The following is a 53,050-nucleotide window of genomic DNA, read 5'->3' as shown; positions in this document are numbered from 1 at the left end:
GACGCGAAGTCGCCCAGCCCGCGCGCGACGCTCTCGGACTTCGTCGCGGTGCCCGGGGTCTATCCCGCCGGGCGGCTCGACCGCGACAGCGAGGGGCTGCTCCTCCTCACCGACGACGGGCGCCTGCAGGCCCGCATCGCCGATCCGCGCTTCCGGCTGGAGAAGACCTACCTCGTCCAGGTGGAGGGCGAACCGGACGAGGCGGCGCTGGAGGCGCTGCGCCGCGGCGTCCTGCTCAACGACGGCATGACCCGCCCGGCCCGGGCGCGCCGCATCGCCGACCCGCAGCTCTGGCCGCGCGATCCCCCGGTCCGCTTCCGCAAGACGGTGCCCGACTGCTGGATCGAGCTGGCGATCCGCGAAGGCCGCAATCGCCAGGTCCGCCGCATGACCGCGGCCGTGGGGTACCCCACCTTGCGCCTCGTGCGCTGGCGCATCGGCGACTGGACGCTGGACGGTCTCGCGCCCGGCGCATGGCGGGAGGTTCCCGCCTGACCTTTCCGCCCGGCGGCGCCGTCCCCAGATAGGCGGCATGTGAGGCGATAAGGAGGAGCCCGATGGAACCGGATCGCATGATCGTCGTCTGCCCGTCCTGCACCACCTCCAACCGCGTGCCGGCGGGGCGGCTCGGTGCAGGCGGGCATTGCGGCAAGTGCAGCCAGCCGCTCTTCGCGGGCGCGCCCGTCACGCTCACCGCCGCCAACTTCGACGCGCACGCGAGCCGGAGCGACCTGCCGCTGCTGGTGGACTTCTGGGCCGCGTGGTGCGGGCCCTGCCGCCAGATGGCGCCCGCCTTCGCCACCGCGGCGGCCCAGCTCGAGCCGGAGATGCGGCTCGGCAAACTCGATACCGAGGCCGAGGCGGCGATCGCCGGCCGTTACGCCATCCGTTCGATCCCGACCCTGGCGCTAATCCGCAAGGGCCGCGAGATCGCCCGCCAGTCCGGCGCGATGCCGCCCGCCGCCATCGTCGCATGGGCGCGCCAGGCGGCGCGCGGCTGAGGCGGCACGCCCCACTTCGGAGCCCTCCATGATGGACGCCCGTTAACTCGCCATGCTATCACGGTTTCCCGTAATCAAAGTGGATGGACTTCGCGTTCGACCCCGCCAAGAACGAAGCCAACCGGTCCAAGCATGGGCTGGAACTGGCCTTCGGCATGCGGGTGTTCGACGATGACGACCATATCGTCCTCGCCTCGCACCGAGAAGCGATGGTGAGGCGAGGCTCAAGGCGCTCGGTGTCGTCGACGGCAAGCTCTACACCGTGGTGCACGTCTGGCGCGGGGAGTCGATCAGACTGACTTCGGTGAGGCGGAGTAACGCGCGTGAACAAAGAGACTACGATCGCCATACCGGCGGACCCGAACGATCCTGAGGACTTCGACGTCAGCGTGGCCGGGCTGGAGCGGGGGCTGATGGGCCGGCGCATCCGTCAACTTCGGAACCGCCTCGGAATGACGCAGCCCGAGTTCGCAGCCGCCTTCGGCATTCCCGCAAACAGCATACGCCAATACGAACTCGGCCGCCGCATGCCTCCGCCGGCCTTGCGCGCCTACCTCAGGGTGATCGAGGCGGAGCCCGAGATGGTGCGGCGGGTGATGGCGATGCAGCCGGCCTGAGCACGTCGCGCTCGCGACCGGCCGCCACGCCCGCGATGGGTCATCGCGTGCCGAGGTCGCCCTTGCCGATGGTGCCGCTCGCCATCTCGAGCATGCGGTCGAGGCTCTTCTTGGCGGCAAGGCGCAAGGACTCCTCGATCTCGACCCGCGGGGTCAGGTCGCGCAGCGCCAGGTAGAGCTTCTCGAGATTGTTGAGCGCCATGTAGGGGCAGATGTTGCAGTTGCAGTTGCCGTCGGCGCCGGGCGCGCCGATGAAGGTCTTGTTCGGGATCGCCAACTGCATCTGGTGGATGATGTGCGGCTCGGTCGCCACGATCAGTGTGTCGCCGGGCATCGTCTTGGCATACTGGAGGATGCCGCTGGTCGAGCCGACGTAGTCTGCATGGTCGACGATGTGAGGCGGACACTCGGGGTGCGCGGCGATCGGCGCGTTCGGATGCTGGGCGCGCAGCTTGAGCAGCTCGGTTTCGCTGAACGCCTCGTGGACGATGCAGACGCCCGGCCACAGCAGCATCTCGCGGTTGAACTTCCGGCTGAGATAGCCGCCGAGGTGCCGGTCGGGCCCGAAGATGATCTTCTGGTCGAGCGGGATCTGCTGCAGGATCGTCTCGGCGCTGGAGCTGGTGACGATCACGTCGGAGAGCGCCTTCACCTCTGTCGAGCAGTTGATGTAGGTCAGCGCGATATGGTCGGGGTGCGCTTCGCGGAACGCCTTGAACTTCTCGGGCGGGCAGGAATCCTCCAGGCTGCACCCAGCGTCGAGGTCGGGCAGCACCACGATCTTGTCGGGCGAGAGGATCTTGGCGGTGTCGGCCATGAACTTCACGCCGCAGAAGGCGATGACGTCCGCGTCGGTCTCGGCGGCCTTGCGGCTGAGCTCCAGGCTGTCGCCCACGAAGTCCGCCAGGTCCTGCAGCTCGGGCTTCTGGTAGTAGTGCGCCAGGATGACCGCGTTGCGCTCCTTGCGCAGCCGCTCGATCTCGGCGCGCACGTCGATGCCGGTGAGGTCGGCGGGCATAACGGTCATGGGCTTCCCTTTGGTCCTGTGGGTCCGGTCATGGTGCCGGACGGGGGCTATCTAGGGATGCGAAGCCCCGGACCCAAGGGAAAAAACGCGCGGCGTCAGGCGGTGGCGACCCGCTCCGCGAAGGCGATCCACCACGGCGAGAGCGCCAGCATTTCGATGACCACGCGGCCGAGCACGATGGCGGAGAGGACCGCGCCGGTCGCCGGATGCATGTGCCCGAGCGTGCGGCGGTCGTGGCGCAGCACCAGCGCCGCCACGCCGAGCTGGACCACCGTCACCAGCCATCCGCCCCAGGGAACGATGAAGGGCATCGGCAGCACCCGGCCGAGCGCCGGCTCCATCAGCAGGATGGTCGAGCCGATCATCAGCCGCTTGTGCCACTGGGCGCGGGCGCGCCGGGCGATCGCCGTCGCGACGAGGGCCGCGAAGACGGCCACCCCCACGTGGACGACCGCCAGGAAGTAGGCCGGCGTGAAGAAGGGTGGGAACATGCCGGCGCGCAGTCCGGCTACGCAGGTGACGCTCGCCAGAACCACGATCAGCGGCAGCATCACCACGCTTGCCCAGCCCAGCTTGCGGTGCACGGCCAGTCCCGTGCCGCGGCCGACCAGCACCGACTGGGTGCACAGCAGGCCCAGCCATGCCAGCATCGTCATGCCGTGCAGGTGGAACACCAGCGGGACCTGCATGTAGGGTACGAAGCCGCGCAGCGCGAACTGCGCGAAGCCGAAGACGATGAACAGGCTGATGCCGATCGTCATCTTCGCCCAGAACGAGAGGCGCGCCACCTGCGCGCCGGCTGCGGTCGCCATCGCTGATCCTCCACCCGGTAATGGCGGCGGACAGTAATTCTGATAAATCGCTTTTGCCAATACTTGTCGACGAACGTCTATTTCGCGTCGACGAGCATCCACTCATCTTCACGGCGCCTTGTAATACCGCGCTTTTCCAGGTCGATCAGATGCGACAATACGGAGCGACCGGCCGCAGGCCACAGTCTTTCGTCCACCCCCTTGTACATCTGCGGCACCATGTCGACCACCCGGCTGACGCCCGATTCGATCTGCCGAAGGATCTGCCGCTCGCGCTGGCGGCGGTGGCCGATCATGCCGCGCACGAGCTGGCGCGGCTTGGTCACCTCGGGGCCGTGGGCCGGGTAGTAGACGCTGTCCTGCTCGCGCTCGTAGAGCAGGGCGAGGCTTGCCATGTAGGCGGTCATGTCGCCGTCAGGGGGTGAGACGACGCTGGTGGACCAGCCCATGACGTGGTCGCCGGTGAACAGCGCGCCGGTCTCCTCCAGCGCGAAGCACAGGTGATTGGAGGTGTGCCCCGGCGTCGCCAGCGCCCGCAGCGTCCAGCCTTCGCCGTGCAGCGCCTCGCCATCCGCCAGCACCCGGTCGGGCGCGTAGGCGGGGTCGAAGGAGGCGTCCGCACGCGGGCCGTCGTCGCTGAGAGCGAGCGGGGCGCAGCCGACGACGGGGGCGCCGGTGATCGCCTTCAGAGGCGCGGCGGCGGGCGAGTGGTCCCGGTGGGTATGCGTGCAGCAGATCGCCACCACCCGGTCCCCTCCGATCGCAGCGACGAGCGCGGCGAGGTGTTCGGGTTCGTCCGGGCCGGGATCGATCACTGCCACCTCGCCCTCGTCCCCGACCAGATAGGTCTGGGTTCCGGTGTAGGTGAAAGGCGAAGGATTGCGCGCAAGCACGCGCCGGACCAGCGGGCCGATCCGCTCGGCCACGGCATAGGGCCTGTCGATCTCGATGGAAGCGTCCATGGCAGCGCATATGGGAACGCGGCGCGGCCGTGTCGAGCGGGATCGCGCGGCGCGCGAGGCGGGCCGTCAGCCGGCGAGGCGCCCGGCGATCCGCTCGCGCAGGCCCTGGATCGGATCCTGGCCGGCCGACGCGGTCAGCCGCCATGCCGCATCCAGGCGCAGCAGGCGATCGTAGAACCGCTGCGTCGCGTCCACCAGCAAGCGCGTCTCGGCCGCGAGCAGGGCGACGTGGTGCGGGTCCGGCCGGCGTATCTCGGGCGAGAGGCGTCCTTGCCGGCGCAGCTGCAGGTCCGCGATCTCGCCCCGGAAATAGGCGCGGTGGTTCAGCAGCCAGGTGATCGCGTGCATCAGCCGCGTCGTGGTGCGCAGCCCTTCGCTCGAAAGCGCCACGCGTGCCGGATCCTCCACGCCGGGCGCGGCGGCACGCTGCGGCCGGGCGGGTAGCGTGAACGCCGCCCGCACCTCGTCGGAGAGCACGAGCGCCTCGCAATAGAGGGCTTCGACGATGCGCGGGCTGATGGTCGGGATGGACGTCATGGCGCCTCCCTATTTCGCAGCGACGACTCGGCGGCAACCACCTGTTGGACGAAAATGCGGCGCCAGGAGGCAGGTGTCCGCAATCGGCACAGCCTGTCCGGACCGGCGTCAGGCGATGATGTCGGGGATGAGGTAGTCCTCGATCTGGGCGATCTGGTCCTTGAGGCGCAGCTTGCGCTTCTTGAGCCGCGCGATCTGGAGCTGGTCGCCCGCGCTGGCGGTCATCAGCGCTTCGATGGCGACGTCGAGGTCGCGGTGCTCTACCTTCAGGATCTCCAGGCGCTTGCGCATTTCCTCTTCGGTCACGCCGGAATTCCTCAGTATTCTAGCCACTTGGCAGGACGCACGCGGCGGTTGGCAGACGGTGCGGCCGATTCCCGCCCCAACGCAGGATTCATGCGGTTCACCGATATGAAGCAATACGGGTCTTCGCAAGATGGGAGGGATGTGGTTCCTTGGGTTTTGCGCCGGATCACCGATGCCGAGTCGCCAATTCGGGTCATTCGACATCTGCTTCGCGGGCTGTGGCCCGTGGGCAAATCTGTTCGCCGCGGGTCCGGCCCCCAGAAGGAGGAACGTCCATGGATAGTTCGCACGTCAGCGCTCTGCAGCTCAAGCATGCCGGCATCGAACGGCAGATCCACGAAGAATTGAGCCGTCCGATACCTGATGCCGCGGTGGTCCAGTCCCTCAAGAAGCGCAAGCTCAAGCTCAAGGAGGAACTCGCGCGGTTCTGACCGCCGGTTCCGTCCCGCGGGCGCCGGGATCGGCGGATGATGCCGCCGATCTCCGGACATTCCCCGATATCGTCCGCATTCGCTGAAGCGACGGCATCCGCTGCGTTCCCAAAGCCATGACTTTGCGTTACGCCAGAGGCATGAGCAGCGGAGCCGTCGAAGCAGCACGAACCATCCTCACCCGCCTTCACGAGGTGATGGCCTCGCGCAGCAATGCGCAAGCCAAGCTCAACAACGTGGTGGAGGTGATCGGCGAGTGCCTCGATAGCGAGGTCTGCTCGATCTACCTGCTGCGCGAAGGCATGCTCGAACTCTTCGCCACCCGCGGGCTGGCGCAGGAAGCCGTCCACGTCACCCGCATGGCGGTGGGCGAAGGCCTCGTCGGCATGATCGCCGACCAGATCGAGACGCTCAACCTGGCCGAAGCGGCCGCGCACCCCGACTTCTCCTATCGCCCGGAAACGGGGGAGGACAAGTTCCACTCCTTTGCCGGCGTGCCGATCGTGCGGCGCGAGCGCGCGGTGGGCGCCCTCTGCGTCCAGCACGTCGAGCCGCGCCGCTACGAGGAGATCGAGATCGAGGCGCTGCAGACGGTGGCGATGGTGCTGTCCGAGCTCATCACCAACGCCGACCTCATCGACGAGGAGGACGCCCGCGCGCTCGGTCCCGGGCAGAGCGGGCCCGAGCAGCTGCGCGGCCTGACGCTGGTCAAGGGCCTCGCCGCGGGGCTGGCGGTGTTCCACCAGCCGCGCGTCACCATCGAGCACGTCGTCGCGGAGGACACCGAGGCGGAGCGCCAGCGCGTCATCATGGCGTTCGAGCGCATGCGCGAGCAGATCGACCGCATGTCGAGCCAGGCCGAGTTCGGCCTCGGCGGCGAGCACGAGGAGGTGCTCGAGACCTACCGCATGTTCGCCTACGACGAAGGCTGGACGCGCCGCATCAACGAGGCGATCGACTCCGGCCTCACCGCCGAGGCCGCGATCGAGCGCGTGCAGCAGCGCACCCGCATGCGCATGCGCCAGATCGACGACCCGCTGCTGGCCGACCGCATGCACGACCTGGAGGACCTGGCCAACCGCCTCCTGCGCATCGTCTCGGGCCAGCTCGGCACCGCCGCTTCGATGGGCCTGCGCAACGACGCCATCCTCATCGCCCGCAACCTCGGGCCCGCCGAGCTGCTGGAATACGACCGGCGCCGGCTCAAGGGCGTGATCCTCGAGGAAGGCTCGCTCACCAGCCACGTGGTGATCGTGGCGCGGGCCATGGGAATCCCGGTGCTCGGCCGCGTGCGCGGCCTGCGCGCGGTCGTGCGCGAGGGCGACCAGCTCCTTCTCGACTGCGAGCAGGGGACCGCCATCGTGCGCCCGTCCCCGGGCTTGATGGAGGCCTTCGACGCGCGCTTCGCGCGGAACCGGGAGCGCCAGGCGGTGTACGCCGGACTGCGCGACGTCCAGCCGACCACGCGCGACGGCACCCGCATCCAGGTGATGATCAACGCCGGGCTGCGCGACGACGTCGCCAACCTCAACCTCACCGGCGCGGACGGCATCGGCCTGTTCCGGACCGAGTTCCAGTTCCTCGTCTCCGCCACGCTGCCCCAGCGCGAGCGCCAGACCCGGCTCTACCGCGACGTCATCGACGCGGCGGGAGAGCGCCCGGTGATCTTCCGCACGGTGGACATCGGCGGCGACAAGACGCTGCCCTACCTGCGCCACGACGACGGCGAGGGGGAGGAGAACCCGGCGATGGGCTGGCGCGCGCTGCGCGTGGCGCTGGAGCGCGACGGCCTGCTCAAGGTGCAGGCCCGCTCGCTGCTGGAAGCGGCGGCCGGCCGCAAGCTCAACGTGATGTTCCCGATGGTGGCCGAACCCTGGGAGTTCGATGCCGCCAAGGCGGTGTTCGACAACCAGCTCGCCTACTTGCGCCGCCGCAAGAAGGTGCTGCCCGAGGCGATCCGCTATGGGGTCATGCTGGAAGTGCCCGCGCTGGCCGAGCAGCTCGACCTGCTGGCGCCGCGCATCTCGTTCCTGTCGATCGGCACCAATGACCTGACGCAGTTCCTGTTCGCGGCCGACCGCGCCCACCCCAAGCTGGCGGAACGCTACGACTGGCTGAGCCCGGCGATCCTGCGGTTCGTGCGGCGGGTGGTACGCGACCTGGCCGGCTCCGGCGTGGACATCAGCGTCTGCGGCGAGATGGGCGGGCGCCGGCTGGAAGCGCTGGCGCTGCTCGGCCTGGGCATACGCCGCATGTCGATCACGCCGGCCGCGGTGGGCCCGATCAAGGAGCTCGTCGGCAAGGTCGACCTGGGGGAGATCACGGCAGCCATGGAGCGCTGGCTCTCCGCCCCGCCGCCGGACTTGCGTGCCGCGCTGTCGGCGTGGGCGGCGGAGCGCGACATCCTGGTCGATTGATCGAAGTTAGCTTTGCAGGTTCCCGTCCTGTTCTGCGCGGCCGGCTCATCGGGCGTAAGAGCTTGCACAAATTTCGTTTGGCCGGCTGCGGACTGATTGACTTTGGGCTGCGACACGGTTTGGTTAGGACAGGTAAGGTCGCATCTCCCACCCGTATGGAGCGGAATGGAAAACGTCGAAACCCAGGGTCCCGCGCCATCGCCGCAGAGCGCCGGCAGGCAGCTGCGCGCCGCACGCGAAGCCGCCGGGCTGAGCCGCGCCGACGTCGCCGCGCGCACCAAGATCGCCGAACGCCATCTCATCGCGATCGAGGAGGACCGACTGGGGGACCTCGCCGGACGAACCTATGCCGTCGGCTTCGCGCGGACCTATGCCCGCGCCGTGGGGCTGGACGAGCAGGCGATCGCCGCCCGGGTGCGTCGCCAGCTGGACAGCGAGGTCGCGGAGCGGCCCGCCATGGCTCCCAGCTTCGAGCCTGGCGATCCGGCCCGGGTGCCCCCGCGCCGCATCGCCTGGGTCGCCGCCATCGGGGTGATCGTCGCGATCGCGGTCCTGCTCGCCTTCTGGAGCAGCTTCCTGTCGCCGCAGGGCGAGCTGCCCGACCTCATCGCCCAGAACGCCGGCCCGGATAGCGGCCAGACTGCCGGCCCCGCAGCCCCCGCGGCGCCGGCCGCCGCGCCGCAGCCCACCCCTTCGGCCGCGCCCGCGGGACCGGTCATGCTGACCGCCACCGGCGACCAGGTCTGGGTCAAGGTGACCGACGCCACCGGGGCGCAGGTGCTGCAGAAGGAACTGGCGCAGGGGGAGAGCTGGACGGCGCCCGCCGGCTCCTCGGGGCTCCAGCTGCGCACCGGCCGTCCCGATGCCCTGCAGATCTCGGTGGGCGGCAAGGCGCTGCCCCCGCTGTCCGACAAGCCGCAGCTCATGTCCGGCGTCTCGCTCGCCGCGGCCGACCTCCTGGCCCGCTCCGCCGCGACCGCGGGTGCGCCCGCCCCGGCGCCCGCCACGCCGGCGGGGCAGGGCCAGGGCGGTAGCGCGCCGGCGCCGGGCGCCTGAGCTCAGGCGTAACCCGCCACCTCCTTGCCGCAGGCGCCCGGGCCCGGCGCCCGGCTGTCCACGGTTTTCCGAAGAGCGCCGCCTCGACAGGCGGGGGCGATTTCAGGCAACAGGTCTGTCGACAGCACCATTGGTTAATTCCCGGTTCGTCCAGCCTCGCCCATGGCGGGCGCAGCGATTTTCCGGCACGGAGTTGATGAGGCGATGAACTTTACCCCTCGCGCAATGCGGATCACGCGCTGGCTGGCGACGGCCGCCTCGATGGCGGTGCTTGTCGGTGGCGCAGGTCCCGTCCTGGCGCAGGACAGCAACACCAACGCGCGGCTGAGCAAGGTCGAGTCCGAGGTGCGCGCGCTGCAGCGCAAGGTGTTCCCGGGCGGCGACGGCCGCGCGTTCGAGCCGCAGATCACCGCGCCCGCCACGCCGACGCCGCTTCCCGGGCAGCCGGCCAGCACCCCGGTCACGGACCTGCTGAACCGCATGGGCGCGGTCGAGACCCAGATGGCGCAGCTCACCGCGCAAGTGGAGCAGAATACCAACCGCATCGCCCAGCTGGAGGCGAAGCTGGCCGCCGCCATGCCCCAGCCGCCGGTCGAGGCCGCGCCGGCCGGAGCGGCCGCGCCGCAGGCCAACCTCGACGCGATGACCGGCGGCGCCGCCACCAGCCCGTCGCGCCCGGCCGCGACGCCGTCGCGTCCCGTAACTCCTCCGGCGACCAGCCCGGCGGCACCGCCCGCACGCCCTGCCGCGGCCTCATCGGCGCGGGTGGAGGCGGTCAGGGCCATCGCCAAGCCGCAGACCAGCGATGCCGGCGACGACGAGTACAGCTACGGCTACCGCCTGTGGGAGGCCAAGTTCTACCCGGAGGCGCAGCAGCAGCTGAAGCTGTTCCTGACCAAGTACCCGCGCCATGCCCGCGCCAGCTGGGGCCGCAACCTGCTGGGCCGCGCCTATCTGGACGATGGCAACCCGAGCGAGGCGGCCAAGTGGTTCCTGCAGAACTTCCAGACCGACAAGCGCGGCGACCGCGCCGCGGACAGCCTGCTCTACCTCGCCGTCTCGATGAAGCAGCTCAAGGACACCAAGCGCGCCTGCATCGCGCTGGCGGAGTTCAGCGAGACCTACCCGGCGGAATCGGCCGGCCGCCTGGCCAGCCTCTACAACTCCACGCGCAGTGGACTCTCCTGCAGCTGATCGCGCGATCGGCGCGGAAGAGCTGGAGCGGTTCCGCGCCGGCCTCGCCGCCCTCTGGCCAGACGGGCTTGGCGAGGAACGGGCGCGCATCGGCATCGCCGTTTCCGGCGGACCCGACAGCCTGGCGCTGCTGATCCTCGCCGCGGCGGCGCTGCCCGGGCGCGTCGAGGCGGCGACGGTGGACCACGGATTGCGGCCCGAGAGTGCGGCCGAAGCCGCGGCGGTGGCGACCGCCTGCGCGGGGCTGGGCGTGCCGCATGCCATCCTCGCGGTCACCGTCGCTGCCGGCAACGTGCAGGCCGAGGCCCGCGCTGCGCGCTATGCCGCGCTGGCCGGCTGGGCACGGGCGCAGCGGCTTGCCGCGATCGCCACCGCGCACCATGCCGACGACCAGGCCGAGACGCTGCTGATGCGCCTGAACCGGGCGAGCGGGGTCGCCGGGCTGGCCGGCGCGCGGCCACGCGGCCTGGTGCCCGACACCGAGCTGCCGCTGCTCCGCCCGGTCCTCGACTGGCGCCGGGAGGAACTGGCCGCGGTGGTGCGCGGGACCGGGCTGGCCCCGGTCGAGGACCCCAGCAATGCCGACGACCGCTTCGACAGGGTGCGCATCCGCAAGGCGCTGGCGGTGGCCGACTGGCTGGACGTCCCGGCCATGGCGCGAAGTGCCGCCTACCTTGCGGAAGCCGACGCGGCGCTCGACTGGATGGCGGCGCTGGAATGGCGGTCCTGCGTGAAGGCGCAGCCCATGGGCCTGCGCTATCGTCCGCAGGCGCCGCAGGTGGTGGTGCTGCGCGTGGTGGCGCGGATCGTGCGCGAGCTCGACGGGGCGGACCCGCGCGGCAGCGCGGTCGCGCGGCTCGTGGAAGCGCTGGAGCAGGGCCGTCCCGCTTCGATCGGTGCGCTGGTGGTGCGGCCCAATGCCGGGGGGTGGAGCTTCGCGCGGGCGCCGGTACGCCGGCCCCCGCCGCCGCGCCCTCAGCCGCCGCTCCCTGAGCCGCCCACTGAGCCGAGCACTTAGCTGCCGACGAGGCTGTCGCCCAGGCCGACGTGCTTGCCGCGCGTGATGTAGACCTTGTCGCCGATCCTGGTCGTCTCGAACAGCCTGGCGGCGAAGCGATCCGGCATCCCCACGCAGCCATGGCTGGCGTAGCCGAGCGCGACGTCCGCACCGTGCAGGGTGATGCCGTCGTCGGTCAGCCGCTGCATGTAGGGCATCGGCGCGCCGGTGTAGATGTTGGAGACGTGGTCGCGGTCCTTCTGGGTGATCGGGAAGACGCCGAGCGGCGTCGGCTTGTCGTCGGTTCCCAGCAGGACCGCGGCCGCGCCGATCTCGTAGCCGCCGCGAAACACGGAGATCACCCGCGCCTCCAGGTCGACCGTGACGACGATCGGACCGGGCGGCACGCCCTTCTCGTCCCAGTGCCATTCGCCGTACCTGATCGGGCCGTCGATGGGCAGGATCCGCTTGATGACGAAGGGTGCGTCGGCGGGGGAAGGCTGCGAGGCGGGTGCGGCGGGTCGGGGCTGGGAATCAGGTGTGGCTGGGGTGGCGGCCGGTGGGGTGGCGGTCGGGAGCGACGCGGCGAGCTGCGCTTCGGCGAGCGAGGCCGGAGCCGGCGTCCCGGACGCGGCCGAGAACACGAGCAGCGCGGCCACGGCGGCGAGGGCGAGGAAGCCCGAGGCGAGAAGGATGCGCGCGTCCAAGAGTGGCGTCTTTCTGGTTCGTGCCGGCGAACGCTCCTGATAGGCGGCTTGCCAGCTTGCGTAAACGGGCAAGCCGCGCGGGACCCGTCCTACCTAGGTCCCGCGCCGGGCGATCCCGTCGCGCAGGATCGAGTTCGCCAGTTCGGCCACCTCCTCGGCCGGGGCGTCGTCCCAGACGGCGTAGCGCAGGCCGAGGAAGACGTTCATCCCCATGATCGCCCAGGCATGCGCCTCGCCCAGGTCCTCGCGCAGCTCGCCCTTGCGGATGCCTTCCGCCAGGCGCTCGTGGATGCGCGCGGCGGTGTTGCGGTAGTGCTGGCGAAAGCTCTCGGCATCGACGAACTCGGCCTCGTCGATGATGCGGTAGATCTCCTTGTGCTCGCTGGCGAAGCGCAGGAAGCCGACCAGCGAGGCGCGCTCCGATTCCAGCGCGGGCAGGTCCTGGCGGCGGGCGTTGCGGGCGGCCTCGCGCACCTTGCCGCTGAGGTCGTCGACCAGGGCGCGGAAGATCTCGTCCTTGGAATCGAAGTAGGTGTAGAAGCTGCCCAGCGCCGTCCCCGCGCGGCGGGTGATGCCGGTGATCGACGCCTCGTGAAAGCCCCGCTCGCCGAACTCGATCGCCGCGGCGTCGAGGAGCTTGCGCAAGGTGCGCCGCCCGCGCTCGGTCCGCGGGGTCTTGCCCGAAGCCGGCTTCTCGGCCGCAAGGTCTTCTGCCGGGATGGGAGGAGGGGGCGCCTCTGTTGTCACGACGACACAGCTAGACGGGGAGATGGCGCTTGGCAAACATTCAAAGTTGAAACCCGGTTCAACTATCAATATGGAAGGCGGCAACAACAAGCGTCCATGGGAGTGTGTGCGATGCGTAAGGCGCGGTTCCTCGCGGTTTCCTCTAGTGTTCTGGCCCTTTCGGGCGGCCTTGGCGCCGCTGCGCCCGCGCTCGCGCAGGATGCGGCCCCTGCCGCCGAGGCGCCCGCCGATTCGAGCGGGGGCGACATCATTGTCACCGCCCGCCGGCGCGAGGAGCGGCTCGTCGACGTGCCGATCGCCGTGACCAGCTTCAGCGGCGACCAGCTGGAGAAGTCGGGCGCCATCGACGTCACCGAGATCTCGCAGACCACCCCCAACGTCACGCTCGAACCCTCGCGCGGGACCAACTCGACGCTCTCCGCGTTCATCCGCGGCGTCGGGCAGCAGGACCCGGTGTCCGGCTTCGAGCAGGGCGTCGGCATCTACCTCGACGACGTCTACCTCAACCGCCCGCAGGCCGCCGTGCTCGACATCTACGACGTCGAGCGCATCGAGGTCCTGCGCGGCCCGCAGGGCACGCTCTACGGCCGCAACACCATCGGCGGTGCGGTGAAGTACGTGACGCGCCAGCTGCCGGACGCGTTCTCGCTGAAGCTGCGCGGCTCCTACGGCACTTACGACCAGGCCGATCTGGTGGTCACCGCCTCGGCGCCTGTGACCGACCTGATTCGCGTCGGCGGCTCGGTCGCGCGCCTCTCGCGCGGCGGCTTCGGCACCAACCTGACCACCGGCGAGGACAACTACAACAAGGATATCTGGGCGGGCCGTGCCAGCCTCGACATCGGCGGCTATGGCCAGCCGGTGCTGATCCGCATCTCGGGCGACTACACCAAGGACAAGTCGAACGCGCGCGGCGGCCATCGCCTGATCCCCGGCTACGTCTCTGGCGCCCCGGTGCTGGACGACGTGTACGACACCCGCGGCGGCCTTCTCGACCCGAAGCAGGAGGTGGAGGCCTATGGCTTCGCGATCAACGCCACCGCCGAACTGACCGACCGGCTGACCTTCCGCTCGATCAGTTCATGGCGCAAGGACGACAGCGCCTCCCCGATCGACTTCGATGCGCTGCCGGCGGTCGATGTCGACGTGCCCGCCTACTACCGCAACGAGCAGACCAGCCAGGAATTCCAGCTGCTCTACGACGACGGCGGCATGGTGCAGGGCATGATCGGCGCCTACTACCTGAGCGCCAAGGCCGACACCCAGTTCGACACGCGCCTGTTCACCGCGAACCCGGTGGTGCTGCCCGGACTGACCGCCTTCACCCAGGCGAACGTCGACACCGAGACCTTCGCCATCTTCGGTGACTTCACCTTCGACTTCAGCGAGCAGTTCAGCGCCTCTGTCGGCGGCCGCTACACCTGGGACGAGCGCAGGGCGCAGATCCTGCGGCAGAACTACCTGCTGGGCGGCTCGCCCGTGTTCGGCGGCGCCGGCGTGGCTGCGGGCGCACCCAGCACCGACTTCTCGGGCAAGGCGAAGTTCGAGAAGTTCACCCCGCGCGTGTCGGTCAGCTTCAAGCCGACGCCCGAGCACAACCTCTACGCAAGCTACAGCCAGGGCTTCAAGGGCGGCGGCTTCGATCCCCGCGGCGTCGGCGCCAGCGCCCCTGCCGCCACTCCGGGCGCACCGACCGACGCCGAGGTCGCCGACTACCTGAGCTTCGAGCCGGAGACGGTCGACAGCTACGAGATCGGCTACAAGGGCAACCTCTTCGGCGGTGCGCTCTACATCGCCGCGGCCGGGTTCTACATGGACTACAAGGACGTGCAGATCCCGGGGTCGGCGGGCTGCACGGTGGCCGGGGTGCCGACCTTCTGCGGGGTCATCACCAATGCCGGCAAGGCGCGCTTCAAGGGCGTGGAACTGGAGGCCAGCGCACGCCTCGGCCAGGACCTCGCCGCCGCCGGGGACCGTCTCAGCCTGTCCGGCTCGCTCGGCTACATCGATGCCGAGTACAAGGAGTACTTCGCCAACATCGCCACGCCCACCGGCCCGCAGCCGGTGGACGTGGCCGAGTTCCGCAAGGTGCAGAACACGCCCAAGTGGACCGGCTCGGCGACGCTCGCCTACACCGCGCCGGTGGGGGAGGGCGACGTCGCGTTCAGCACCACCTATTCCTACCGCGGCAAGACCTTCCAGTTCGAAGTGCCCAATCCCTACCTCGACCAGAAGGGCTACGGCCTGGTCGATGCCAGCCTCGTCTACACCGCGCCGAACGGCCGCTGGAGCCTCGGCGTCCACGGCAAGAACCTGTTCGACAAGCGCTACAAGACCTCCGGCTACACGTTCCTCACGACGAACGCGACCACCGGCGAGCTGGTGACGTTGCCCAATGGCCGGTTCCTGCCGACGCTGGGCACCGAAGGAACGCTGACCGCCTATTACGGCAACCCGCGCCAGGTCTTCGCGACCGCGACGCTGGAGTTCTGAGGAGGCAACGGGCATGGACTATCGCGTCCACCGCTTCCGCAGCGCCTGCGGGACGCTCGACCTGGCCGGGCGCGACTATCCGGCCGCCGCGGCCGGGGCGCCCGCGCTGCTGCTGATGCACGGGCTGACCCGCAACAGCGCCGACTTCGAGCCGCTGGCGGCGCGTCTCGCCGGACGCTGGCGGCTGATCGTGCCCGACCAGCGCGGGCGGGGGCTCTCCGCCTGGGACCCGGACCCGGCGAACTACCGCCCGGACGTCTACGCGCAGGACATGCTGGCGCTGCTCGACGAGCTGGGCATCGCGCAGGCCGGCCTCATCGGTACCTCGATGGGCGGGCTCATGGCGATGGTGATGAACGCCATGCGCCCCGGGCTGGCGCAGGCGGTCGTGCTCAACGACGTCGGGCCGGTTCTCGATCCCACCGGGCTGGCGCGCATCCAGGGCTACGTCGGGCCGGCCGGGGCGATGGCGGGCTGGAGCGAGGCGGCAGCCCGCACGCGGGCAATCAACGCTCCCGCCTTTCCGGACTATGGCGGCACCGATTGGGATGCCTTCGCCCGGCGCACCTGTCGCGAGAACCCAGACGGTACGGTCTCCTTCGCCTATGATCCCGCGATCGCGGAGAGCATCGCCGGTGCCGATCCGCAGACGGTGCCGCCGGATCTGTGGCCCTTGTGGGCGCTGCTCGACGCGGTGCCGGTGCTGGTGGTGCGTGGTGCCTTGTCCGACCTGCTCGCCCCTGCCACCGTGGTGGACATGGCGCAGCGGCACGCTGGCCCTTTCGCGAGCGTCGAGGTACCGCGGGTCGGGCACGCGCCGATGCTGGACGAGCCGCCGGCACTCGCCGCCATCGAGAGGTTCCTGGACGCGCACATGACCGCGCCGGGCGCTTGATCCCGCCGCGCGGCGCCCTCCGGGTGGCGGTAGGCCGCCAGACCCGGTAGCACCGCTCACGAAGAAGACAGGAAGGCCAGGCGCGATGCCGCGAACACCGCATTCATCCCCCGCTGCAAACACCCCTGGCGACGCTTCTGCCGGCACCTCGCCGCGCCTGGTGCTGGCGATGCTGCTGCTGGTCTACATCTTCAACTTCGTCGACCGGCAGATCCTCTCCATCTTGGCGGCGCCGATCCAGGCCGACCTCGGACTTGACGACGCGCAGATGGGGATGCTGGGTGGGCTCGCCTTCGCCATCCTCTATTCGACGCTGGGTGTACCGCTCGCCTGGGTGGCCGATCGCACCAGCCGGTCCTGGGTCATCACCGGCTCGCTGGTGGTCTGGAGCCTGTTCACCTCGGCCTGCGCGCTGGCGCAGGGATTCTGGCACATCTTCCTCGCCCGACTCGGCGTGGGCGTGGGCGAGGCCGGCGGCGTGGCGCCCAGCTATGCGGTGATCGGCGACCATTTCCCCAGCCACCGGCGCGCCTTCGCGCTGTCGGTCTACTCGCTGGGCATCCCGCTCGGCTCGGCGGCGGGCGTGCTCGCCGGGGGCTACGTGGCGCAGCACGTGGACTGGCGCAGCGCCTTCCTGCTGGTGGGCCTGGCCGGGCTGGTGATCGCACCGCTGTTCAAGCTGGTGGTGCGCGACCGGCCCCGGGCCGCGACCCAGGCCCCGACCATCCGCTTCGGCGAGGTGGCCGCGACCCTGGCGGGCAAGCGCGCCTTTTGGCTGCTGAGCTTCGGCGCGGCGTCGAGCTCGATGCTCGGCTACGGCGTGGCGTTCTGGCTGCCGAGCCTGCTCCAGCGCAGCTTCGGGCTCGACCTGGTGCAAGCCTCCTGCTTCTTCGGCGCCGTGCTGCTGTTGGGCGGCACCGTGGGCGTGCTGATGGGCGGGGCGCTGGCGGACCGGCTCGGCAAGGGCGACCGCGCCTGGTACGGCCGCGTCCCGGCCCTCGCCTTCGTGGCCGCGGTGCCGCTCTTCGCCGGGGGCATCTGGACCTCGAGTGTGCCGCTCGCCTTCATGCTGTTCCTGGTGCCGCAAGCGCTCGCCTACTTCTGGCTCGGCCCGGTGACGAGCGCGGTGCAGCACCTGGTCGATCCCCCCGCCCGCGCCACCGCATCGGCGCTGTTCCTGCTCATCAACAACCTGATCGGGCTGGGCGGCGGCATCTACGCGCTGGGCGCGCTGTCGAAGGCGCTGGCGCCGGTATGGGGCTCGGAATCGCTGCGCTACTCGATGCTCTGCGCGCTCGGGCTCTACCTGCTGGCGGCGCTGCTGATGACGCTCGCCGGGCCGGCCCTGCGGCGCGAGTGGGTGGCGGAGCGCTGAAAAACCCGCTTTGCACGCGTCCGCCGGACAGCTATGGAGCCCCTCCGCTGGTGAGCCGGTTTAGCTCAGTTGGTAGAGCAGTTGATTTGTAATCATCAGGCCGCGGGTTCGATTCCTGCAACCGGCACCAGCGCTTCCTGCTCTTTCATCCGGCGATGCATGTACGTCTCCATGCCGATGAACGCCTGCGGCCGCCGCGCATCGCGGTCTGGCCCGTGGCGATGGACGCGGGCCTTGCCGCGCCGCGGGGCCGCCTCCGTCACGCGCCGAAGGTCCAGCCTTCGGTGCGGGCAAGCTCCGGTGTGAGTTCGGCCGGGAACCACAGGTTCTCGCGCTCGGCGGTGCGGCGCAGCCATGCGGCGGTCACGAGCGCGTCGGCGCTGTGGTCGTCGATCGCGCCGGTGCCGCCGAGGGGGCGGGAGCCCAACGCCACCAGCGCCGCATCGAGGCTGGCGTGGTCGGTCATCTTGGCGCGGCCCGGCGAGCGGCCGGCGGCGACGGCGGCGAGGGCGGTGTAGATCTCCACCAGAACCGGCCCGCTCTCCGGCAGCGGATCGACGGGCCAGACCGGCAGCCGCCCCGCCAGGCGATGCAGCAGCCGCATGCCCGTCAGGCTCGACTTGCCCACTTGCGCTGCGCCGACGAGGTTGAAGTTCGAGTAAGGCTTGCATCCGGCGCGCGCCTGCGCGGCCTCGGTCACGCGCATCCGCCCGCGCCGGTGGGCCGCGCCCGGCAGGTGGAACAGCGCGCCTTCGCGCGCGCCGTGCCGGCGGAAGTAGGCGCTGAGGGCCGGGTCGTCGACGAAGCTGGGGACGGAGAGATGCGGGTCGGCCGTGCAGAGCCGATCAACCAGGGCCCAGAGCGCGCGGGCGTCGGGCGGGCTTTGCGGCCAGCCGGGGAAGAACGCCCCGGCATCCGCGAAGGGCAGCGAGATGCCGAGGTCCATCCCCACCATCGTCTCGGGCGGCAACCGCTCCAGCAGCAAGTCCAGCACGTCCTCGCGCGACCAGCGCGCATGGCCCGGCGGATGCAGGAGCTGCGGCGCGGCGTCGCCAGTGGCGCAGAGCGCGACGGCGATGCCCTTGTGGCGGTGCCCCAGCGCGCCGGACCAGTCGATCGCCATGAAGTGCCGGAAGCGCATCGCGCGGGTCACCCGTCGCGGCGCTCCGCGCGCTTGCGATCCCACCACTCGATCCGCTTCCTGATCTCGCGCTCGAAGCCGCGCTGGACAGGCTCGTAGTACGTCTGCGGCGCCATTTCCTCAGGCCAGTAGTCGTCGCCGGAGAAGCCGTCGGGTGCATCGTGGTCGTAGGCGTAGTCCTTGCCGTAGCCGATGTCCTTCATCAGCTTGGTCGGGGCGTTGAGGATGTTCGCCGGCGGGCTGAGCGAACCGGTCTCGCGGGCGCTCTTCCACGACGACTTGAAGGCCATGTAGGCCGCGTTCGACTTGGGCGCGGTGGCGAGGTAGAGGCAGGCCTGCACGATCGCCAGCTCGCCCTCGGGCGAACCCAGGAACTCGTAGGCGTCCTTGGCGGCCAGGCACTGCACCAGCGCCTGCGGATCGGCGAGACCGACGTCCTCGCTGGCGAAGCGCACCAGCCGGCGCAGCACGTAGAGCGGCTCCTCGCCGGCGGTCAGCATGCGCGCCATGTAGTAGAGCGCCGCCTGCGGGTCCGAGCCGCGCAGCGACTTGTGGAGCGCGCTGATGAGGTTGTAGTGCCCGTCCCGGTCCTTGTCGTAGACCGCAACCCGGCGCTGGAGGAACTGCCCGAGCCCGGCGGGATCGAGCGGAGCGGCGATGTTCGCGGCGTAGAGCGTCTCGGCCTGGTTGAGCAGGAAGCGCCCGTCGCCGTCGGCCGACGCGACCAGCGCCTCGCGCGCCTGCGGGGTGAGAGGCAGCGGGCCTTCCAGCGCCTCGGCCTTGTCCAGGAGCGCGTTCAGGGCTCCGGCGTCGAGGCGATGCAGGATCAGCACCTGGGCGCGGCTGAGCAGCGCAGCGTTGAGGGCGAAGCTGGGGTTCTCGGTGGTCGCGCCGACCAGGGTCACGGTGCCGCGCTCGACGAAGGGCAGGAAGCCGTCCTGCTGCGCGCGGTTGAAGCGGTGGATCTCATCCACGAACAGCAGCGTGCGCTGCCCCGCGCGCGCGGCGACGTCGGCCTCGGCAAAGGCCTTCTTGAGATCTGCCACCCCGGAGAACACCGCCGACACGGCGGCGAAGCGCATGCCCACCGCGTCCGCCAGCAGGCGGGCGATGCTGGTCTTGCCGGTTCCGGGCGGGCCCCAGAGGATCATCGAGGACAGCCGCCCCGCCGCCACCATGCGGCCGATCGCGCCTTCGGGGCCGGTCAGGTGCTCCTGTCCGACGACCTCCGCCAGCGCGTGCGGGCGCAGCCGGTCGGCCAGCGGGGCGTCGTCACGCAACTTAGCGGGGGATCCGGACGGCAGGTCGTCGGCGAAGAGGTCGGCCATCCCGGTCATCTAGGATCTCGGGCGGCCGATGGCGAGCCCTGCCGGTCGTCAGCGGGATTCAGGCCGGCTGTTCGGGCTGCCACAACTCGATCGGATTGCCCTCGGGATCGTGAATCCGCGCGAAGCGGCCGACGCCGGGCATGTCCCACTCGGGATCCCTGGTCGCCGCGATCCCCGCCTCTTCCAGCCGGGCGCAGAGGTCGTCGAGATCGTCGACCCGCAAGTTGAGCATCCACGGCCGGTCCGCCGCGAAGTAGTCGCTCGTCGCGGGGAAGGGGGAGAAGACGCAGGGCCCCGCCTGCGTTTCCCACATGCCGTAGGGAACGGAGCCGACCCCCAGGTGCTCGGCATACCAGGCGCGCAACGCCTCCGGATCGCGTGCCCTGAAGAAGAAACCGCCGATCCCGGTGACGCCCATGCTGCCCTCCCATGCTGCCGCGGACCGTCGCGTCCCGCAGGCCGGTGCGCGAATGCCGGTGCCGCGTCCGTGCCGCGCCTGTATAGCAGGATGCGACTGGGAAAGGGAATCGCATCATGCCACATCCGCTGGGCCTGGAACTGCTGACGGTGCTGGGCCTCGATCCCGTGGAGCACGTGACGCTGGCGGCGGACCTGGGCTGCAGCGCCATCTCGCTGGGGCTGACGCAGCTGCCCGAGCGGTTCAATCCGCACGGCTATCCGGCCTGGTCGCTGCGGGAGGATGCCGGGCTTCGGCGCGAGCTCAAGGCGGCGCTGCGCGACCGGGGCGTCGGCATCTGCCTGGCCGAGGGCCTCGGCGTGACGCAGCGGGAAGACGCCTCCGCGCGCGCCCGGGACATGGACCTGTTCGCCGACCTCGGCGCACGGCGGGTCAACGCGGTGGACATGGGTGCCGAGCGCGAGCGCGCCTTCGACCAGTTCGCCGTTCTGGCGCAGATGGCCGAAGCGCGCGGCATGGCGTTTTCGATCGAGTTCTCGCCGATCTTCACGATCCGCACGCTCGCGGATGCGCTCGCGGCGGTGAGGCACGTCGGGGACGGGCGCGCGACGGTGCTGATCGACACCATGCACTTCTTCCGTTCGGGTGGATCGGTGGCGGAGATCGCCGCGCTCGATCCGGCGCTGATCGGGTACGTCCAGCTTTGCGACGTGCAGCGCAAGTCGACGCAGGACTACCTGAGCGATGCCATGACCGGCCGCATGATCCCGGGGCAGGGCGAGCTGCCGCTGCGCGAGTTCGTCGAAGCGCTGCCCCGCGGGCAGCTGCTCGGCCTGGAGGTGCCGCTGGTGGGAGCGGCCCGCAGCGGGCGCACGGCCCTGGACTATGTGGGCGAGATCGTGCGCCGCACGCGCGATTTCCTGGCTTAGGGCAGGCTAGCGGCGCGCGGCCAGCACCATCTCGGCGCCCTTCTCGGCGATCATCATGGTGGGCGCGTTGGTGTTGCCCGAGACGATGCGCGGCATGATCGAGGCGTCGATCACGCGCAGGGCCTCGATCCCCCGCACGCGCAGCTCGGCATCGACCACGCTGCCCATCGCCGCCGTGCCGACGGGGTGGAAGATGGTCGTGCCGATCTCGCCGGCCGCGCGTTGCAGTTCCTCCTCGCTGGCGAACTCCGGGCCGGGGCGCACTTCCTCGGGATGGTAGCGCGCGAGCGCCGGGCGGGCGACGATGCCGCGGGTGATGCGGATCGCCTCGGCCGCTACCCGCCGGTCTTCCCCGGTCGACAGGTAGTTGGGGCGGATCGACGGCGGGACGGCGGGATCGGCGCTGACGATCCGGGTGGTGCCCCGGCTCTCCGGCCGCAGGTTGCAGACGCTGGCCGTGAAGGCGGGGAACGGGTCGAGCGCGCCGCCGAACGCGGCGAGGCTGAGCGGCTGCACGTGGTATTCGAGGTTCGGCGTGGCGTAACGCGCGTGGCTCCGCGTGAAGACGCCGAGCTGGCTGGGCGCCATCGCCATCGGCCCGCTGCGCCGCAGCGCGTACTCCAGCCCGATCAGCGCCTTGCCGAAGAGGTTCGCGGCGCGCGCGTTCAGGGTGGCGACGCCGGAGACGCGAAAGGCGCAGCGCAGCTGCAGGTGGTCCTGCAACCCCGCGCCCACCTCGGGCCGATCGACCAGCGGCGCGATCCCCAGGTCCTGCAGCCGCTGCGCGTCGCCGACGCCGCTACGCTCCAGGATCGCGGGCGAGCCGATGGCGCCCGCCGCCAGGACGACCTCGCCGGCGGCGCGCGCCTGGCGCGGCTCGCCGCCCAGGGTATAGGCGATCCCCACCGCGCGCCCGTCCTCGACGATCACCCGGTCGACCAGCGCGCCGGTCTCCACCTTGAGATTGGTGCGACTGCGCACCGGCTTCAGGAAGGCATCGGCCGCGCTCCAGCGCCAGCCCTTGCGCTGCGTCACCTGGAAGAAGCCGGCACCTTCGTTGTCCCCGGTGTTGAAGTCCCGGCTATGCGGGATGCCGTGTTCCTCGCAGGCGTCGCGGAAGGCCTCCAGGATGTCCCAGCGCAGGCGCTGGCGCTCGACCCGGATCTCGCCGCCGCTGCCGTGGAAGGCGTCGCCGCCCTCGTAGTGGTCCTCGGCGCGCTTGAAGTAGGGCAGGACTTCGTCCCAGGCCCAGCCGGCGTTGCCCGCCTGGCGCCAGCCGTCGTAGTCGGCGGCCTGACCGCGCATGTAGATCATGCCGTTGATCGAGGAGCAGCCGCCGAGCACGCGCCCGCGCGGGTACTTGAGCGCGCGCCCCCCCAAGCCCTCTTCGGCCTCCGTCGACAGGCACCAGTCGGTCCGCGGATTGCCGATGCAGTAGAGGTAGCCGACCGGCACCCGGATCCAGATGTAGTCGTCCTTGCCGCCGGCCTCGAGCAGCAGCACGCGGCGCCGCGGGTCCGCGCTCAGCCGGTTGGCGAGCACGCAACCGGCGCTTCCGCCACCCACGATGATGTAGTCGAACTCTCCCATCGCCCAGGGCTATGCCGGGCCTTGCTCGCGATCAAGCGGGCGCTTTTGCCAGGTATGCGGCCCCTTCGATTGGCCGCTCGGGCGATGCCGGACGCGGGACTTCGCAAAGGCCTTGAAGGGGCCGGGCGCGCGGGACAGGATCGGGCAAGGAAGAGGAGAACGCCATGTCCCGACCCCTGCTCGGCAAAGTGGGCATCTGGTCGCTGGAGCTGCGCTTCGGCGACAAGGCCCAGTCGAGCGCGGCTGCGCAAGAGCTCGAGGCGCTGGGGTACGGCGCGATCTGGATCCCGGGCGGCATCGACGACGGCGCCCCCGCCGACGTGGAACGGCTGCTCGGCGCGACGACGCGGATCACCGTCGCCACCGGCATCCTCAACATCTGGAAGCACGAGCCCGCGCAGCTCGCCGCCTGGTTCGCCGGGCTGCCGCCACAATCGCGGGCGCGCACGCTGCTGGGCCTTGGGATCAGCCACGGGCCGATCATCGGCGAGAAGTGGGGGCGCCCGCTCGAAGTCACCGCCGCGTTCCTCGACGGGCTGGATGCGGTGGGCATGCCGCGCGACAACCTGTGCCTCGCCGCCCTCGGCCCCAAGATGGTGGCCTTGTCGGGAGACCGCACCTCGGGCGCGCACCCCTACCTCGTCACGCCCGAACACACGGCCCAGGCTCGCGCCATTCTCGGCGAAGGCCCGCTGCTGGCGCCCGAGCAGGGGGTAGTGCTGGCGCAAGACCCGGCCACCGCGCGCACGCTGGCGCTGGGCGCGCTGGAGCATTACCGCGAGTTGCCGAACTACCGCAACAACTGGCGCCGCCTGGGCTTCACCGAGGCCGAGATCGACAGGGGCGACGATCGCCTGCTGGACGCGCTGTTCGCCATCGGCGGTCCGGAAGCGGCCGTGGACCGGGTGCGCGCCCACCTCGAAGCCGGAGCGGACCACGTCTGCCTCCAGGTCCTTGCCGGCCCCCGCGGCGGGGACTTCGACACGCTGCTGCCGCAGTGGCGCGCGCTGGCGCAGGCATTGGCGCTGGCGTGAGCGAAGCGGTTGCGCGCGCCGAAATGGCGGAGGCGGGTGAGCGGGAAGGGCGCATGCGCGGCCGCTCAGTGGGGCACCGCATCGAAATCGACGCGCCACCCGAGCTGGTGTGGGACTTCATCGCCGACTTCGAGGGCTGGCAGGGGTGGAACCCGCTCTACGTCGAAACCCGTGGCCGTGCCGAACCCGGGGCGACGCTCCACTTCCAGGTGCGGCTGCCCGGCATGAAGCCGCAGCGCGCGCGGGCGCGGGTGCTCGCCTGCGAGCCCGAGCAGCGCCTGGAATACCTCGTCTCCGGGCTCGGCGGGCTGGTCAGGACCCAGCGCGTCGTCGCGCTGGAGGAGCTGTCTCCCACGCGCTGCGCCGTGCTCAACCTCGAGATCATGGGCGGCCTGCTCGGGGGCGTGCTGTCGCGGATGCTGGGCGAAAAGGTCGGGCAGGCGCTGGAAGGCATGAACGCGGCGCTGCGCACGATCGCCGAGCGCAAGTGGCGCGGCCAAAGCGGCTGAAGGACCATCGGGGCCGCGGTTAACGTCTTGTCAACGATTTGCCGGTAGCGCGGTGGGCACAGGAGATGGCGGCTTGCCGCCAGATTTGACAGGGGCCGCCGTCAACGCGGCGGCTCCTGCAAATTCAGGCAGAGCCCCAACCAGTCCTGCTTCGTTCGGCACCCGCCTCAGTTGCCCAGCGCGTGCTGCTCCGCCGTCACCGGCACGCCCGCCGGTTCTCCCTCGCTCCACGCGCGCACCATCCAGATCGCCGACAACGACAGGACCGCGAGCGCGAGGCTGGCGATCAGCACGTAGCGAACGATACTGGGCGTGCTTCCACCGCGTGCTTCGTCGTCCTCGAGATGGATCTCGTCACCGACACGTTGCATGGTCGCTCTCCCACCGGCCCGGTCATGCTGCGCGGCAGTGCCTCTGCACCGGACCAACTGAAGAAACGTGCCGGGTGCCGTCCCGGTTCCCGGGCGGTCAGGCCGCGTGTACGGAGGCGAGGTCGAGCAGCTGGAGCGTGCGCTCGTCGCGGCGGCCCTGGCAGAAGGCGTCCAGGGCATGGCCATAGGGGTCGAGGCGATCGCCCTCGCCCGTCGCGGCGAGTTCGAACAGGGTCATCGAACTGCAGAACTTGAGCGCATCCACCGGTCCCAGGATCGCCACCGCGCTGCGCCGCCCGGCCCAGCCGAGCATCATCTGGGTCGTTTCGGCCAGTCTGCGGCCGAGTATGCGGTGGCGCAGGTACGCCCGAGCCTCGGGCAGGCTCCCGATGGCGTAGCGCTGGGCCATGGGGCTGGTGCCTAGGCCGGCGAGCTGAGGGAAGAAGAACCACATCCAGTGCGACTGCTTCTCGCCCCGGGCAAGTTCCGCGCGAACCTGGCGATAGACGGCGTCCTGCGCCGCGACGAACCGGTCGAGCCCGCTTGCGACCGGCTGGTTTCCGCGTGCGCGTTCGCGCCCGTCATCGCCGATCCCTCGCGCCATCACGGCATCTTGCCACCATCTTCCGCCACGGCCTGCTGCGTGTCGGCATGGCCGCCGGTGTTGTCGGGCGCGTTGAGCGCGCCGGTCATCCAGATCGCCGAGAGGGCGATGATGACCAGCACCAGGCTGATGAGCAGGATGTAGCGCACCACGTTGGGCGTCGCGCCGCTGCGCGCCTCGACCTTGTCGAGATGAACTTCCTGGCCGCGGGTTTCCATGGCGTGTCTCTCCGAATGCGGGCGCCGCTGACGGCACCTTTCCCGAGACAACACGCCAGGCGCGGCGACGTTCCCCGCCGCTCGCTCCCGCGGCAGGCACGATCAGTCGCGCAGCAGTTCGTTGATCCCGGTCTTGGAGCGGGTCTGCGCGTCGACGGTCTTGACGATCACCGCGCAGTACAGCGACGGACCCGGCGTGCCGTCGGGCAGCGGCTTGCCGGGCAGGGCCCCGGGCACCACCACCGAGTAGGGCGGAACGCGGCCGACGTGGACCTCGCCGGTGGCACGATCGACGATCTTGGTCGAGGCGCCGATGAACACGCCCATCGACAGCACCGCGCCCTCGCCCACGATCACGCCCTCGGCCACTTCCGAGCGGGCGCCGATGAAGCAGTTGTCCTCGATGATGACCGGACCGGCCTGCAGCGGTTCGAGCACGCCGCCGATGCCGGCGCCGCCCGAGATGTGCACGTTCTTGCCGATCTGCGCGCAGGAGCCGACGGTCGCCCAGGTGTCGACCATCGTGCCCTCGCCGACGTAGGCGCCCAGGTTCACGAAGCTGGGCATCAGCACCACGCCCTTGGCGATGAAGGCGCTGCGCCGCACCACGGCGCCGGGGACCACGCGCATGCCGGCGGCCTTGAAGCGCGCCTCGTCCCAGCCGGTGAACTTGAGCGGCACCTTGTCGAACGCCGGTGCGCCGGCGGCGCCGTAGTCCATCACGCCGTTGTCGGCGAGGCGGAAGCTGAGCAGCACGGCCTTCTTGAGCCACTGGTTTACCACCCACTCACCGTCGATCTTCTCGGCCACGCGTGCTTCGCCCGCATCGAGCAGTTCGAGGGCGGCCTCGACGTGGGCACGCACTTCCGCGCTGGCGGGAGTAACCGTGTCGCGCTTTTCAAATGCGTCCTCGATCAGGCCTTGAAGAGCGATGGTCGAGATGGGTGCGTCGAGGGCGGACATGCTGGGTCTCCGAACGGATGAATCTTTCGCCGCGCGGCCTAGAGCGAGATGGTGGGGCGGGCAAGGGGTGTGGGGCAGGCAGGGCGTACGTGGCCCGGGGCCTTCGCCCCGTTCCGGTACCCCGCAGCCCGCGATCAGGCCTCTGGCTGCATCAGCTCGCGCACGAAGCCGATCAGCCCGGTCTGGCGCGCGCGGCGCAGGCGTTCGGCGTGGAGGATCTGCGTCACCTGGCCGAAGCAGCTCTCGATGTCGTCGTTGACCACGACGTAGTCGTAGCCGTCCCAGTGGCTGATCTCCGAACGCGCCCGCTCCATGCGCCCGTGGATGACCTCGGCGCTGTCGGTGCCGCGCCCGGTCAGGCGGCGGCGAAGCTCATCGATGCTGGGAGGCAGGAGGAACACGCGCACCACGTCGCGCTCCAGCTTCTGGTAGAGCTGCTGGGTGCCTTGCCAGTCGATGTCGAACAGGTAGTCCTGCCCGTCCTTCAGCCCCGCCTTCACCTGCGCCTTGGGCGTGCCGTAGCTGTAGCCGAAGACCGTCGCCCATTCGAGGAAGTCGCCATCCTCCACCATGCGCTCGAACTGCGCGGGGCTGACGAAATGGTAGTCGACGCCGTCGACCTCGCCGGGCCGAGGGGGGCGGGTGGTGCATGATACCGAGTTGCAGATATGCGGATCCGCCTCCAGCAGCATCCGCGCGATCGTCGTCTTGCCCGCGCCCGAGGGCGACGAGAGGATGAACATCAGGCCGCGCCGGGCGAGCTTGCCGGCGGTCTCGGGTACGGGTGCAGTCTGGACCATGGCCCCCGATGGCGATGGTCGCGGCGCAAATCAAGCAGGAGAATGGAGCAGCGGTGCCCCGGTGGCCTCACGCGTCCTGCGCGCCGTCCTTGGCCATCTCGTGCAGGTCCTTGGCGCCCTCCGCCCGCGCCGTCCGGGCGCGGCTGCGGTCGTAGAGCGTCTTGGCGATGAGCGCGCCGCCCACCGCGATGGCGCCGGGGACCGAGCCGATCGCGACTCGGGCGAGGGCGCCGTGCAGCAGCGTCTCGGTGATGGTGCGGCCCTTGAGGATCGACTTGGCCTTGCGCGGCGAATAGCTGGCGCCCAGCACCGCGCGCTCGACGGCGCGCCGCGCGATGGTGGTGCCGGTGCGCAGCGCGATGTCGGCGATCACCAGGTTGGTGGCAGGATTGGGGCTGGGCCCGTGCAGTTCGCCGCCGTTGTCGGCCAGCGCCTTGAGGCTCTTGGTCGGCGCCGCGACGACGCCGGCCGCCTTCCTGGCCTGCTGCTTGATGGCGCTGGTGGAGATCGCCCGTTTTCTCATCGCCCTCGTCCTCGGGCGCTGCGAGCGCCTACTTCTTCTTGCCGAAATCGACCGAGACGACGTTCGAGCCGTCCTCGCTGGGAGTAATGCGCGAGGTGACGTCGCGTTCCGGGCCGTCGTTGCCGGCCGAGGCGGTGGTCGTCTCGTTCTCGTCGTCGGCCATGGCCTGGAACTGCAGGCCGAAGTCCACTGCGGGATCGACGAAGGCGGTGATCGCCGAGAACGGGATGTCGAGCTTGGCCGGCATCTGGTTGAAGCTGAGGCTGACGGTAAAGCCCTCGTCGGTGACGGCCAGGTCCCAGAACTTGTTCTGGAGGACGATCGTCATCTCGTCCGGAAAGCGGGCCCTCAGGTCGGCCGGGATGCTCACGCCCGGAGCGCCGGTCTTGAACGTGATATAGAAGTGGTGGCTGCCGGGAAGGACGCCGTTGCCGGCCTCGACTTGGCCGAGCACGCGGCCGACCACGGCGCGCAGGGCTTCCTGCACGATCTCGTCGTAGGGGATCAGACTGTCTGGCGGGGTATCGTTCATCGCGCCTTACGTGCTCATGCTTCGTGGGCCGGTCAAGCGGGTTCGCGCGCAAATCCACACGGCCGGGCAGGGTTATCCCTAGATCGCGACCACCGAGCGGCCGGATATCCCGTGTAAAACGCGCCAGGGGCGCAGTGGTGCCGCGCAGAATTGATTCCCTCGCGCACGGGTATATAGGCGCTCCCATGCGCACTGCCTCGATCACCCGCAAGACCCACGAGACCGACATCGACGTCGCCGTCAACCTCGACGGTACGGGTGCCTACCAGGTTTCGACCGGGATCGGCTTCCTCGACCACATGATCGAGCAGTTCAGCCGCCACTCGCTGATCGACATCACCTGTCGCATCCGGGGCGACCTCCATGTCGACCAGCACCACACCACCGAGGACAGCGCCATCGCCATCGGCCAGGCCATTGCCAAGGCGCTGGGCGACAAGGCCGGCATCGGTCGCTACGGCGACGTGAACTCCCCCATGGACGAGGCGCTGAGCCGCGTGTCGCTGGACATCTCTGGCCGGCCGTATCTGGTGTGGCGGGCGCAGTTCACGCAGGAGAAGCTCGGCGAATTCGACACCGAGCTGGTCGAGCACTGGTTCCACTCGATCGCGCAGGCGGTGGGCATCACGCTCCACATCGAGCTGCTCTACGGCACCAACAACCACCACATCTGCGAAGGCATCTTCAAGGGCTTCGCCCGCGCCATGCGCTCGGCGGTGGAGCTCGATCCGCGCAAGGGCGGGGCGATCCCCTCGACCAAGGGCATTCTCGGACAGGACTCGCTGTAATGGCCAGCTTCATCGTCTCGCTTACCTATACCGCGCCGGTCGAGAAGGTCGACGCCCTGCTCGAGGACCACGTCGCCTGGCTGCGGGCCGGGTACGCCAACGGTCATTTCCTGGGGTGGGGCCGCAAGGTGCCGCGCAGCGGCGGCATCATCCTGGCCCGTGGGGAAAGCCGCGAGGCGGTCGCCGCGCTGGCCGCGACCGATCCCTTCGTGGCGGGCGGCGTCGCCACCGTCGAGGTGATCGAGTGGGCGCACGGATACCTGGATGACAGCATCGCCGGCCTTGCCGGATGACGCTGGCGCTGATCGACTACGGCGCGGGCAACCTTCATTCGGTCGCCAACGCCCTGCGGGCCGCGGGGTGCGAGGATCTGGCCGTCACCGACCGGCCCGAAGTGGTGCGCGCCGCGGACCGGATCGTCCTGCCCGGCGTCGGCTCCTTCAAGGCTTGCGCCGAAGGGCTGCGGGCGATCGACGGCCTCGTCGATGCGATGGTCGAGCGGGTCCATGTGGGCGGCGCGCCGTTCCTGGGCATCTGCGTGGGCATGCAGCTGCTCGCCACGCGCGGACTGGAGCATGGCGTCACCCCGGGGCTCGACTGGATCGCCGGGCAGGTGCAGCGGATCGAGCGCACCGATCCCGCGGTCAAGATCCCGCACATGGGATGGAACGACGTGGCGCTCGGCCGCCAGGATCCGGCCAGCGGGCTGGTCGAGCCCGGCGAGGCCTATTTCCTGCACTCCTACCACTTCCAGCCCGAGGACGGCTCCGCCGTCGCCGCCATGACCGACCACGGCGGCGGCCTCGTCGCCGCGGTGGCGCAGGACAATGTCGTGGGCGTCCAGTTCCATCCCGAGAAGAGCCAGGCCTACGGGCTGGCGCTGCTCGCCCGCTTCCTGGAGTGGAAGCCTTGAGCGCGTCGAAGCCCGCGCGCCGCCCTCTGTGTCTCAGGATCGCCGTCCCATGATCGTATTTCCCGCCATCGACCTCAAGCAGGGCCAGGTCGTGCGCCTGGCCGAAGGCGACATGGCGCGCGCCACCGTCTACGGGGACGATCCGGCCGCGCAGGCCATGCTCTTCGCCGCAGCGGGCTCGCAGTTCCTGCACGTCGTCGACCTAGACGGCTCCTTCGCGGGCCGGGCCGAGAACCGCGAGGCGGTGGAGGCGATCGTCGCCGTGTTCCCCGGCCACGTGCAGCTGGGCGGCGGCATCCGCACGCCCGATGCGGTGGCGGGCTGGTTCGACCTCGGCGTCTCCCGCGTCGTCATGGGGACAGCCGCGCTCAAGGACCCGCAGTTCGTCAAGGACATGGCGCGCGAGTACCCGGGCGGCATCGTGGTGGCCGTGGACGCGCGCGACGGCATGGTCGCGACCGAGGGCTGGGCACAGGTCTCGGACGTCTCGATCGTCGACATGGCGCGCCGCTTCGAGGATGCGGGCGTCGCCAGCCTGCTGTTCACCGACATCGGCCGCGATGGGCTGCTGAAGGGCTGCAACATCGACGCTACCGTCGACCTCGCACGCCGCACCGACCTGCCGGTGATCGCCAGCGGCGGGGTCAAGGGCCTCGACGATATCCGCCTCCTGGCGCTCCATGCCGGGAACGGGATCGAAGGCGTGATTACGGGCCGCGCGCTCTACGACGGACGGCTCGACCTCGCCGCCGCGATCGCGATGGCGGAGCGCGAAGGGTGAACGAGAACCGCCTGATCGCGGTTCTGGCGCTCGCCATCTTTGTGCCCGGCGTCCTGTGGGCCTGGCGTGACTACCGCGAGGGGCACGTGCGCCTGATGCTGTTCAGCCGCCGCCGCTCGACGGTGGCGGTCCGGCGCCAGGACGACCTGCGCAGGTTCATGATGTACACCGCATTCAACGCGCTGCTCTGCGTGGTGGTGGCGGTCTTCGCCGTGCTGCTGTTCTTCAAGCCCGTGGAGTGACCTGAATGACCGTGCGCGTCCGCGTCATCCCCTGCCTCGACGTCCGCGATGGGCGTGTGGTGAAGGGCGTCAACTTCGTCGACCTCAAGGACGCCGGCGATCCTGTCGAGCAGGCGCGCGCCTACGATGCGGCCGGTGCGGACGAGCTGTGCTTCCTCGACATCTCCGCCAGCCACGAAGAGCGCGGGACCCTGCTCGACGTCGTCCAGCGCACCGCCGAGGTCTGCTTCATGCCGCTGACCGTCGGGGGCGGCGTGCGCACGGCGGAGGATGCCCGCGCGCTGCTGCTGGCGGGCGCCGACAAGGTGGCGGTCAACTCCGCGGCCGTCGCCCGTCCCGAAGTGGTGGCGGACGTCGCGGAGAAATTCGGCTCGCAATGCATCGTCGCCTCGGTGGACGCTCGCAAGGTCGGGCCCGGGCGGTGGGAGATCTTCACCCACGGCGGCCGCAAGGCCACCGGCATCGACGCGCTGGAGCACGCGGTCAGGCTCGCCGGCCATGGCGCCGGCGAACTGCTCGTCACCTCGATGGACGGGGACGGCACGCAGAACGGCTACGATCTGGAGCTGACGCGCACGATCGCCGATGCGGTGTCGATCCCGGTCATCGCCAGCGGCGGCGTCGGCAATCTCGATCACCTCGTCGCGGGCGTGACGCAGGGCCATGCAAGCGCGGTGCTGGCCGCTTCGATCTTTCACTTCGGCAAGCACTCGGTGGCCGAGGCACACGCGGCCTTGCGCGCCGCGGGGCTGCCCGCCCGCGGCTGAGCGCCGAACTGCTCCGTATCGGGACATCGCCGCGACGCCGCTTGCTGCATTGCGGCGTACTGGCCATGCACCCCGCAATCCCTCGACTCGCAGGAGCTTTCCGGTGCCTGTCATCCGATACCTGCCGGCGATCCTCGCGTTCGCCGCCGTTTCCCGGCCGGCCCATGCCGCAGGCGGCATCCCCTTGCCCGAGCCGAGCAGCCTGCTTCTCCTCGGGCTCGGCGTCGCCGGTGTCGCCGTCGGGCGCAAGCTGTCGTCCAAGCGCTCCAAGGACTGACCCCGCAGGGGCGGCGTCTCTCTGACGGAGCCTTGACCCTGCCGGCCCCGCGCCGCATGGGCAGATCATGAGCAGCCCCGATACCCTCGCGCGCCTGGAAGCCACGATCGCGCAGCGCCTCGGCGCCGATCCCGCCTCGAGCTACGTCGCCAAGCTGAACGCGCGAGGCCTCGGCAAGATCGCGCAGAAGCTGGGCGAGGAAGCCACCGAGACCGTGATCGCCGCACTGACGGAAAACCGCGAGGCGCTGGTCGGCGAGGTCGCGGACCTCGTCTTCCACCTCATGGTCCTGCTCGGCGCCAAGGGGGTGCCGCTGGCCGAGGTGCTGGCGGAGCTGGATCGCCGCGAGGGCGTCTCGGGGATCGCCGAGAAGGCCGCCCGGCCTCAGGACTGACACGCAGGACACCGCAAGGGAGCCCCTATGCCCATCGACCCGAAGCTGCCCTACGACCCCGCCAACATCTTCGCGCGCATCCTGCGCGGCGAACTCCCGTGCGCCCGGGTCTACGAGGACGATCACGCGCTGGCGTTCAACGACATCCGTCCGCAGGCGCCGGTCCATGTCCTGGTGATCCCGAAGGGCGAATACGTCTCGTGGGACGACTTCACCGCCAAGGCGAGCGACGCCGAGATCGCCGGCTTCATGCGGGCGGTGGGGGCCGTCACGCGGCAGCTGGAGCTCGACGGGCCCGGCTACCGGCTGATGGTCAACATGGGCGGTGCCGGGCACCAGGAAGTGCCGCACCTGCATGTCCACATCTTCGGCGGCCGGCAGTTCTTCCAGATGATCGCGGACTGACCGGCACGGCCGTCCCGGCGAGGCTGTCCACCGGAAATTTGCCGTTCGGCCCAGGCTGCTGGCCGGTTCGCGATGGCTCCGGGGTTGAAGTCGCCCTCCGCCCGATCCACAACCGCCGCGATGACGGACACACCTGCACCCCCGCTCGCGGCCCAGTCCGGCGTGATCGACGGCGATGTCCATCGCTATGCCCTTCGCGTGTTCTACGAAGACACCGATGCGGGCGGCGTGGTGTACCACGCCAACTACCTGAGCTGGTTCGAGCGGGCCCGCTCCGACTTGCTCGACATGCTGGGCGTCGACCAGCGCGGTGCCATGGAGGCTGGGATCGGGGTCTATGCCGTGGCCGAGGCGAACCTGCGCTACCTGTCGCCGGCGCGACTGGGCGACACGGTGGTGATCGAGACTTCGGCCGTCACCGTCGGGCGCGTTGCCAGCACTCTGCGCCAGATCGCCTGGCGCGGCGACGTGCGGCTCTGCGAGGGGACCGTAAAGGTGGCGTTCATCAGCCCTGAAGGACGACCCCGCCGACAGCCCGAGGCGTGGCAACAAGCCTTCACCTCGCTCGTTCCCATCGCGATTTCCGCTCCGGAAGGACAAGAATGACGTTCGAAGTGCTTGCCTCCACTCTGCAGTTCGCCGGCGAGACCGGCCGCCTCAATCCCGTCAAGCTGTTCCTCGATGCCGACATCGTGGTCCAGGTCATCATGGCCGGCCTCGTGCTCGCCAGCATCTGGGTGTGGACCATCATCGTCACCTTCACGCTGCGCATGGGATCCGTGTCGCGCCGCTGCGACGAGTACGAGGAGGGGTTCTGGGAGGCCCAGAACTTCGAAACCTACCAGAAGGAGCGCAAGCGCGGCGACGTGCCGATGGGGAAGGTGGCGGGCGCCGGGCTCGGTGAATTCCGCCGCAACGCCACGGGCCCGGTCGATCCCGAAGGCGCTCGCCAGCGGATCGCGCTCATCATGAACTCGGCGGTGGGCGAAGAGGCGGACAAGCTGTCGGACCGCCTGAACTTCCTGGCGACGGTCGGCTCGGTGGCGCCCTTCGTGGGTCTGTTCGGGACCGTGTGGGGCATCATGAAGAGCTTCTTCGACATCGGCGCGCAGCAGAACTCCTCGCTCGCAGTCGTGGCTCCTGGCATTTCCGAGGCGCTGTTCGCCACCGCCATCGGCCTGTTCGCGGCGATCCCGGCGGTCATCGCCTACAACCGCTTCTCGCACCGGGTGAACGGCTTCGAGGCCCGCCTGCAGCGTTTCGCCGACCACCTTCACGCGGCGCTCACGCGTCAGCTGGAGCAGCGCTGATGGCCATGGGCCTCTCCGGAGGCGGGAGCCGGCGCGGGCGGCGGCGCGGCGGTCGTTCGCCGATGGCGGAGATCAACGTCACGCCGCTGGTCGACGTCATGCTGGTGCTGCTCATCATCTTCATGGTCACCGCGCCGCTGCTCAAGGCCGCGGTCCCAATCGAGCTGCCGGAGAGCCGCGCCAAGGCGATGAGCGAGGAGCAGGGCCAGCTGCAGATCACCCTGCGCCGCGACGGTGCCGTTTTCTACGAAGATACGGAGCTGGCCCCCGGCGAGTTGCCCGACCGCCTCGCCGCGACTCCGCCGGGGCCGGACGGCAAGGCGCCGCTGGTCACGCTGCGTGCGGACAAGGCGCTCGACTACGGCCGGGTGATGGAAGTAATGGGCGAGCTCAACCGCGCAGGCTTCACCTCGATCTCGCTGGTGACCGATGTCAGCGGCGGTTAAGACGCGCCGGCTAGGGTTCGCCTGATGACAGCGACGGGAATGCGCAGGGAAGACGGGTTCGGCCTGGTCGTCGCGGTGGCGCTGCATGCGGCCGTGCTCTGGGCGATCGTGTACCTCAAGCCGGGCGAGGGTGACGTGGTCAAGCCGCCGCAGCGCATCGAGGTGACGATCAGCGAGGAGGTCGGCATGACCTCGACCTCGCCCAACCCCAGCGCCCAGGCCGCCCCCGACAAGGGCCCTGAACTGGGCGACCCCGCCCCGGAGGCGGCGCCCGTCGCACCGGTCGAGCCGCTCCCGGCCCTGGCCCCCGAACCCCAGCCTGCTCCTGCTCCTGCACCGGCTCCACGCCCGATCGAACGGCCGAAACCCCGGCCGGCCAAGCCGGAGCCCGCCTCCAAGCCGTTACCCAAGCCTGTCTCGAAGCCGGCACCGCGACCCGCGCCCAAGCCGGCACCTGCGCCGAAGCCGGCGCGGAAAGCGGCTGCCAAGCCCGCAGCCACGCCCGCCAAGCGGCAGCCGAGTGCGATCGACCGCGTCGTCAAGACACCGGCGAAAACCGCGCCCGCCGGCCGCACGGCAGGCTCGGGCAAGAGCACGACACCCCCGCGCAAGGCGGGCAGCAGCGCGTTCGACGATGCGTTCGGCAAGGGCACCCCCGGCGCCAAGGCACCGGCCGGCGAGGGCGCCCCGGCCGCCAAGGTGGGCCCGGCGCAAGTCTCCGCGCTCAACGCCGCCATCGGCCGCCAGCTCAAGCCGCACTGGCGCGGCAAGGCGCCCGAGGGGGCCGACGCCGAACTGCTCGTCACCCGCGTACGTTTCCGGCTGAACCGCGACGGCAGCCTTGCCGGGGAGCCGCAGGTGGTCTCGACCACCGGCCAGACCGCCGCCAACCGGGCGCAGGTCTCGCGTCACCAGGAACAGGCGATCCGCGCCGTCAAGCTGGCCGCTCCGTTCAACCTGCCCGATGATCTCTACGAGGGCTGGAAGGTCATCACGACAAACTTCGACAGAAGGCTATCGCAATGAAGATAACCCGCATCCTCGCTCTGGGCCTGCTGCTTTCCACCGCCGCGCCCGCGCTGGCGCAGACCCCCGTTCAGCCGCCCGCCGAAGACGGCGGGTTGGAAGTCACCGTGTCGGACGACGCCGAGTGGCAGGACCTCGGCATCGCCATCACCACCTTCGCCACCGACGCCGACGTGCCCACGCGCACCAACGCCGGTTCGACCGCCGCCCTCGGCCGCGCGCTGTCGCATGTGGTCGCCGCCGACCTCAAGAACAACGGCCTGTTCAAGCCTTCGGGGCCGGACGGACTGCCGCAGCCTGCCTATCCGCAGGTGCAGGCGCCCGACTACGGCACCTGGGCCGCGCGCAGCGCCGACATGCTGGTGCAAGGCTATGTGCGCGCGGGCGGCGACGGCCAGATCACGGTGGGCTGCTACCTCTATGACGTGGCGCTCAAGCAGCAGCTGGTGAAGGGGGGGTGGCAGGTGCCGCCGTCCGACTGGCGCCGCGCCGCGCACAAGTGCGCCGACCTCGTCTACTCGCGCCTCTCGGGCGAGAGCCCCTTCTTCGATTCCAAGATCGCCTACATCGCCGAGACCGGCCCCAAGGGCCACCGCATGAAGCGCCTGGCGATCATGGATTCGGACGGGGCCAACCACCGTTATCTCACCAGCGGGCAGGCCATGGCGCTGACCCCGCGCTATTCGCCCGACTATTCCAAGATCCTCTACCTGTCCTATCTCAACGGGCAGCCGAGCATCTATGCCTACGACCTGGCGACCGATCGCCAGACGCTGATCGCGCGCACCGGGAACCCGACGCTGGCGCCGCGCTGGTCGCCCGACGGGAAGTGGGTGCTCTACTCGATGGCGAAGAGCGGCACGACCGACATCTACCGCGTCTCGTCCGCCGGCGGCGGCACGCCGCAGCGCCTCACCAACGGCCCGGGCATCAACATCGGCGGCTCGTACTCCCCGGACGGAAGCCAGATCGTGTTCGAGAGCGACCGGTCAGGCAGCCAGCAGGTCTACGTCATGAACGCGGACGGCTCCAACCAGCGCCGCATCAGCTTCTTCGGAGGCCGTGCCGCCACCCCCGAATGGAGCCCGCGCGGCGACCAGATCGCCTTCACCCACATCGCCGGCAACCTGCGCATCGCGGTGATGAGCCCCAGCGGCGGCGGCCTGCGCCACCTGACCGATTCCTGGCAGGACGAGGCCCCCACCTGGTCTCCCAACGGTCGCATCGTCCAGTTCTTCCGCACGACCAAGAGCACCGGCGTGGCCTCGATCTGGCAGGTCGACCTGACCGGCCGCAACGAGCGCAAGCTGCCCACGCCGGTGGGCGCGTCGGATCCGGCCTGGGGTCCCGTGCGCCCCTGAGCGCCCCTGAGCGCGCGCGTGGACGGCTTCGGTTGCCCCGCGTTCAGGTTGACTGTGTAGAGAATTGAACGGAACTTCACACCATGCCGGCCATTCTCAGGGTCGAGCAGCATAGGAGATTGCCCGATGTCTTCCTCCTTGATCATGCCCCGTCGGGGCACCCGAGCGCGTCACGCGGGTGCGACGATGCTCGTCGTCGCCGGCGCGCTGGCGATCTCGGCGTGCGGCACCAAGGCTCCGAAGGAACTGCCGCCTCAGCCGACGCCGACCTCGTCGACGACGGGGCCCGACCAGATGGCGGGCGCGGTGCCCGGCAGCCAGGCGGACTTCGTGGCGCAGATGATGGGCGCGGACACGATCTACTTCGATCTCGACAAGTACGACGTCGACGCACAGGACCAGGCCGCGCTCGCCCGGCAGGCGCAGTGGCTGATGCAGTATCCCTCCAAGCGCGCGACGATCGAGGGGCATGCCGACGAACGTGGCACGCGCGAGTACAACCTGGCGCTGGGTGAGCGCCGCGCGAACGCGGCCAAGAACTACCTGGTCAGCCTCGGTGTCGACCCGGGCCGGATCTCCACCATCAGCTACGGCAAGGAGCGCCCGATCGCCCTGGGCTCGGACGAGCAGTCCTGGGCGCAGAACCGCCGCGCCGTCACCGTCACCATCGACTGACGCCGCAATCGGGCCCGAGCCGGCGCGGGCCATCCCGCGCCGCTCATTCTTTTTGCGCCCGAGACTTGCATCGCCATCGAGTCGGCGCGTATCGCCCCCCTGATGAGCCGCGCACGCCGATCTACTGACTGGGGCTTCCCGCGCTGGCGCGGCTACGGCAGCTCGCGCGAGGCGGCGCAGGTCCGCCTGTGCGACCGCCACGGCTGCAACGAGCCGGGCGACTGCCCCGCTCCGAAGAGCCCGAACAGTCCGGACCGCTGGTACTTCTGCCAGAAGCACGCCGCCGAGTACAACGCGGGGTGGGACTACTTCGCCGGCCTGGACGCGGAGGAGGCTGCCGCGCGCGAGGCGGAGGAGCGCTCCGAGCAGGCGGGCTACAAGGAATCGGCCCACTACGGCTGGGGCGGCTCGGGCGATGGCACCCGCAGCCGCGACGAGATGCGGGCGCTGGAAGCGCTGGGGCTGGATCCCGATGCCGATTTCGACGCCGTGAAGCGGGCCTGGCGCGCGAGGGCCAAGGAAGTCCATCCCGACGTGCGCCCGAACGATCCGGAAGCCGCGAAGGCGTTCCAGACGTACCAGCTTGCCTACGAAGTCCTGCGCGCGGCCGAAGAACGCCGCGAATGGAAGGGATGAGCGCGGCCTTTCGCAGGCTGCCGAGGCATATGGCTCCCGACTGACACGAAAAAGGGCGCGGCCCGCCGCCGCGCCCTTCGGGATGGGCAAGCTGGAACCGCTTACTTGGGCGCCAGCACCATCAGCATCTGGCGGCCTTCCATGCGGGGATAGGCTTCGATCTTGGCGACATCCTCGACATCGGTCTGGACGCGGCGCAGCAGGTCCATGCCCAGCTGCTGGTGCGACAGTTCGCGGCCGCGAAAGCGCAGCGTGACCTTCACCTTGTCCCCGTCGGCGATGAAGCGCTGCACGTTGCGCATCTTCACGTCGTAGTCGTGGTCGTCGATGTTCGGACGCATCTTGATCTCCTTGATCTCCTGCGTCTTCTGGGTCTTGCGCGCGGCGTTGGCCTTCTTCTGGGCCTCGTACCGGTACTTGCCGACATCCAGGAACTTGCACACCGGCGGATCGGCGTTGGGCGACACCTCGACGAGATCAAGGCCGACTTCGGCGGCCTGCTCGATCGCCTGGCGCGTGTACATGACGCCCAGGTTCTCGCCATCCTGATCGATGACCCGAACCTTGTCGGACTGGATCATGTTATTGAAACGCGGTCCGCTCTTGACCGGTGGCGTCATCATACGCCGGGGTGGGGGTGCTATAAGCGTTCTCCTGAATCGTTATTGTAGCGTGCTCGGATTCGCGCGTCATTAATGCGATTCGCGCGCTTGCGCAAAGCGGGAAATCGCCGAAAGTCAGATGAATCCAGGGCCGGCTTGCCGGCCACCTCCCCGATATGGGAATTCAGGCGGCCTTTCGCCAGAGCGGATAGCGTACAAGCTGCCCTTGCGCCGGGACCAGCGCCTCGATCGCATCGGCGGGCTGGAGGGCGGAGAGGATCGCCGGATCGGCGGCGTTCATGCCGCCCGTGAGCGCTCCGAAGGCCGGCAGGATCAGGCGCTTCTCGCTGCCTACGGCGCAAGGGCGAGCGATCCTGCGGCCGCGTGCGGAGACCACCAGGCGGGGGTGGAAATGACCCGAGATCTCCGGTTCGCACGTTCCGGGCAGCGCCTGGTGGCGCAGCGCGAGCCCGGCGATGACGAGCTCCTCCACCCGCGTCCCGCCGGCCTCGGCGCCGAGGTGCGGGTCGTGGTTGCCGGTGATCCATACCCAGTCGAGGGCACGGGTGAGCGCGGCGAGCATCCCCGCGGCGTGGGGCTCCAGCCGGTCGGGGCCGCGGCTGTCGTGGAAGTTGTCCCCCAGCGCCAGGACCCGGCGGGCGCCCGTCGCGCGGACCGCCGTGGCCAACCGTTCCAGCGTCTCGCGGCTGTCGTAGGGCGGCAGCATCTGCCCCGCGCGGGCGAAGAAGCTCGCCTTCTCGAGGTGCAGGTCGGCGACCAGCAGCGCCTGCTCGCGCGGCCAGTAGAGCGCGCTGGGGCAGCGCCCCGATGCATGCGCGGCGCCGGCATCGACGAGCACCATCTCCTCGCGGTGGAACGAAAAGGGAACCATGGCTTTCCCTTGCCGCAGCCCATCCGATTTGGCAAGCGCCTCGCAAAGATGCAGGCAGCCTGCCACGAGGATCACGGATGACGGACTGGACCCCCTTCACTGCGCGCGCGAGCACCTGGTTCCGCAGCCTGCGCGATGCGATCTGCGCCGAATTCGAGGCGATCGAGCGTGAGGCCGGTTCCGACGCGGTCTTCGCTTATACCCCCTGGGAGCGGGCCGCGGTCGAGGGCGAGGCGGCGGAGACCGGCGGCGGCACCCGCGGGCTGATGAAGGGCCGCGTGTTCGAGAAGGTGGGGGTGAACATCTCCACCGTGTCGGGCGGCCTGACCAAGGACTTCGCCGGCACCATCAACGGCGCCTCGGCAGAGCAGAACGCCTTTTCGGCCACCGGCATCAGCCTCGTCGCGCACATGGCCAATCCGCACGTCCCGGCGGTCCACATGAACACGCGGTTCCTCACCACCACGAAGGCCTGGTTCGGCGGCGGCGCGGACCTGAACCCGCCGATTCCCTATGCCGAGGACACGGCAGAGTTCCATGCGGCATTCAAGGCCGCCTGCGATGCCCACGGCGCGGGGTACTACGAGCGCTACAAGGCGTGGGCCGACGAATACTTCTACATCCCGCACCGCAAGGTCCACCGCGGCGTCGGCGGCATCTTCTACGACCACCTGGAGTGCGGGGACGAGGAGGCGTGGGAGGCGAACTTCGCGTTCACCCGGGCCGTGGGAGAGGCGTTCCTCGCCGTCTTCCCGCGCCTGGTGCGGCGGCGCATGGGCATGGCGTTCACCCCGGCGGACAAGGCCACCCAACTCGAATGGCGCGGCCGCTATGCCGAGTTCAACCTGGTCTACGATCGAGGAACGCTGTTCGGCCTCAAGACCGGCGGCAACATCGACGCCATCCTGATGAGCCTGCCGCCCGAGGCGACCTGGAGCTGAGGAGCGGCGCCAAGGCCGCACGGTTGCCGCAGCCCCGGCGCTCCATTACGCTCCACCCATGGACCCGCACGAACCGCTCGATCGCCGCTCGCTGACGCTGGCGGCGCTCTCGACGATCGTGGAGTGGTACGACTTCACGCTGTTCCTCTATCTCGCGACGGTGCTCTCGCGCGTGTTCTTCGCCGGGCACGGCGGCGTGCTGACGACGCTGGCGGGCTTCGCCGTCGCCTACCTGATGCGGCCGGTGGGGGCGCTGGTCTTCGGCCACTATGGAGATCGCCATGGGCGGCGCGCGACGCTGCTGGCGTCGATGGCGTTGATGAGCGTGGCGATGCTGCTCACGGCGCTGCTGCCGACCAGCGCGCAGGTGGGGCCCGCCGCCGGCGTGCTTCTGCTGGCGCTGCGCTGCGTGATGGGCTTTGCGGTCGGCGGCGAGTACACCGGGGTGGTGGCCTACCTGCTGGAGGGCGCGGCGCCCGGACGGCGCGGCCTGGTCACCTCGCTGGCGGCGGCGACGAGCGAAGTCGGCGGGCTGCTCGCCGCGGGCGCCGCGGCCCTGACCGTCAGCCTGCTGCCTGCCCCCACTCTGAACGCCTGGGGGTGGCGTCTGCCCTTCCTGTTCGGCGCCGCACTGGCCGGTCTCATCGTCCTGGCCCGCGCGGCGATGCAGGAATCGCCCGAGTTCACGCGTCATCGCGAAGCCGGGACGCTCGCGCGCCGGCCTCTTAACCGCGCGCTATCGCACTACAAAGCCGGCGTTATGCGCGGCTTCGCCATCTCGGCGCTGGGTTCGATCACCTACTACGTCGGCATCACGTATGTGCCGGTCTACCTCACCTCCGCGGGCAGCCTCACCGAAGCGCAGGCGCTGCAGCTGGCGACCGTGGCCGCGCTGGCGGTGATCGTGGTGACGCCTTTCGTGGGCCTGCTCTCGGACCGGGTGGGGCGGCGGCCGGTGCTGGTGGGCCTGGCGGTGCTCTGCGCCGGCGCGCCCTATCTCCTGTTCCGTCTCCTGGCCGGCGCATCGAGCGGCGCAGCGCTGCTGGGGGCGGTGGTCCTGGCGATGCTGGCGGGCGGCGTCAGCGCGGTCGGCGCCGTAGCCACGGCCGAGCAGGTGCCCGCGCAAGGCCGGCTCAGCGGGCTGGCGCTGGGCGCCACCACGGCCACGGCGCTGTTCGGCGGCCTGACTCCCTGGCTGGCGCAGGTGCTGACCGAGCGCAGCGGATCGACGACGGCGCCGGGGCTGATGATCGCGCTGGTGGCGCTCTGCGTGCTGCCGGTGCTGCTGACCCTGCCCGAGACGCGGCCCGATAGCGCGCGATTAGGGCGGCATTAGCAGCGCAACAGCGTGCCGGCCCGCGACGGGTTCACCGCGCAACCACGCCCTTGCGGCTCTTCATCAGCGGCTGGATGCGGGTGCCGAACGCCTCGACTCCCGCCACGAAGTCGTCGAAGGTCAGCAGCACTCCCCCGGTTCCCGGCACCTCGGCCATGGCATCGAGCATGCCCGCCACCGTCGCGTAGCTGCCCACCAGAGTACCCATGTTGATGTTCACCGCCCCTTCGGGCGCAGCGAGCTGGCGCACGTTGGTGTCGGTGTTGACGGTGTCCTTGGCGCCCTGGTCCGCCAGCCAGGCGATCGCATCGAGGTCGACGCCCTCGTTGTAGAGCTGCCACCGGCCTTGCGCTTCCTCGTCGGTCTCGGCGGCGATGATCATGACGAGGACGAAGACCTGCACGTCGCGCCCGGTCGCGGCGGTGAACTTCGCCAGGCGCGCGTTGTTCGAGGCGAAGGCGGTGGGCGTGTTGACCCCGACGCCCAGGCAGAAGGCATAATCCGCCCACTTGGCCGAGAAGGCGAGGCCCGCGTCGGAGGAGCCGGCGCAGATGATCTTCATCTCGCCGGTGGGGGTGGGCCGGACGAGGCAGTCGTCCATCGTGTAGTGCTCGCCCTTGAAGTCGGAGCGGCCGGTCTCCCACAGTTCGCGCAGGATCCGGGCGTATTCGTCGAGCACCTGGTAGCGGTTGCGGAAATGCGCGTCGCCCGGCCACAGGCCCATCTGGGTGTATTCGGGCGGCTGCCAGCCGGTGATGAGGTTGAGCCCGAAGCGGCCGTGGCTGATGGAATCGATGGTGTTGCACATGCGCGCCGCGAAGGCGGGCGGGATGATGAGCGTGGGGCAGGTGGCGTAGATCTTGATCGTCTCGGTCACGGCGGCCAGGCCGGCCATCAGGGTGAAGCTCTCGAGCCCGTATTCCCAGAACTGCGACTTGCCGCCGAAGCCGCGCAACTTGATCATCGAGAGCAGGAAGTCGAGCCCGTGCTTCTCGGCCCGCTGCGCGATCTCCTTGTTGAGATCGAAGCTGGGCATGTACTGCGGCGATGTCGTGCTGATCAGCCAGCCGTTGTTGTTGATGGGCACGAAGACGCCGACTTGCATGGACTAGCTCCCGAGAAAGCCGAGGACGAGGCGGTTGAAGCCGTGGGGATCGGTGACGTTGCAGGCATGGCCGCCCCACGCGAAGGTGGCGACGTCGGCTGCGGGAAACCCTTCCGCGAGGTCCAGAGCGGCGGAGTAGGGCACGAGGACGTCGTCACGGGTGGCCACGACGAGCACGGAGCGCAGGGCGCTCAGGCGGTCGGGCGAGGGCGACCACGCCCGCACGGCGGCGATGCGCTTCTCCATGGTGTCCACGCCCGGAAAACTGGCGAGGTGATGCGCCAGCGCGGCCTCCAGATCGGCATCGTGCGCGGCGATCCAGTCGGGCGGGTAGAGGAACAAGGGCTGCGCGCGGAGGAACGGCTCGACGCCCGCACCTCTCAGGATCGCGAGGCGCGCATCGAAGCAGCGGGCAGTATGCGGCGAGAGCGTGCGCCATCCGTTGACGACGACCAGTCGGTCGATCCGGCCCGAAAGCAGCGCGGCCTCGATGCCGATCATCCCGCCCAGGGCATGGCCGATGAAGTGCGCGCGGTCGATGCCGAGCGCATCCATCAGCGCGACGACGTCCTGCGCCATGTCGGCGACGGAGGTCTCTCCTGCGGGCGCGGCCGCGCTGGCTCCTGTGCCCCGCTGGTCGTACGTCACCACCCGGTATTCCGCGGCCAGCGCGGCGAGGTTCGCCGTCCAGTAGGCGCCCGCGCCGCCGAGGCCGCTCGACAGGATCAGCGTGGGCGCGCCGTCCGGCCCGTGGATGTCATAGTGGAGGCCGGCGGCCTCACCCAAGGTGGGCGACCGCGGCGATCTCCACCAGGCACTCGGGCTTCACGAGATCGCTCCGGATGCAGTAGCGGGCGGGCTTGTCTCCCGGAAAGTACTCGGCATAGACCGCGTTGAACGCGGCATAGTCGGCCATGTCCTTGAGGAATATGTGGTTCATCACGATGTCGGCCATGGTGCCGCCGGCCGCCTCCACGGTCGCCTTGACCGATTCCAGCACGTGGCGCGTCTGGCCCGCGGCGTCGCCGGGATAGAGCACGAAGCCGCCTTGCCCCAGCGCCAGCATGCCCGAGACGTAGAGCACCCCGCCGGCTTTCGCGCCGGCCGAGTAGGGCGCGATCGGCGGCGGAAAACGAGGCGGGTTGATCGGCTCGAACGGCATCGGCTACTCCTTGGCGGCAAGCGGGCGGGTGGCGGCCTGGAACTCGGCCACGGTGCTCACCCAGCCGAAGAATTTCTCCACGTTGTAGACGGTGGCCTGCATGATGAAATCGGGCCCGAGGTGATGCGTGGCATCTTCCAGCAGGATGCCGAAGTATTCCAGGTGGAAGCCGTCGCGCAGCGTCGATTCCACACAGACGTTGGTGGCAATGCCGGTGAAGACGAGCGTGCGGATGCCCCGTGCCCGCAGGACGGAATCGAGCTGCGAGTTGAAGAACGCGGAGTAGCGCGGCTTGTGGACCCGCAAGTCGCCGTCCTTGGGGCTCAGCGCTTCGACCAGCTCGTAGTCCCAGCCGCCGCGGGCGAGGAACCGGCCGGCCAGTTCCGGCCGCGCGCGCATGGTCTTGAGCGCGTTGGACTTGTGCCAGTTGGGCGATAGCGGCCCTCCGGCCTCCCGATAATCGGGGTCCCAGCCGTTCTGCAGGAAGACCACCGTCATTCCCGATGCGCGCGCGGCGTCGAGCACGTGCGCGATGCTGTCGATGACCGCCGCCGCAGGACCCACGTCGAACCCCGCTTCGTCCACGTAGCCGCCCGGGGTGGCGTAGGCATTCTGCATGTCGACGACGATGACGGCGGTGCTGGCGGGATCGAGGCGGATCGGTTCGGGTCGAGCCCGCAGCACGGCGGAAGGACCGGAACGGGCAGGAGAGGGATCGACGATGGTCTCGCTCACCCGCGCACTATCATGCAGCCGCGCGGTTTCTTCAAGCCATCACGTCATCGAGGGTCCGAGCCCGCGCAGGGGCGCGTGCCGGTCGACCCGCGCGCCGGCCGGGGCGCCATGCCGAGCACGCGCCCGAGCGCCGCCTCGAGCCCGGACCCGCGGGATCCGCAGGCCGCCGGAAACGGTTCCGTCGCTTGTCCGTCCAGGAGCTGCACGCCGAACTCGCCGTCGCCGACCCAGCGGACCTGCGCGGAAAGGGCGGCCTGCCCGGGGAGCGTGATGTGCAAGGTGTCTCCGGCGCGAGGCAGCAGCGTGCGCGAGGCGATGCACATGCCGCCCGGTGAAACGTTGCGGACGATCACCTCCACGCCCGCCGCGTCCCCGGTCCCGGCAACGGCGCAGATGAGCGTGCGCATCCGGGGGCAGCGGTGCGGGTGATCGCCCGTCCCGCGCGCGCTTGCAAGGGACTGGGGCAGCGCGAGCGATGCCGCCTTGCCCCACTGGGCGTGCAGGTCGCCCGGACGATCATCCCCATCGCTCCCGGATCGGTACCGCGTCGTCATGATGACTCCTGCTCCCTCGGGCCGGAGCGGGGGCGCGCCGGCAAGACGCGATCCGGGCTTCGACCCGGCACGGGTGTACAGGACGACCGTTCCGGCGTGGTTAACGAAACCCTTCTGTAGATCACCTCGAAGTGCGGCTCATGCGCCGCAGCCGGTTTGCAAAATATGCATGTTGCGGCCTTGGCCCTTGTCCCCGCGTGATGAATCCTGAAATGACATCCTGACATGTTGCGCCAGTACGAACTCGTCGAACGCGTCAAGGATTACGCGCCCGAGGCCGATGAGGCCTTGCTCAACCGTGCCTACGTCTACACCGTCCAGAAGCACGGCACCCAGAAACGCGCCAGCGGCGACCCCTACTTCAGCCACCCGGTCGAGGTCGCGGGCCTGATGACCGAGCTCAAGCTCGACCAGCAGACCATCATCACCGCGCTGCTCCACGACACGGTGGAGGATACCCTCGCCACGATCGACGAGATCGACAAGCTGTTCGGTCCCGACGTGGCGCGCCTGGTCGATGGCGTGACCAAGCTCTCCAAGATCGAGGTGATGACCGAGAGCGAGCGGGCGGCGGAGAACCTGCGCAAGTTCCTGCTGGCGATGAGCGAGGACCTGCGGGTGCTGCTCGTCAAGCTGGCCGACCGGCTGCACAACATGCGCACCCTCCACTTCATCAAGAACGAGGACAAGCGCCGGCGCATCGCGCGCGAGACCATGGACATCTACGCGCCCCTTGCCGAGCGGGTGGGCATGTACGAGTACATGCGCGAAATGCAGCTCCTCGCCTTCGAGCAGCTCGAGCCCGAGGCCTATGCCACGATTTCGGGCCGCCTGGCGCAGATCCGCAGCCAGGAGGGCGGGCAGGTCGACGCGATCGCACTCGCCATCAAGCAGGTGCTCGCCGAAGCCGGGCTGAGCGTGGAGGTCTCCGGCCGCGAGAAGCACCCCTACTCGATCTGGCGCAAGATGGCCGAGCGGCACGTCAACTTCGAGCAGATCACCGACATCATGGCGTTCCGCGTGCTGACCGACAACGTGGAGGACTGCTACAAGGCGCTCGGCGTCCTGCACCAGGCCTGGCAGATGATCCCGGGCCGCTTCAAGGACTACATCTCCACCCCCAAGTCCAACGGCTACCAGTCGCTGCACACGGCGCTGATCTTCCAGCGCTCGATGCGCATGGAGGTGCAGATCCGCACCCGCGAGATGCATCGCCTCAACGAGTTCGGACTGGCCGCGCACTGGGCCTACAAGCAGGGCGGCGCGCGGCCCGACGGCCAGGTGGGCTGGCTGCGCGACCTGATCGAGATCGTCGACGCCAGCCACGATGCCGAGGAACTGCTCGAGCATACCAAGCTGGCGATCTACCAGGACCGCATCTTCGCCTTCACCCCCAAGGGCGCGCTGTTCCAGCTGCCCAAGGGCTCGACCGCGGTGGACTTCGCCTACGCGGTCCACACCAATCTCGGCAACGCGGCGGTGGGCGCCAAGATCAACGGGCGGCACGTGCCGCTGCGCACCCAGCTCGCCAACGGAGACGTGGTCGAGATCATCAAGAGCCCGAATTCCGAGCCGCAGCTGCCGTGGCTGGCCTTCGTGGTGACCGGCAAGGCGCGCGCCGCCATCCGCCGCGCGGTGCGGGCGAAGGAGCGTGCCGAGGTCGCCGAGATCGGCTCCAAGCTCTACGACGAGATCGCCGGGCGCCTGCCCCAGCGCGTCGGCAAGAAGGCGCTGGCGCATGCCGTGGAGCGCCTGGAACTGCGCGACGAGGAAGACCTCATGTTCGCCATCGGGTCGGGCCGGATCTCGGACCGGCAGCTGATGGAGGCGCTCGTCCCCGGCAGCACCGCGGAGTTGCCCGAGGAGCCGGAATGGACCCGGGGAGAGCGTGCGATCTCGATCCGCGGCCTCACGCCGGGGGTGGGCTTCGAGCTCGCGGAATGCTGCCACCCGGTTCCGGGCGACCGTATCGTCGGCCTGCGCCGGCCCGACCACAAGGTAGAGGTCCATGCCATCGACTGCATGACGCTGGCCCGGGATGTCGATGCGGACTGGCTCGACCTGTCGTGGGGCGAGCGGACCACCGGTGCGGTCGGGCGCCTGCGCCTGGTCCTCTACAACCGCCCGGGCACCCTGGCCGAAGTCACTCAGATCTTCGCCGGCAACCGCGCGAACGTCACCAACCTGCAGATGACCCAGCGCGACGAGCCCTTCGGCACGTACGAGGTGGACCTGGAAGTTTCGGACCTCGCGCACCTGACGCGCATCGTCGGAGCCCTGCGGGCGTGCGAGGCGGTGGCGGAGGCGGAACGCATCTGAGCCTCTACGCGGCGGGCCGCGTGCCGTCCCGCTCGGCTTCGGCGCCTGTCCCTCAGCGTGCGCGGATGGGTACGGGCGCGTTGCAGATGTCGACCCCGCCCGCCGGGACGACGTAGAAGGCGTCCTTGCGGTTGGCGCGGCTGGCGACGTAGGCGGCGAAGCTGGCGCTGCGGGTGGAGAGGTACTCGTAGGCCGGCAGGCCCGCGACCTCGCTGCCCAGGCGCACCGAGAGGATGGGCGTGCGCTCTGCGGCGGTCTCGTAGAACCCGAGCTTGCCGGTTCCGCGCGGGAGCGAGGAGAGGTGCTCCATCCCCGCGATCACCCGCCCGACCACCGCGATGTTGCGATCGAGCTGCCGCGGCGCCTGGCCGATGACGGCGTAGAGCTCCGCGCCGGTGCCGGTGTCCGGCGCAAGATTGCGGCCCACTCCGACCGCACCGTAGCAATGGAGAGGCCACAGGTCCGTGCCCTCGAGGCCGACCGGCCAACCCGCGAGGAAGCCGGTCTGCGCGGCATAGGCGTCGGCGCCGAGGGGAGAGGAGGGCGCCCGTCGGCCCCGGTCCCGTCGCAGGCTCACCGCCGCCCGCATGGCGGCCGAGGCGGCGGTGCGATAGTCGCTCTCGGGCACCGTGGCGATCCCGGCGGGAAGCGGCTTGGCCTTGCCGGGCACCTCTCCTTGCGGGTCGCCCCACTGGACGACGTAGTTGTCCTGTGTCCGCACCACCGCGATCTCGTCGAACCAGCGTGCGGCAACCAGCCGGCGGATATTGCCGGTCCACCCTTGCGAGATGGGCGCGGGCAGCAGCTGGATCACCACCCGCCGCGCCCGCCCCTTGCCATCGGGCGCGAGGTCCATGACCAGCAGGTCCGACGCCGCGATCCGCGTCCATTCCCCCGCAGGCGCGGCCTTGACCACCTCGTCCGGCGTGCGCGGCGCCGCCGCCTCCCCCGAGCCGATCAGGAAGGGGGCCAGGCCGGCGAGCAGGAAGCAGGTCAGGTTTTTGCGCATGATCCCTCCATGCCATCACCACGGCGCTTGCGAAAGCCCACAGCCCGCGCTAGGGGCCAGCGCCTTACCAGTGCATGCGGAGCGGTGGCCGAGTGGTCGAAGGCGCTCGCCTGGAAAGTGAGTATACGTCAAAAGCGTATCGAGGGTTCGAATCCCTCCCGCTCCGCCATTTGCCTATGCCTACGGGTGCATAGGCGTGCCAGAACCCTTGAAAATCAGCCGTTTTTGTGCTCCACCATGAGGGTCATGGTGTCCGGTTGTGCATAGGCGTGCAACCAATACCATGGCATTCGACATGGTATCGGGCCTGTCGATCCATGGTATCGGGATCATGCTGAACGACGCGAAGGTGAAGGCGGCCAAGCCGCGCGAGAAGGCCTATAAGATTGCGGATTCGGGATCGCTATATCTGAACGTCAGCACGACGGGCGTGCGGTCTTGGCGGATGAACTACACCTTCGGCCGGAACGCTGCCGGTAAGCCCCAGCAAAAGACCCTGACCTTCGGCACCTATCCCGCGATGACACTGGTCGCCGCCCGCGCCAAGCGCGACGAGGCCAAGGGCATGTTGAATGATGGGCGAGACCCGGCCGTTGAAAAGGTCGTGGCCGCGAAGGCCAAGGCGATGGAGCACGCGAACACGCTGCGGTCGGTCGGCGACCGCTGGTTCGAGTTGAACAGCGGCTGGTCGCTGGAGAAGCTGAACGCCTACCGGGCCGAGCACAAAGGCAAGTGGTCGCACCGGACCGCCCGGCACTGGACGGTGCATCGCGCGCCCTGGTCCCCGGTCCATAGCGCCGACGTGCTCATGAGCCTTGAGCGCGACATCTATCCCGCGATCGGCGATCTGCCGATCACGGCGGTGAAGGCGCCGAAGCTGCTCGAAGTCCTGCAGAAGGTTGAGAAGCGGGGCGCGATAGAGACGGCTCACCGCCTGCGCCAGCGCTGCGCGGGCATCTTCGCCTATGGCGTCGGCGCTGGGCTATGCGAAATGAACCCGGCGGCTGGCCTCGGGGCCAACCTGAAGGACAAGCCGAAAAGCAAGAAGCAGCCCTCTATCATCGACGGCAAGCGCGGGCCGGAGGAGCAGCTGGCCGCCGTGCGCCAGATGATGGTCGACTGCGAGGCCGAGCGCTGCCGGGCTTCCACAAAGCTCGCGCTCCGCTTCATCGCCCTGACCGCCGTTCGCCCGAACGAGGTTCACGGCGCGCGCTGGGACGAATTGCATGACCTCGACGGCAAAGACCCGCGCTGGGTGATCCCGTCCGAGCGCATGAAGGGTGACGAGGACCGCAAGGCCGAGGAAGATGGCGACCATATCGTTCCGCTGTCGCGCCAGGCGCTTGCGGTGCTCGATGCGGCGCGGCTGGTGACCGGCCAGTTCCCGCTGATCTTCCCCAGCGAGCGTAACCCCTTCAAGCCGATGTCGGAGAACACGCTACGCGCGCTGCTGATTCGCGGCGGCTATGGCGGTCGGCATGTCCCGCACGGCTTCCGCGCCGCCTTCAGCACGATCATGAACGAGCGCGCGGACCGCGAGTGGCGGGCTACCGGCCATACCGGGGCCTCGCCGGATCGCGCGATCATTGACCTGATGCTGGCGCACGTGCCCGAAAACAAAGTGGAGGGCGCCTATAACCGGGCTTCCTACCTAGACCGGCGGCGCGAACTGGCGGAGGAATGGGCCGATCTGCTCACCGCCGACTTCTGGGAGCCGGAGATCCATCTGGGGCAGCCGATCCGGTATGCCGCGACGGGGCCGGGGCGGCGCAGTAAATGATATTGAGAGGCGGCGCGTCGACCGAACTTGTTGGCCTGTAGCCCTGAGCGATTTCCAAAAACTGGCGGTTGGAAATTACTGCCGCTGCTCTTGTCGGCGCATCTAATCCCGGCCAAGGTGCCTGCATGACAGCACTGAATTTCGTTCTTAGCGAACAAGCGGTTTATGTGGTTGCTGACACTCTTGTGACCTACGAACACGAGCCTGCGTATTTTACGACAAAGGTGTTTGCAGTTCCGCATTGGAATGGATTGATATGCGGAAGAGGTTCGCACGGACTTATACTCGACTGGGTGATGCGAGCCTTTGGTAGCACACTTGCAGTTGATCTTGCCCAAGTTGACGCTTTCGCCCCTGACATCATGCGTGACATTCATTGCAGTCGACCAGAAGAAGAGCAAATAAATTGCACGACTTCGATTTACCATCTCGCTTTTGACCCGGTTCAGGATCGCTTTGTCGGCTTTGCGTACCGCTCGACTAACGACTTCAACAGCGAGCCGCTAGAGTATGGGATTCATTTAAAACCCGCAACGCAGACGGATGTCCCGCTAGGGGTATTCCCGGATGATTTCGTCAGCCTTATGAAGCAGCAGCGGAAGGAGCAAGATGAACTTCCCAACGAAACGCGATGCTTTATCGGCGGCCAAGTTCTGAGCTGGATGCTTGAACGGGTCGAGCAGAGCGACGGACCAGCGAGAGTTCGAACGACCATTCTACCAGCTTTCGAGTGGGATGATTTTGGCGACAGTTATGTTCGATGCCTAGACGGGCTCGCAGCACCGTAAGGCGGGCGCTGTTCGCATCAAGTGTCGCCCGCCCCGAGGTCTATTTCGTCGAGGATCGCCGCGCTGGTGGTGTCCACGATCATGTCTGCGAGGAAGTCACGGCGATCGTCATCCCCGCGCTGAGAACGCAACTCCGGTGCCTGCCGCATCCGGCCCCCGCCGTCAGCCCAGTAGGCTTTGACGAACACGAGATAGAGGATGCGGTTTGCCCAAACCCGAAAGCGCTCCTCAATTGGCCGGTCGTCAAAGTCTCGCTTGAAGGTGTGGCGCGTGCTCCAGAGCGTTAGGATGCCATCATGCAAAAGGTCGTCCTTCGAGCGCGTCTCAAGGCGTTTGGCGTAGCGGTCAGCGCGATCACGCAGATAGGGCGTCACATGGTCGATCAGCGCCCTATATTCCGCCTCCGGCACCTCATAGGTTCGGATCACCTGGGCAGGCTTTGCCTCCCTGTCGCGCATCGCTCGCTTGCGCTGCTGGCGCTCATCCGGCGTCAGCGCCTTCCGCATCTGGAGGACCGACAGTTCGGCAACATCGAGGTCGCGAACGATGTCAGGGAGGTGATGCCCCTCTAGGAGGGCGATCCGTACCCGACGCTTGCCGATTGCTGTGAGCCCGCCGCCTCGCCACGTCTTCCGCCGCCGGAGATTGAATTTGCAGGCGTAGGGGTGCCCTAGCGCCTTTCCGCAACCGCAGGCGACGCCCTGCTCGAACATGCGCGCCCGAAAGTCTTTTGTCGCGGCCAACACGTTTACGTGGGTGAAGCCCATGGCCCCGCCGATCTCGTGCGCCGACTGTCCGGCGAGGAACCGTTCCTCCATATGTCGCCGGTGACGAGGCGTGATCTCGCCTTCGCGCACCGTCCTGGTAGACTTCGCGGTCACCGTGCATAGCCGAGGGTGGCCGAGGGGAAGCCCGCAGCCGCAGGTCACGCCGCTCTCCGCAAGAGATTTACGGATGCCGCGACTGGCTTCCTGAATCGTCTTGTGTGAGAATTTCAACCGCTTCGCGATTTGGCGCATAGAAACGCCCGCCCGCAAACCTGCTTCGATTTTGCGAATGTGATGTTCCTTGATCCTGCGACGCGATTTCGGCCTTGGCGTAAGCGTCGAGGTGCGTAGCGAATCAGATAAGGCCTGAGGAAAGCTACGCTTCACTCGTCGAACTGACGCGGAGTGGGTCAGTACCGTGTCCTTATCAACTCCAATGACACGGGCGACAGCTGCCGTTCCCTCCCCTGTTGATTGCCACTGAGAAGTGACCCGGGGTTTCCAT

The 53,050-nt window shown here is 69.3% G+C and carries 64 protein-coding genes, 2 tRNA genes and 1 pseudogene (1 of these 67 cut by a window edge); 39 read left to right on the top strand and 28 right to left on the bottom strand.

The window, feature by feature from the left end:
• From ACFFJC_RS09700 to ACFFJC_RS09680, 5 genes and pseudogenes are all read left to right on the top strand, one after another.
• A protein-coding gene (locus tag ACFFJC_RS09700; protein ID WP_379487298.1) for a pseudouridine synthase crosses the window boundary here: on the top strand, positions 1 to 495 show its 3' portion. 54 nt of this gene lie to the left of the window's left edge; only the last 495 of its 549 coding nucleotides appear in the window; the start codon falls outside the window, past its left edge; it ends in the stop codon at positions 493 to 495.
• 62 nt (positions 496 to 557) lie between these two features.
• Positions 558 to 1,001: a thioredoxin TrxC gene (gene trxC, locus ACFFJC_RS09695; protein ID WP_379487297.1), complete on the top strand. Its 444-nt coding sequence runs from the start codon at positions 558 to 560 to the stop codon at positions 999 to 1,001.
• Between the two features lie 83 nt (positions 1,002 to 1,084).
• On the top strand, positions 1,085 to 1,300 hold the full coding sequence (locus ACFFJC_RS09690; protein WP_379487296.1) for a BrnT family toxin: 216 nt from the start codon (positions 1,085 to 1,087) through the stop codon (positions 1,298 to 1,300).
• Positions 1,261 to 1,374 (top strand): annotated as a pseudogene (locus ACFFJC_RS09685) (hypothetical protein); the annotation flags it as partial. The gene ACFFJC_RS09690 and the pseudogene ACFFJC_RS09685, both read left to right, overlap by 40 nt.
• A complete protein-coding gene (locus ACFFJC_RS09680; protein WP_379487295.1) occupies positions 1,325 to 1,618 on the top strand; it encodes a helix-turn-helix domain-containing protein in 294 nt (97 codons plus the stop codon). The pseudogene ACFFJC_RS09685 and the gene ACFFJC_RS09680, both read left to right, overlap by 50 nt.
• A gap of 40 nt (positions 1,619 to 1,658) precedes the next feature.
• Here the strand turns inward: ACFFJC_RS09680 and nadA are convergent, their stop codons facing one another.
• The 5 genes from nadA to ACFFJC_RS09655 all read right to left on the bottom strand — a co-directional run bounded on the left by nadA (position 1,659) and on the right by ACFFJC_RS09655 (position 5,262).
• Positions 1,659 to 2,645, bottom strand: coding sequence for a quinolinate synthase NadA (gene nadA, locus ACFFJC_RS09675; protein ID WP_379487294.1), 987 nt, complete (start codon positions 2,643 to 2,645; stop codon positions 1,659 to 1,661).
• A 95-nt stretch (positions 2,646 to 2,740) separates the two neighbouring features.
• On the bottom strand, positions 2,741 to 3,457 hold the full coding sequence (locus tag ACFFJC_RS09670; protein ID WP_379487293.1) for a hypothetical protein: 717 nt from the start codon (positions 3,455 to 3,457) through the stop codon (positions 2,741 to 2,743).
• A 77-nt stretch (positions 3,458 to 3,534) separates the two neighbouring features.
• Positions 3,535 to 4,419 (bottom strand): MBL fold metallo-hydrolase, encoded by an 885-nt coding sequence (locus ACFFJC_RS09665; protein WP_379487292.1) that lies wholly within the window; start codon positions 4,417 to 4,419, stop codon positions 3,535 to 3,537.
• 66 nt (positions 4,420 to 4,485) lie between these two features.
• Positions 4,486 to 4,956, bottom strand: coding sequence for a DUF1465 family protein (locus ACFFJC_RS09660; RefSeq protein ID WP_379487291.1), 471 nt, complete (start codon positions 4,954 to 4,956; stop codon positions 4,486 to 4,488).
• Between the two features lie 108 nt (positions 4,957 to 5,064).
• On the bottom strand, positions 5,065 to 5,262 hold the full coding sequence (locus ACFFJC_RS09655; protein WP_379487290.1) for a YdcH family protein: 198 nt from the start codon (positions 5,260 to 5,262) through the stop codon (positions 5,065 to 5,067).
• Positions 5,263 to 5,537: 275 nt separating this feature from the next.
• Here ACFFJC_RS09655 and ACFFJC_RS09650 point away from each other — a divergent pair, with 275 nt between their 5' ends.
• The 5 genes from ACFFJC_RS09650 (at position 5,538) to tilS (ending at position 11,378) form a co-directional block, all read left to right on the top strand.
• Positions 5,538 to 5,693, top strand: coding sequence for a DUF465 domain-containing protein (locus ACFFJC_RS09650; protein ID WP_379487289.1), 156 nt, complete (start codon positions 5,538 to 5,540; stop codon positions 5,691 to 5,693).
• A 140-nt stretch (positions 5,694 to 5,833) separates the two neighbouring features.
• Complete coding sequence (gene ptsP, locus ACFFJC_RS09645; RefSeq protein WP_379487288.1) at positions 5,834 to 8,110, top strand: phosphoenolpyruvate--protein phosphotransferase; 2,277 nt, start codon at positions 5,834 to 5,836, stop codon at positions 8,108 to 8,110.
• A gap of 165 nt (positions 8,111 to 8,275) precedes the next feature.
• Positions 8,276 to 9,166, top strand: coding sequence for a helix-turn-helix domain-containing protein (locus tag ACFFJC_RS09640; RefSeq protein WP_379487287.1), 891 nt, complete (start codon positions 8,276 to 8,278; stop codon positions 9,164 to 9,166).
• 204 nt (positions 9,167 to 9,370) lie between these two features.
• A complete protein-coding gene (locus tag ACFFJC_RS09635) occupies positions 9,371 to 10,360 on the top strand; it encodes a tetratricopeptide repeat protein (RefSeq protein ID WP_379487286.1) in 990 nt (329 codons plus the stop codon).
• A complete protein-coding gene (tilS, locus tag ACFFJC_RS09630; RefSeq protein WP_379487285.1) occupies positions 10,341 to 11,378 on the top strand; it encodes a tRNA lysidine(34) synthetase TilS in 1,038 nt (345 codons plus the stop codon). Before ACFFJC_RS09635 ends, tilS begins: the two co-directional genes overlap by 20 nt.
• Here tilS and ACFFJC_RS09625 read toward each other — a convergent pair.
• Complete coding sequence (locus ACFFJC_RS09625) at positions 11,375 to 12,064, bottom strand: L,D-transpeptidase family protein (protein WP_379487284.1); 690 nt, start codon at positions 12,062 to 12,064, stop codon at positions 11,375 to 11,377. The genes tilS and ACFFJC_RS09625 overlap by 4 nt on opposite strands.
• A gap of 93 nt (positions 12,065 to 12,157) precedes the next feature.
• Positions 12,158 to 12,811 (bottom strand): TetR/AcrR family transcriptional regulator, encoded by a 654-nt coding sequence (locus ACFFJC_RS09620; protein WP_379487283.1) that lies wholly within the window; start codon positions 12,809 to 12,811, stop codon positions 12,158 to 12,160.
• Positions 12,812 to 12,922: 111 nt separating this feature from the next.
• On the opposite strand from ACFFJC_RS09620, the gene ACFFJC_RS09615 reads away from it, so the two are divergent.
• The 4 genes from ACFFJC_RS09615 to ACFFJC_RS09600 all read left to right on the top strand — a co-directional run bounded on the left by ACFFJC_RS09615 (position 12,923) and on the right by ACFFJC_RS09600 (position 17,704).
• Entirely contained in the window at positions 12,923 to 15,304 is a 2,382-nt protein-coding gene (locus ACFFJC_RS09615) for a TonB-dependent receptor (protein WP_379487282.1), read from the top strand.
• Positions 15,305 to 15,317: 13 nt separating this feature from the next.
• Positions 15,318 to 16,199 carry an alpha/beta fold hydrolase gene (locus ACFFJC_RS09610; protein WP_379487281.1) on the top strand — a complete coding sequence of 294 codons (882 nt, stop codon included), beginning with the start codon at positions 15,318 to 15,320 and terminating at the stop codon, positions 16,197 to 16,199.
• Positions 16,200 to 16,368: 169 nt separating this feature from the next.
• Positions 16,369 to 17,574 (top strand): spinster family MFS transporter, encoded by a 1,206-nt coding sequence (locus ACFFJC_RS09605; protein WP_379487447.1) that lies wholly within the window; start codon positions 16,369 to 16,371, stop codon positions 17,572 to 17,574.
• A gap of 54 nt (positions 17,575 to 17,628) precedes the next feature.
• Positions 17,629 to 17,704 (top strand) — tRNA-Thr (locus ACFFJC_RS09600).
• Here ACFFJC_RS09600 and ACFFJC_RS09595 read toward each other — a convergent pair.
• The 4 genes from ACFFJC_RS09595 to ACFFJC_RS09580 are packed head-to-tail and all read right to left on the bottom strand — an operon-like array spanning position 17,670 to position 20,461.
• A complete protein-coding gene (locus tag ACFFJC_RS09595; protein ID WP_379487280.1) occupies positions 17,670 to 17,837 on the bottom strand; it encodes a hypothetical protein in 168 nt (55 codons plus the stop codon). The genes ACFFJC_RS09600 and ACFFJC_RS09595 overlap by 35 nt on opposite strands.
• The gene (locus ACFFJC_RS09590) at positions 17,834 to 18,715 is read right to left on the bottom strand and encodes a hypothetical protein (protein WP_379487446.1); all 882 of its coding nucleotides are present in this window, start codon (positions 18,713 to 18,715) and stop codon (positions 17,834 to 17,836) included. The genes ACFFJC_RS09595 and ACFFJC_RS09590 overlap by 4 nt, the downstream gene beginning before the upstream one ends.
• Positions 18,716 to 18,723: 8 nt before the next feature.
• Positions 18,724 to 20,043, bottom strand: a complete 1,320-nt coding sequence (locus ACFFJC_RS09585; RefSeq protein ID WP_379487279.1) for a replication-associated recombination protein A — start codon at positions 20,041 to 20,043, stop codon at positions 18,724 to 18,726.
• A gap of 58 nt (positions 20,044 to 20,101) precedes the next feature.
• Complete coding sequence (locus ACFFJC_RS09580; protein WP_379487278.1) at positions 20,102 to 20,461, bottom strand: VOC family protein; 360 nt, start codon at positions 20,459 to 20,461, stop codon at positions 20,102 to 20,104.
• Positions 20,462 to 20,577: 116 nt separating this feature from the next.
• Here ACFFJC_RS09580 and ACFFJC_RS09575 point away from each other — a divergent pair, with 116 nt between their 5' ends.
• Complete coding sequence (locus tag ACFFJC_RS09575; RefSeq protein WP_379487277.1) at positions 20,578 to 21,390, top strand: sugar phosphate isomerase/epimerase family protein; 813 nt, start codon at positions 20,578 to 20,580, stop codon at positions 21,388 to 21,390.
• Between the two features lie 6 nt (positions 21,391 to 21,396).
• Here ACFFJC_RS09575 and ACFFJC_RS09570 read toward each other — a convergent pair whose 3' ends face one another.
• Entirely contained in the window at positions 21,397 to 22,980 is a 1,584-nt protein-coding gene (locus tag ACFFJC_RS09570; RefSeq protein ID WP_379487276.1) for a GMC family oxidoreductase, read from the bottom strand.
• A 164-nt stretch (positions 22,981 to 23,144) separates the two neighbouring features.
• Here ACFFJC_RS09570 and ACFFJC_RS09565 point away from each other — a divergent pair, with 164 nt between their 5' ends.
• Together ACFFJC_RS09565 and ACFFJC_RS09560 are read left to right on the top strand one after the other, a co-directional pair.
• On the top strand, positions 23,145 to 24,014 hold the full coding sequence (locus ACFFJC_RS09565) for a TIGR03620 family F420-dependent LLM class oxidoreductase (protein WP_379487275.1): 870 nt from the start codon (positions 23,145 to 23,147) through the stop codon (positions 24,012 to 24,014).
• Positions 24,011 to 24,523: an SRPBCC family protein gene (locus ACFFJC_RS09560; RefSeq protein ID WP_379487274.1), complete on the top strand. Its 513-nt coding sequence runs from the start codon at positions 24,011 to 24,013 to the stop codon at positions 24,521 to 24,523. Before ACFFJC_RS09565 ends, ACFFJC_RS09560 begins: the two co-directional genes overlap by 4 nt.
• A gap of 167 nt (positions 24,524 to 24,690) precedes the next feature.
• Here the strand turns inward: ACFFJC_RS09560 and ACFFJC_RS09555 are convergent, their stop codons facing one another.
• From ACFFJC_RS09555 to ACFFJC_RS09525, 7 genes are all read right to left on the bottom strand, one after another.
• Positions 24,691 to 24,894 carry a hypothetical protein gene (locus ACFFJC_RS09555; RefSeq protein WP_379487273.1) on the bottom strand — a complete coding sequence of 68 codons (204 nt, stop codon included), beginning with the start codon at positions 24,892 to 24,894 and terminating at the stop codon, positions 24,691 to 24,693.
• Between the two features lie 97 nt (positions 24,895 to 24,991).
• Entirely contained in the window at positions 24,992 to 25,498 is a 507-nt protein-coding gene (locus ACFFJC_RS09550; RefSeq protein WP_379487272.1) for a DUF1810 domain-containing protein, read from the bottom strand.
• Positions 25,498 to 25,716 (bottom strand): hypothetical protein, encoded by a 219-nt coding sequence (locus ACFFJC_RS09545; protein WP_379487271.1) that lies wholly within the window; start codon positions 25,714 to 25,716, stop codon positions 25,498 to 25,500. Before ACFFJC_RS09545 ends, ACFFJC_RS09550 begins: the two co-directional genes overlap by 1 nt.
• Before the next feature lie 102 nt (positions 25,717 to 25,818).
• On the bottom strand, positions 25,819 to 26,679 hold the full coding sequence (dapD, locus tag ACFFJC_RS09540; protein WP_379487270.1) for a 2,3,4,5-tetrahydropyridine-2,6-dicarboxylate N-succinyltransferase: 861 nt from the start codon (positions 26,677 to 26,679) through the stop codon (positions 25,819 to 25,821).
• A gap of 134 nt (positions 26,680 to 26,813) precedes the next feature.
• Complete coding sequence (gene gmk, locus ACFFJC_RS09535; RefSeq protein ID WP_379487269.1) at positions 26,814 to 27,479, bottom strand: guanylate kinase; 666 nt, start codon at positions 27,477 to 27,479, stop codon at positions 26,814 to 26,816.
• A 67-nt stretch (positions 27,480 to 27,546) separates the two neighbouring features.
• Positions 27,547 to 28,002, bottom strand: coding sequence for a hypothetical protein (locus ACFFJC_RS09530; protein ID WP_379487268.1), 456 nt, complete (start codon positions 28,000 to 28,002; stop codon positions 27,547 to 27,549).
• Between the two features lie 28 nt (positions 28,003 to 28,030).
• Complete coding sequence (locus tag ACFFJC_RS09525) at positions 28,031 to 28,534, bottom strand: SspB family protein (RefSeq protein ID WP_379487267.1); 504 nt, start codon at positions 28,532 to 28,534, stop codon at positions 28,031 to 28,033.
• 185 nt (positions 28,535 to 28,719) lie between these two features.
• Here ACFFJC_RS09525 and hisB point away from each other — a divergent pair, with 185 nt between their 5' ends.
• The 16 genes from hisB to ACFFJC_RS09445 all read left to right on the top strand — a co-directional run bounded on the left by hisB (position 28,720) and on the right by ACFFJC_RS09445 (position 38,555).
• On the top strand, positions 28,720 to 29,322 hold the full coding sequence (hisB, locus tag ACFFJC_RS09520; protein WP_379487266.1) for an imidazoleglycerol-phosphate dehydratase HisB: 603 nt from the start codon (positions 28,720 to 28,722) through the stop codon (positions 29,320 to 29,322).
• Complete coding sequence (locus tag ACFFJC_RS09515) at positions 29,322 to 29,615, top strand: YciI family protein (protein WP_379487265.1); 294 nt, start codon at positions 29,322 to 29,324, stop codon at positions 29,613 to 29,615. The genes hisB and ACFFJC_RS09515 overlap by 1 nt, the downstream gene beginning before the upstream one ends.
• Positions 29,612 to 30,235: an imidazole glycerol phosphate synthase subunit HisH gene (gene hisH, locus ACFFJC_RS09510; protein WP_379487264.1), complete on the top strand. Its 624-nt coding sequence runs from the start codon at positions 29,612 to 29,614 to the stop codon at positions 30,233 to 30,235. Before ACFFJC_RS09515 ends, hisH begins: the two co-directional genes overlap by 4 nt.
• A 49-nt stretch (positions 30,236 to 30,284) precedes the next feature.
• Positions 30,285 to 31,016, top strand: a complete 732-nt coding sequence (gene hisA / locus ACFFJC_RS09505) for a 1-(5-phosphoribosyl)-5-[(5-phosphoribosylamino)methylideneamino]imidazole-4-carboxamide isomerase (protein WP_379487263.1) — start codon at positions 30,285 to 30,287, stop codon at positions 31,014 to 31,016.
• On the top strand, positions 31,013 to 31,258 hold the full coding sequence (locus ACFFJC_RS09500) for a hypothetical protein (RefSeq protein WP_379487262.1): 246 nt from the start codon (positions 31,013 to 31,015) through the stop codon (positions 31,256 to 31,258). The genes hisA and ACFFJC_RS09500 overlap by 4 nt, the downstream gene beginning before the upstream one ends.
• A 5-nt stretch (positions 31,259 to 31,263) precedes the next feature.
• The gene (gene hisF, locus ACFFJC_RS09495; protein WP_379487261.1) at positions 31,264 to 32,025 is read left to right on the top strand and encodes an imidazole glycerol phosphate synthase subunit HisF; all 762 of its coding nucleotides are present in this window, start codon (positions 31,264 to 31,266) and stop codon (positions 32,023 to 32,025) included.
• 103 nt (positions 32,026 to 32,128) lie between these two features.
• Positions 32,129 to 32,302 carry a PEP-CTERM sorting domain-containing protein gene (locus ACFFJC_RS09490; RefSeq protein WP_379487260.1) on the top strand — a complete coding sequence of 58 codons (174 nt, stop codon included), beginning with the start codon at positions 32,129 to 32,131 and terminating at the stop codon, positions 32,300 to 32,302.
• 67 nt (positions 32,303 to 32,369) lie between these two features.
• Positions 32,370 to 32,696, top strand: a complete 327-nt coding sequence (locus ACFFJC_RS09485) for a phosphoribosyl-ATP diphosphatase (RefSeq protein ID WP_379487259.1) — start codon at positions 32,370 to 32,372, stop codon at positions 32,694 to 32,696.
• A 27-nt stretch (positions 32,697 to 32,723) separates the two neighbouring features.
• Positions 32,724 to 33,101, top strand: a complete 378-nt coding sequence (locus tag ACFFJC_RS09480) for a histidine triad nucleotide-binding protein (RefSeq protein ID WP_379487258.1) — start codon at positions 32,724 to 32,726, stop codon at positions 33,099 to 33,101.
• Positions 33,102 to 33,221: 120 nt separating this feature from the next.
• On the top strand, positions 33,222 to 33,707 hold the full coding sequence (locus ACFFJC_RS09475; RefSeq protein WP_379487257.1) for a YbgC/FadM family acyl-CoA thioesterase: 486 nt from the start codon (positions 33,222 to 33,224) through the stop codon (positions 33,705 to 33,707).
• The gene (gene tolQ / locus ACFFJC_RS09470; RefSeq protein WP_379487256.1) at positions 33,704 to 34,411 is read left to right on the top strand and encodes a protein TolQ; all 708 of its coding nucleotides are present in this window, start codon (positions 33,704 to 33,706) and stop codon (positions 34,409 to 34,411) included. The genes ACFFJC_RS09475 and tolQ overlap by 4 nt, the downstream gene beginning before the upstream one ends.
• Positions 34,411 to 34,857, top strand: coding sequence for an ExbD/TolR family protein (locus ACFFJC_RS09465; RefSeq protein ID WP_379487255.1), 447 nt, complete (start codon positions 34,411 to 34,413; stop codon positions 34,855 to 34,857). The genes tolQ and ACFFJC_RS09465 overlap by 1 nt, the downstream gene beginning before the upstream one ends.
• Before the next feature lie 24 nt (positions 34,858 to 34,881).
• A complete protein-coding gene (gene tolA, locus ACFFJC_RS09460; RefSeq protein ID WP_379487254.1) occupies positions 34,882 to 35,883 on the top strand; it encodes a cell envelope integrity protein TolA in 1,002 nt (333 codons plus the stop codon).
• Positions 35,880 to 37,244 carry a Tol-Pal system beta propeller repeat protein TolB gene (gene tolB / locus ACFFJC_RS09455; protein WP_379487253.1) on the top strand — a complete coding sequence of 455 codons (1,365 nt, stop codon included), beginning with the start codon at positions 35,880 to 35,882 and terminating at the stop codon, positions 37,242 to 37,244. Before tolA ends, tolB begins: the two co-directional genes overlap by 4 nt.
• Positions 37,245 to 37,370: 126 nt before the next feature.
• Complete coding sequence (gene pal / locus ACFFJC_RS09450) at positions 37,371 to 37,919, top strand: peptidoglycan-associated lipoprotein Pal (protein WP_379487252.1); 549 nt, start codon at positions 37,371 to 37,373, stop codon at positions 37,917 to 37,919.
• Between the two features lie 102 nt (positions 37,920 to 38,021).
• Positions 38,022 to 38,555, top strand: a complete 534-nt coding sequence (locus tag ACFFJC_RS09445) for a J domain-containing protein (RefSeq protein WP_379487251.1) — start codon at positions 38,022 to 38,024, stop codon at positions 38,553 to 38,555.
• Positions 38,556 to 38,656: 101 nt separating this feature from the next.
• Here ACFFJC_RS09445 and infC read toward each other — a convergent pair whose 3' ends face one another.
• Together infC and pdeM are read right to left on the bottom strand one after the other, a co-directional pair.
• Positions 38,657 to 39,178, bottom strand: a complete 522-nt coding sequence (gene infC / locus ACFFJC_RS09440) for a translation initiation factor IF-3 (RefSeq protein WP_379487250.1) — start codon at positions 39,176 to 39,178, stop codon at positions 38,657 to 38,659.
• 163 nt (positions 39,179 to 39,341) lie between these two features.
• Positions 39,342 to 40,049 carry a ligase-associated DNA damage response endonuclease PdeM gene (gene pdeM, locus ACFFJC_RS09435; RefSeq protein ID WP_379487249.1) on the bottom strand — a complete coding sequence of 236 codons (708 nt, stop codon included), beginning with the start codon at positions 40,047 to 40,049 and terminating at the stop codon, positions 39,342 to 39,344.
• Positions 40,050 to 40,126: 77 nt separating this feature from the next.
• On the opposite strand from pdeM, the gene hemF reads away from it, so the two are divergent.
• Together hemF and ACFFJC_RS09425 are read left to right on the top strand one after the other, a co-directional pair.
• Positions 40,127 to 40,990, top strand: coding sequence for an oxygen-dependent coproporphyrinogen oxidase (gene hemF / locus ACFFJC_RS09430; protein ID WP_379487248.1), 864 nt, complete (start codon positions 40,127 to 40,129; stop codon positions 40,988 to 40,990).
• Between the two features lie 58 nt (positions 40,991 to 41,048).
• Entirely contained in the window at positions 41,049 to 42,326 is a 1,278-nt protein-coding gene (locus ACFFJC_RS09425) for an MFS transporter (protein ID WP_379487247.1), read from the top strand.
• A 31-nt stretch (positions 42,327 to 42,357) separates the two neighbouring features.
• Here the strand turns inward: ACFFJC_RS09425 and rutA are convergent, their stop codons facing one another.
• The 5 genes from rutA to ACFFJC_RS09400 are packed head-to-tail and all read right to left on the bottom strand — an operon-like array spanning position 42,358 to position 45,882.
• The gene (gene rutA / locus ACFFJC_RS09420; protein WP_379487246.1) at positions 42,358 to 43,431 is read right to left on the bottom strand and encodes a pyrimidine utilization protein A; all 1,074 of its coding nucleotides are present in this window, start codon (positions 43,429 to 43,431) and stop codon (positions 42,358 to 42,360) included.
• Positions 43,432 to 43,434: 3 nt separating this feature from the next.
• A complete protein-coding gene (gene rutD, locus ACFFJC_RS09415) occupies positions 43,435 to 44,217 on the bottom strand; it encodes a pyrimidine utilization protein D (RefSeq protein ID WP_379487245.1) in 783 nt (260 codons plus the stop codon).
• Positions 44,210 to 44,593: a pyrimidine utilization protein C gene (gene rutC, locus ACFFJC_RS09410; protein ID WP_379487244.1), complete on the bottom strand. Its 384-nt coding sequence runs from the start codon at positions 44,591 to 44,593 to the stop codon at positions 44,210 to 44,212. The genes rutD and rutC overlap by 8 nt, the downstream gene beginning before the upstream one ends.
• Before the next feature lie 3 nt (positions 44,594 to 44,596).
• Positions 44,597 to 45,328: a pyrimidine utilization protein B gene (rutB, locus tag ACFFJC_RS09405; protein ID WP_379487243.1), complete on the bottom strand. Its 732-nt coding sequence runs from the start codon at positions 45,326 to 45,328 to the stop codon at positions 44,597 to 44,599.
• A 44-nt stretch (positions 45,329 to 45,372) separates the two neighbouring features.
• Entirely contained in the window at positions 45,373 to 45,882 is a 510-nt protein-coding gene (locus ACFFJC_RS09400; protein WP_379487242.1) for a PilZ domain-containing protein, read from the bottom strand.
• Between the two features lie 225 nt (positions 45,883 to 46,107).
• Here ACFFJC_RS09400 and ACFFJC_RS09395 point away from each other — a divergent pair, with 225 nt between their 5' ends.
• On the top strand, positions 46,108 to 48,201 hold the full coding sequence (locus ACFFJC_RS09395) for a RelA/SpoT family protein (protein ID WP_379487241.1): 2,094 nt from the start codon (positions 46,108 to 46,110) through the stop codon (positions 48,199 to 48,201).
• 52 nt (positions 48,202 to 48,253) lie between these two features.
• On the opposite strand, the gene ACFFJC_RS09390 is transcribed toward ACFFJC_RS09395, so the two are convergent.
• Positions 48,254 to 49,210 (bottom strand): peptidylprolyl isomerase, encoded by a 957-nt coding sequence (locus tag ACFFJC_RS09390; protein ID WP_379487240.1) that lies wholly within the window; start codon positions 49,208 to 49,210, stop codon positions 48,254 to 48,256.
• 78 nt (positions 49,211 to 49,288) lie between these two features.
• Here ACFFJC_RS09390 and ACFFJC_RS09385 point away from each other — a divergent pair.
• The 3 genes from ACFFJC_RS09385 (at position 49,289) to ACFFJC_RS09375 (ending at position 51,778) form a co-directional block, all read left to right on the top strand.
• Positions 49,289 to 49,379, top strand: a tRNA-Ser gene (locus ACFFJC_RS09385).
• A gap of 114 nt (positions 49,380 to 49,493) precedes the next feature.
• Positions 49,494 to 50,990, top strand: coding sequence for a tyrosine-type recombinase/integrase (locus tag ACFFJC_RS09380; protein WP_379487239.1), 1,497 nt, complete (start codon positions 49,494 to 49,496; stop codon positions 50,988 to 50,990).
• Positions 50,991 to 51,058: 68 nt separating this feature from the next.
• On the top strand, positions 51,059 to 51,778 hold the full coding sequence (locus tag ACFFJC_RS09375; protein WP_379487238.1) for a hypothetical protein: 720 nt from the start codon (positions 51,059 to 51,061) through the stop codon (positions 51,776 to 51,778).
• A gap of 17 nt (positions 51,779 to 51,795) precedes the next feature.
• Here the strand turns inward: ACFFJC_RS09375 and ACFFJC_RS09370 are convergent.
• The coding region (locus ACFFJC_RS09370) for a helix-turn-helix domain-containing protein (RefSeq protein WP_379487237.1) at positions 51,796 to 53,050 on the bottom strand (1,255 nt) is incomplete at its 5' end.

It is taken from the genome of Novosphingobium soli, from assembly GCF_042432915.1.
GTDB classification, from domain to species: domain Bacteria; phylum Pseudomonadota; class Alphaproteobacteria; order Sphingomonadales; family Sphingomonadaceae; genus Novosphingobium; species Novosphingobium soli.
This window is presented reverse-complemented; position numbering and strand designations above follow the sequence as displayed.

Coding starts and splice junctions, on each gene's coding strand:
- trxC (WP_379487297.1), top strand. CDS start 558: ATGGAACCGGATCGCATGATCGTCGTCTGCCCGTCCTGCACCACCTCC.
- ACFFJC_RS09690 (WP_379487296.1), top strand. CDS start 1,085: ATGGACTTCGCGTTCGACCCCGCCAAGAACGAAGCCAACCGGTCCAAG.
- nadA (WP_379487294.1), bottom strand. CDS start 2,645: ATGACCGTTATGCCCGCCGACCTCACCGGCATCGACGTGCGCGCCGAG.
- ACFFJC_RS09670 (WP_379487293.1), bottom strand. CDS start 3,457: ATGGCGACCGCAGCCGGCGCGCAGGTGGCGCGCCTCTCGTTCTGGGCG.
- ACFFJC_RS09665 (WP_379487292.1), bottom strand. CDS start 4,419: ATGGACGCTTCCATCGAGATCGACAGGCCCTATGCCGTGGCCGAGCGG.
- ACFFJC_RS09660 (WP_379487291.1), bottom strand. CDS start 4,956: ATGACGTCCATCCCGACCATCAGCCCGCGCATCGTCGAAGCCCTCTAT.
- ACFFJC_RS09650 (WP_379487289.1), top strand. CDS start 5,538: ATGGATAGTTCGCACGTCAGCGCTCTGCAGCTCAAGCATGCCGGCATC.
- ptsP (WP_379487288.1), top strand. CDS start 5,834: ATGAGCAGCGGAGCCGTCGAAGCAGCACGAACCATCCTCACCCGCCTT.
- ACFFJC_RS09640 (WP_379487287.1), top strand. CDS start 8,276: ATGGAAAACGTCGAAACCCAGGGTCCCGCGCCATCGCCGCAGAGCGCC.
- ACFFJC_RS09635 (WP_379487286.1), top strand. CDS start 9,371: ATGAACTTTACCCCTCGCGCAATGCGGATCACGCGCTGGCTGGCGACG.
- ACFFJC_RS09615 (WP_379487282.1), top strand. CDS start 12,923: ATGCGTAAGGCGCGGTTCCTCGCGGTTTCCTCTAGTGTTCTGGCCCTT.
- ACFFJC_RS09610 (WP_379487281.1), top strand. CDS start 15,318: ATGGACTATCGCGTCCACCGCTTCCGCAGCGCCTGCGGGACGCTCGAC.
- ACFFJC_RS09605 (WP_379487447.1), top strand. CDS start 16,369: ATGCTGCTGCTGGTCTACATCTTCAACTTCGTCGACCGGCAGATCCTC.
- ACFFJC_RS09590 (WP_379487446.1), bottom strand. CDS start 18,715: ATGCGCTTCCGGCACTTCATGGCGATCGACTGGTCCGGCGCGCTGGGG.
- ACFFJC_RS09585 (WP_379487279.1), bottom strand. CDS start 20,043: ATGGCCGACCTCTTCGCCGACGACCTGCCGTCCGGATCCCCCGCTAAG.
- ACFFJC_RS09580 (WP_379487278.1), bottom strand. CDS start 20,461: ATGGGCGTCACCGGGATCGGCGGTTTCTTCTTCAGGGCACGCGATCCG.
- ACFFJC_RS09575 (WP_379487277.1), top strand. CDS start 20,578: ATGCCACATCCGCTGGGCCTGGAACTGCTGACGGTGCTGGGCCTCGAT.
- ACFFJC_RS09570 (WP_379487276.1), bottom strand. CDS start 22,980: ATGGGAGAGTTCGACTACATCATCGTGGGTGGCGGAAGCGCCGGTTGC.
- ACFFJC_RS09565 (WP_379487275.1), top strand. CDS start 23,145: ATGTCCCGACCCCTGCTCGGCAAAGTGGGCATCTGGTCGCTGGAGCTG.
- ACFFJC_RS09555 (WP_379487273.1), bottom strand. CDS start 24,894: ATGCAACGTGTCGGTGACGAGATCCATCTCGAGGACGACGAAGCACGC.
- ACFFJC_RS09550 (WP_379487272.1), bottom strand. CDS start 25,498: ATGGCGCGAGGGATCGGCGATGACGGGCGCGAACGCGCACGCGGAAAC.
- ACFFJC_RS09545 (WP_379487271.1), bottom strand. CDS start 25,716: ATGGAAACCCGCGGCCAGGAAGTTCATCTCGACAAGGTCGAGGCGCGC.
- dapD (WP_379487270.1), bottom strand. CDS start 26,679: ATGTCCGCCCTCGACGCACCCATCTCGACCATCGCTCTTCAAGGCCTG.
- gmk (WP_379487269.1), bottom strand. CDS start 27,479: ATGGTCCAGACTGCACCCGTACCCGAGACCGCCGGCAAGCTCGCCCGG.
- ACFFJC_RS09530 (WP_379487268.1), bottom strand. CDS start 28,002: ATGAGAAAACGGGCGATCTCCACCAGCGCCATCAAGCAGCAGGCCAGG.
- ACFFJC_RS09525 (WP_379487267.1), bottom strand. CDS start 28,534: ATGAACGATACCCCGCCAGACAGTCTGATCCCCTACGACGAGATCGTG.
- hisB (WP_379487266.1), top strand. CDS start 28,720: ATGCGCACTGCCTCGATCACCCGCAAGACCCACGAGACCGACATCGAC.
- ACFFJC_RS09515 (WP_379487265.1), top strand. CDS start 29,322: ATGGCCAGCTTCATCGTCTCGCTTACCTATACCGCGCCGGTCGAGAAG.
- hisH (WP_379487264.1), top strand. CDS start 29,612: ATGACGCTGGCGCTGATCGACTACGGCGCGGGCAACCTTCATTCGGTC.
- hisA (WP_379487263.1), top strand. CDS start 30,285: ATGATCGTATTTCCCGCCATCGACCTCAAGCAGGGCCAGGTCGTGCGC.
- hisF (WP_379487261.1), top strand. CDS start 31,264: ATGACCGTGCGCGTCCGCGTCATCCCCTGCCTCGACGTCCGCGATGGG.
- ACFFJC_RS09485 (WP_379487259.1), top strand. CDS start 32,370: ATGAGCAGCCCCGATACCCTCGCGCGCCTGGAAGCCACGATCGCGCAG.
- ACFFJC_RS09480 (WP_379487258.1), top strand. CDS start 32,724: ATGCCCATCGACCCGAAGCTGCCCTACGACCCCGCCAACATCTTCGCG.
- ACFFJC_RS09475 (WP_379487257.1), top strand. CDS start 33,222: ATGACGGACACACCTGCACCCCCGCTCGCGGCCCAGTCCGGCGTGATC.
- tolQ (WP_379487256.1), top strand. CDS start 33,704: ATGACGTTCGAAGTGCTTGCCTCCACTCTGCAGTTCGCCGGCGAGACC.
- ACFFJC_RS09465 (WP_379487255.1), top strand. CDS start 34,411: ATGGCCATGGGCCTCTCCGGAGGCGGGAGCCGGCGCGGGCGGCGGCGC.
- tolA (WP_379487254.1), top strand. CDS start 34,882: ATGACAGCGACGGGAATGCGCAGGGAAGACGGGTTCGGCCTGGTCGTC.
- tolB (WP_379487253.1), top strand. CDS start 35,880: ATGAAGATAACCCGCATCCTCGCTCTGGGCCTGCTGCTTTCCACCGCC.
- pal (WP_379487252.1), top strand. CDS start 37,371: ATGTCTTCCTCCTTGATCATGCCCCGTCGGGGCACCCGAGCGCGTCAC.
- ACFFJC_RS09445 (WP_379487251.1), top strand. CDS start 38,022: ATGAGCCGCGCACGCCGATCTACTGACTGGGGCTTCCCGCGCTGGCGC.
- infC (WP_379487250.1), bottom strand. CDS start 39,178: ATGATGACGCCACCGGTCAAGAGCGGACCGCGTTTCAATAACATGATC.
- pdeM (WP_379487249.1), bottom strand. CDS start 40,049: ATGGTTCCCTTTTCGTTCCACCGCGAGGAGATGGTGCTCGTCGATGCC.
- hemF (WP_379487248.1), top strand. CDS start 40,127: ATGACGGACTGGACCCCCTTCACTGCGCGCGCGAGCACCTGGTTCCGC.
- ACFFJC_RS09425 (WP_379487247.1), top strand. CDS start 41,049: ATGGACCCGCACGAACCGCTCGATCGCCGCTCGCTGACGCTGGCGGCG.
- rutA (WP_379487246.1), bottom strand. CDS start 43,431: ATGCAAGTCGGCGTCTTCGTGCCCATCAACAACAACGGCTGGCTGATC.
- rutC (WP_379487244.1), bottom strand. CDS start 44,593: ATGCCGTTCGAGCCGATCAACCCGCCTCGTTTTCCGCCGCCGATCGCG.
- ACFFJC_RS09400 (WP_379487242.1), bottom strand. CDS start 45,882: ATGACGACGCGGTACCGATCCGGGAGCGATGGGGATGATCGTCCGGGC.
- ACFFJC_RS09395 (WP_379487241.1), top strand. CDS start 46,108: ATGTTGCGCCAGTACGAACTCGTCGAACGCGTCAAGGATTACGCGCCC.
- ACFFJC_RS09390 (WP_379487240.1), bottom strand. CDS start 49,210: ATGCGCAAAAACCTGACCTGCTTCCTGCTCGCCGGCCTGGCCCCCTTC.
- ACFFJC_RS09380 (WP_379487239.1), top strand. CDS start 49,494: ATGGCATTCGACATGGTATCGGGCCTGTCGATCCATGGTATCGGGATC.